The sequence below is a fragment of the Actinocorallia sp. B10E7 genome (assembly GCF_039871655.1).
In the GTDB taxonomy this organism is placed as follows: Bacteria; Actinomycetota; Actinomycetes; order Streptosporangiales; family Streptosporangiaceae; genus Actinocorallia.
The window spans coordinates 170217-227673 of sequence record NZ_JBDPLZ010000004.1 but is presented as its reverse complement, the minus strand read 5'-3'; the positions used below and the strand labels follow the sequence as shown (position 1 = coordinate 227673).

49 protein-coding genes (2 of these 49 only partly in view) are annotated in these 57457 nt (G+C 71.6%); 25 read left to right on the top strand and 24 right to left on the bottom strand.

The annotated features are described in order from the left end of the window. Positions 1-116 carry the beginning of an HAD-IC family P-type ATPase gene (locus ABGB12_RS14910; protein ID WP_347678136.1) on the bottom strand. It extends 4237 nt beyond the left edge of the window, so the window shows 116 of its 4353 coding nt (coding positions 1-116); it begins with the start codon at positions 114-116; its stop codon lies beyond the left edge, outside the window. Between the two features lie 10 nt (positions 117-126). Then, positions 127-855: a hypothetical protein gene (locus ABGB12_RS14905; protein ID WP_347678134.1), complete on the bottom strand. Its 729-nt coding sequence runs from the start codon at positions 853-855 to the stop codon at positions 127-129. Between the two features lie 166 nt (positions 856-1021). Here ABGB12_RS14905 and msrB point away from each other — a divergent pair, with 166 nt between their 5' ends. Both msrB and ABGB12_RS14895 read left to right on the top strand, forming a co-directional pair. Continuing rightward, the gene (msrB, locus tag ABGB12_RS14900; protein WP_347678132.1) at positions 1022-1420 is read left to right on the top strand and encodes a peptide-methionine (R)-S-oxide reductase MsrB; all 399 of its coding nucleotides are present in this window, start codon (positions 1022-1024) and stop codon (positions 1418-1420) included. An 81-nt stretch (positions 1421-1501) separates the two neighbouring features. After that, the gene (locus ABGB12_RS14895; RefSeq protein WP_347678130.1) at positions 1502-2029 is read left to right on the top strand and encodes a VanZ family protein; all 528 of its coding nucleotides are present in this window, start codon (positions 1502-1504) and stop codon (positions 2027-2029) included. Between the two features lie 4 nt (positions 2030-2033). On the opposite strand, the gene ABGB12_RS14890 is transcribed toward ABGB12_RS14895, so the two are convergent. From ABGB12_RS14890 to hemG, 3 genes are read right to left on the bottom strand one after another with little or no spacing between them, the layout of a single operon-like run. Beyond that, positions 2034-2591, bottom strand: a complete 558-nt coding sequence (locus ABGB12_RS14890; protein ID WP_347678128.1) for a hypothetical protein — start codon at positions 2589-2591, stop codon at positions 2034-2036. A 48-nt stretch (positions 2592-2639) separates the two neighbouring features. Then, positions 2640-3278 carry a hydrogen peroxide-dependent heme synthase gene (gene hemQ / locus ABGB12_RS14885; RefSeq protein ID WP_347679177.1) on the bottom strand — a complete coding sequence of 213 codons (639 nt, stop codon included), beginning with the start codon at positions 3276-3278 and terminating at the stop codon, positions 2640-2642. A 47-nt stretch (positions 3279-3325) separates the two neighbouring features. After that, entirely contained in the window at positions 3326-4732 is a 1407-nt protein-coding gene (hemG, locus tag ABGB12_RS14880) for a protoporphyrinogen oxidase (RefSeq protein ID WP_347678126.1), read from the bottom strand. A 141-nt stretch (positions 4733-4873) separates the two neighbouring features. On the opposite strand from hemG, the gene ABGB12_RS14875 reads away from it, so the two are divergent. Further along, positions 4874-5728 (top strand): DUF4349 domain-containing protein, encoded by an 855-nt coding sequence (locus tag ABGB12_RS14875; RefSeq protein WP_347678124.1) that lies wholly within the window; start codon positions 4874-4876, stop codon positions 5726-5728. Here the strand turns inward: ABGB12_RS14875 and ABGB12_RS14870 are convergent. Then, on the bottom strand, positions 5716-6300 hold the full coding sequence (locus ABGB12_RS14870) for an NAD(P)H-dependent oxidoreductase (RefSeq protein WP_347678122.1): 585 nt from the start codon (positions 6298-6300) through the stop codon (positions 5716-5718). The genes ABGB12_RS14875 and ABGB12_RS14870 overlap by 13 nt on opposite strands. Positions 6301-6401: 101 nt before the next feature. On the opposite strand from ABGB12_RS14870, the gene ABGB12_RS14865 reads away from it, so the two are divergent. Further along, the gene (locus ABGB12_RS14865; protein ID WP_347678120.1) at positions 6402-7256 is read left to right on the top strand and encodes a helix-turn-helix transcriptional regulator; all 855 of its coding nucleotides are present in this window, start codon (positions 6402-6404) and stop codon (positions 7254-7256) included. Here the strand turns inward: ABGB12_RS14865 and hemE are convergent. Next, positions 7253-8290, bottom strand: coding sequence for a uroporphyrinogen decarboxylase (gene hemE / locus ABGB12_RS14860; RefSeq protein WP_347678118.1), 1038 nt, complete (start codon positions 8288-8290; stop codon positions 7253-7255). The genes ABGB12_RS14865 and hemE overlap by 4 nt on opposite strands. Positions 8291-8562: 272 nt before the next feature. On the opposite strand from hemE, the gene ABGB12_RS14855 reads away from it, so the two are divergent. Continuing rightward, a complete protein-coding gene (locus ABGB12_RS14855; RefSeq protein ID WP_347678116.1) occupies positions 8563-9126 on the top strand; it encodes a DUF3000 domain-containing protein in 564 nt (187 codons plus the stop codon). 4 nt (positions 9127-9130) lie between these two features. Continuing rightward, positions 9131-10360: a ribonuclease D gene (locus ABGB12_RS14850; RefSeq protein ID WP_347678114.1), complete on the top strand. Its 1230-nt coding sequence runs from the start codon at positions 9131-9133 to the stop codon at positions 10358-10360. Positions 10361-10392: 32 nt separating this feature from the next. Here ABGB12_RS14850 and ABGB12_RS14845 read toward each other — a convergent pair whose 3' ends face one another. Then, a complete protein-coding gene (locus tag ABGB12_RS14845; protein ID WP_347678112.1) occupies positions 10393-12138 on the bottom strand; it encodes an AMP-binding protein in 1746 nt (581 codons plus the stop codon). A 207-nt stretch (positions 12139-12345) separates the two neighbouring features. On the opposite strand from ABGB12_RS14845, the gene ABGB12_RS14840 reads away from it, so the two are divergent. The 3 genes from ABGB12_RS14840 to ABGB12_RS14830 all read left to right on the top strand — a co-directional run bounded on the left by ABGB12_RS14840 (position 12346) and on the right by ABGB12_RS14830 (position 17223). Beyond that, entirely contained in the window at positions 12346-13551 is a 1206-nt protein-coding gene (locus tag ABGB12_RS14840) for a thiolase family protein (RefSeq protein ID WP_347678110.1), read from the top strand. Continuing rightward, a complete protein-coding gene (locus ABGB12_RS14835) occupies positions 13548-15641 on the top strand; it encodes a 3-hydroxyacyl-CoA dehydrogenase NAD-binding domain-containing protein (RefSeq protein WP_347678108.1) in 2094 nt (697 codons plus the stop codon). Before ABGB12_RS14840 ends, ABGB12_RS14835 begins: the two co-directional genes overlap by 4 nt. 196 nt (positions 15642-15837) lie before the next feature. After that, complete coding sequence (locus ABGB12_RS14830; protein ID WP_347678106.1) at positions 15838-17223, top strand: hypothetical protein; 1386 nt, start codon at positions 15838-15840, stop codon at positions 17221-17223. Between the two features lie 12 nt (positions 17224-17235). On the opposite strand, the gene ABGB12_RS14825 is transcribed toward ABGB12_RS14830, so the two are convergent. The 5 genes from ABGB12_RS14825 to dxs all read right to left on the bottom strand — a co-directional run bounded on the left by ABGB12_RS14825 (position 17236) and on the right by dxs (position 23753). Beyond that, a complete protein-coding gene (locus ABGB12_RS14825; RefSeq protein WP_347678104.1) occupies positions 17236-18324 on the bottom strand; it encodes a hypothetical protein in 1089 nt (362 codons plus the stop codon). Positions 18325-18481: 157 nt separating this feature from the next. Continuing rightward, entirely contained in the window at positions 18482-18865 is a 384-nt protein-coding gene (locus ABGB12_RS14820) for a hypothetical protein (protein WP_347678102.1), read from the bottom strand. A 97-nt stretch (positions 18866-18962) separates the two neighbouring features. Then, entirely contained in the window at positions 18963-20276 is a 1314-nt protein-coding gene (locus ABGB12_RS14815) for an FAD-dependent oxidoreductase (RefSeq protein WP_347679175.1), read from the bottom strand. A gap of 35 nt (positions 20277-20311) precedes the next feature. Next, complete coding sequence (locus tag ABGB12_RS14810) at positions 20312-21796, bottom strand: amino acid permease (RefSeq protein WP_347678100.1); 1485 nt, start codon at positions 21794-21796, stop codon at positions 20312-20314. 55 nt (positions 21797-21851) lie between these two features. Beyond that, positions 21852-23753: a 1-deoxy-D-xylulose-5-phosphate synthase gene (dxs, locus tag ABGB12_RS14805; RefSeq protein WP_347678098.1), complete on the bottom strand. Its 1902-nt coding sequence runs from the start codon at positions 23751-23753 to the stop codon at positions 21852-21854. A 130-nt stretch (positions 23754-23883) separates the two neighbouring features. Here dxs and idi point away from each other — a divergent pair, with 130 nt between their 5' ends. Then, positions 23884-24450, top strand: coding sequence for an isopentenyl-diphosphate Delta-isomerase (gene idi, locus ABGB12_RS14800; RefSeq protein WP_347678096.1), 567 nt, complete (start codon positions 23884-23886; stop codon positions 24448-24450). On the opposite strand, the gene ABGB12_RS14795 is transcribed toward idi, so the two are convergent. Next, on the bottom strand, positions 24440-24883 hold the full coding sequence (locus ABGB12_RS14795; RefSeq protein WP_347678094.1) for a hypothetical protein: 444 nt from the start codon (positions 24881-24883) through the stop codon (positions 24440-24442). The genes idi and ABGB12_RS14795 overlap by 11 nt on opposite strands. A gap of 270 nt (positions 24884-25153) precedes the next feature. Next, positions 25154-27874 (bottom strand): aconitate hydratase AcnA, encoded by a 2721-nt coding sequence (acnA, locus tag ABGB12_RS14790; protein ID WP_347678092.1) that lies wholly within the window; start codon positions 27872-27874, stop codon positions 25154-25156. A gap of 349 nt (positions 27875-28223) precedes the next feature. Here acnA and ABGB12_RS14785 point away from each other — a divergent pair, with 349 nt between their 5' ends. From ABGB12_RS14785 to ABGB12_RS14775, 3 genes are all read left to right on the top strand, one after another. After that, a complete protein-coding gene (locus tag ABGB12_RS14785) occupies positions 28224-28823 on the top strand; it encodes a PadR family transcriptional regulator (protein WP_347678090.1) in 600 nt (199 codons plus the stop codon). Positions 28824-28927: 104 nt separating this feature from the next. Then, the gene (locus tag ABGB12_RS14780) at positions 28928-29515 is read left to right on the top strand and encodes a PadR family transcriptional regulator (RefSeq protein ID WP_347678088.1); all 588 of its coding nucleotides are present in this window, start codon (positions 28928-28930) and stop codon (positions 29513-29515) included. A gap of 2 nt (positions 29516-29517) precedes the next feature. Then, positions 29518-29994: a DUF1707 domain-containing protein gene (locus ABGB12_RS14775; RefSeq protein WP_347678086.1), complete on the top strand. Its 477-nt coding sequence runs from the start codon at positions 29518-29520 to the stop codon at positions 29992-29994. A gap of 6 nt (positions 29995-30000) precedes the next feature. On the opposite strand, the gene eda is transcribed toward ABGB12_RS14775, so the two are convergent. Together eda and edd are read right to left on the bottom strand one after the other, a co-directional pair. Then, positions 30001-30636, bottom strand: a complete 636-nt coding sequence (gene eda / locus ABGB12_RS14770; protein WP_347678084.1) for a bifunctional 4-hydroxy-2-oxoglutarate aldolase/2-dehydro-3-deoxy-phosphogluconate aldolase — start codon at positions 30634-30636, stop codon at positions 30001-30003. Between the two features lie 263 nt (positions 30637-30899). Further along, positions 30900-32693, bottom strand: a complete 1794-nt coding sequence (gene edd / locus ABGB12_RS14765) for a phosphogluconate dehydratase (protein WP_347678082.1) — start codon at positions 32691-32693, stop codon at positions 30900-30902. 127 nt (positions 32694-32820) lie between these two features. Between edd and ABGB12_RS14760 the strand changes: the two genes are divergently transcribed. The 6 genes from ABGB12_RS14760 to ABGB12_RS14735 all read left to right on the top strand — a co-directional run bounded on the left by ABGB12_RS14760 (position 32821) and on the right by ABGB12_RS14735 (position 40055). After that, positions 32821-33942 (top strand): ROK family transcriptional regulator, encoded by a 1122-nt coding sequence (locus tag ABGB12_RS14760; RefSeq protein WP_347678080.1) that lies wholly within the window; start codon positions 32821-32823, stop codon positions 33940-33942. Between the two features lie 272 nt (positions 33943-34214). Then, positions 34215-35501 (top strand): ABC transporter substrate-binding protein, encoded by a 1287-nt coding sequence (locus ABGB12_RS14755; RefSeq protein WP_347678078.1) that lies wholly within the window; start codon positions 34215-34217, stop codon positions 35499-35501. Between the two features lie 59 nt (positions 35502-35560). Next, the gene (locus ABGB12_RS14750; protein WP_347678076.1) at positions 35561-36535 is read left to right on the top strand and encodes a sugar ABC transporter permease; all 975 of its coding nucleotides are present in this window, start codon (positions 35561-35563) and stop codon (positions 36533-36535) included. After that, entirely contained in the window at positions 36532-37347 is an 816-nt protein-coding gene (locus ABGB12_RS14745; protein ID WP_347678074.1) for a carbohydrate ABC transporter permease, read from the top strand. The genes ABGB12_RS14750 and ABGB12_RS14745 overlap by 4 nt, the downstream gene beginning before the upstream one ends. Before the next feature lie 49 nt (positions 37348-37396). Further along, on the top strand, positions 37397-39007 hold the full coding sequence (locus ABGB12_RS14740; protein ID WP_347678072.1) for a glycoside hydrolase family 13 protein: 1611 nt from the start codon (positions 37397-37399) through the stop codon (positions 39005-39007). A gap of 10 nt (positions 39008-39017) precedes the next feature. Beyond that, positions 39018-40055 carry a LacI family DNA-binding transcriptional regulator gene (locus ABGB12_RS14735; RefSeq protein ID WP_347678070.1) on the top strand — a complete coding sequence of 346 codons (1038 nt, stop codon included), beginning with the start codon at positions 39018-39020 and terminating at the stop codon, positions 40053-40055. A gap of 66 nt (positions 40056-40121) precedes the next feature. Here ABGB12_RS14735 and ABGB12_RS14730 read toward each other — a convergent pair whose 3' ends face one another. From ABGB12_RS14730 to ABGB12_RS14715, 4 genes are read right to left on the bottom strand one after another with little or no spacing between them, the layout of a single operon-like run. Continuing rightward, positions 40122-40847 (bottom strand): nucleotidyltransferase domain-containing protein, encoded by a 726-nt coding sequence (locus ABGB12_RS14730; RefSeq protein ID WP_347678068.1) that lies wholly within the window; start codon positions 40845-40847, stop codon positions 40122-40124. A gap of 11 nt (positions 40848-40858) precedes the next feature. After that, positions 40859-41599 carry a nucleotidyltransferase domain-containing protein gene (locus ABGB12_RS14725; RefSeq protein ID WP_347678066.1) on the bottom strand — a complete coding sequence of 247 codons (741 nt, stop codon included), beginning with the start codon at positions 41597-41599 and terminating at the stop codon, positions 40859-40861. A 6-nt stretch (positions 41600-41605) separates the two neighbouring features. Next, positions 41606-42451 (bottom strand): CDP-alcohol phosphatidyltransferase family protein, encoded by an 846-nt coding sequence (locus ABGB12_RS14720; protein ID WP_347678064.1) that lies wholly within the window; start codon positions 42449-42451, stop codon positions 41606-41608. Beyond that, positions 42438-43040, bottom strand: a complete 603-nt coding sequence (locus ABGB12_RS14715; protein ID WP_347679173.1) for a phosphatidylserine decarboxylase — start codon at positions 43038-43040, stop codon at positions 42438-42440. Before ABGB12_RS14715 ends, ABGB12_RS14720 begins: the two co-directional genes overlap by 14 nt. 261 nt (positions 43041-43301) lie before the next feature. Here ABGB12_RS14715 and ABGB12_RS14710 point away from each other — a divergent pair, with 261 nt between their 5' ends. Then, positions 43302-44141 (top strand): aminoglycoside phosphotransferase family protein, encoded by an 840-nt coding sequence (locus ABGB12_RS14710; protein WP_347678062.1) that lies wholly within the window; start codon positions 43302-43304, stop codon positions 44139-44141. 65 nt (positions 44142-44206) lie between these two features. Beyond that, positions 44207-44473 carry a zf-TFIIB domain-containing protein gene (locus tag ABGB12_RS14705; protein ID WP_347678060.1) on the top strand — a complete coding sequence of 89 codons (267 nt, stop codon included), beginning with the start codon at positions 44207-44209 and terminating at the stop codon, positions 44471-44473. Between the two features lie 60 nt (positions 44474-44533). Here the strand turns inward: ABGB12_RS14705 and ABGB12_RS14700 are convergent, their stop codons facing one another. Together ABGB12_RS14700 and ABGB12_RS14695 are read right to left on the bottom strand one after the other, a co-directional pair. Beyond that, complete coding sequence (locus ABGB12_RS14700; RefSeq protein WP_347678058.1) at positions 44534-47152, bottom strand: polynucleotide kinase-phosphatase; 2619 nt, start codon at positions 47150-47152, stop codon at positions 44534-44536. A 40-nt stretch (positions 47153-47192) separates the two neighbouring features. Next, positions 47193-48059 carry a LysR family transcriptional regulator gene (locus tag ABGB12_RS14695; RefSeq protein ID WP_347678056.1) on the bottom strand — a complete coding sequence of 289 codons (867 nt, stop codon included), beginning with the start codon at positions 48057-48059 and terminating at the stop codon, positions 47193-47195. 126 nt (positions 48060-48185) lie between these two features. Here ABGB12_RS14695 and ABGB12_RS14690 point away from each other — a divergent pair, with 126 nt between their 5' ends. From ABGB12_RS14690 to ABGB12_RS14675, 4 genes are read left to right on the top strand one after another with little or no spacing between them, the layout of a single operon-like run. After that, positions 48186-49385, top strand: a complete 1200-nt coding sequence (locus ABGB12_RS14690) for an NAD(P)/FAD-dependent oxidoreductase (RefSeq protein ID WP_347678054.1) — start codon at positions 48186-48188, stop codon at positions 49383-49385. Between the two features lie 37 nt (positions 49386-49422). Further along, positions 49423-55167: a type I polyketide synthase gene (locus ABGB12_RS14685; protein ID WP_347678052.1), complete on the top strand. Its 5745-nt coding sequence runs from the start codon at positions 49423-49425 to the stop codon at positions 55165-55167. After that, on the top strand, positions 55167-55601 hold the full coding sequence (locus tag ABGB12_RS14680; protein WP_347678050.1) for an acyl-CoA thioesterase: 435 nt from the start codon (positions 55167-55169) through the stop codon (positions 55599-55601). The genes ABGB12_RS14685 and ABGB12_RS14680 overlap by 1 nt, the downstream gene beginning before the upstream one ends. Before the next feature lie 8 nt (positions 55602-55609). Further along, entirely contained in the window at positions 55610-56425 is an 816-nt protein-coding gene (locus ABGB12_RS14675) for an SAM-dependent methyltransferase (protein WP_347678048.1), read from the top strand. Between the two features lie 42 nt (positions 56426-56467). Here ABGB12_RS14675 and ABGB12_RS14670 read toward each other — a convergent pair whose 3' ends face one another. Beyond that, positions 56468-57457: the 3' portion of a 3' terminal RNA ribose 2'-O-methyltransferase Hen1 gene (locus ABGB12_RS14670; RefSeq protein WP_347678046.1), read on the bottom strand. The gene runs 417 nt beyond the window's last position; the window shows 990 of its 1407 coding nt (coding positions 418-1407); its start codon lies beyond the right edge, outside the window; its stop codon occupies positions 56468-56470.

Below are 57457 nucleotides of genomic sequence, written 5' to 3'. Positions count from 1 at the left end.
CCGCGGACCGCGATCTCGACCCGGCCCGGCGCGAAGTGGATCCGTCGTTCCGGGCGTGCGCCGACGGGAGTCGGCAACATCCGTGAAGCGGTCTCGATGAGGCGGCGGAACACCATGTGACGGCTCTCAGCCCTTCGTTCCGGCGGTGGTGCGTGGCCGGGTGGCCACGGAACGGGTCACGGGACGGCGCTCGGCGTCGCGCTCCTTCGCGCCGGTGCGGCCGGTGACCGCCATGCCGACGCCGATCACGGCGGCGACCGGCCACTCGATCACGCCGACCGCGGCCAGCGCGCCCAGCCCCGCGTAGTAGCCGAGCCGCTCCTTGGAGGGCAGGCGCCCGGACACCGACCGGCTCGCCGCGGCGACCAGGCCCCCGCCCAACTCGGCGATCCCGAACGTGGGGATCTGCAGCCGGTGGACCGAGAGCCGGGGCGTCAGCACCGGCACGCTGATCCCGGAGGTCCGCCCGGCCCCGCTCGTCCCGGCGGCGGCCCGGCGGGCGGTGGACGCCGTCTTCTCGGCGCCCCGACGAGCGGTGGACGCGGTCTCGGCAGTGGCCCGGCGGGCGGTGGACGCCGTCTTCTCGGCACCCCGACGAGCGGTCGCCGCCGTCTCGCCGACGGCCCGGCGCGCCGTGCTCGCCGTATCTTCGGCGCCCCGAGACGCACGCCTGCGCACCGTGGCGGTGGCGGTGGCGGTGCCCGACGCCGAGGCGGCCCGGGTCCTGGTGCTCGGCTTGACGGCCGCTCTCCCGCTGGTCCTGCCCGTCGTGCGCCCGGTCGTCCGTGTGCCCGTGCGGCCCGCACCGGTGCTCTTGGTCGTGCTCTTGGTCGTGCTTCTGGTCGTCTTGGCCATCCGATTCGCCCCCCGATGCTTCCTGATCCGCCCCTTACCCAGGGTGAGGTCAGGGCAACCAGCTAGTTATGGACACCCGAAAATAAGCGCGGGCCGGATCCCCGGCCGTGCCGCGAAGCGGCCCCGGCCACTGCGGATCGTCCTCGCGGCGAAGTACCTTGTGGGCATGGAAAAGATCCGGAAGACCGAGGACGAGTGGCGGGCCATCCTCAAGCCCGAGGAGTTCCGGGTGCTTCGGCAGGCCGGCACGGAGCGGCCGTTCACCGGCGAGTACACCGACACCGAGACCGAAGGTGTCTACCACTGCAGGGCGTGCGGCGCCGAACTGTTCCGCTCGCAGACCAAGTTCGAATCACACTGCGGCTGGCCGTCCTTCTACGAGCCCTCCGACACCGACGCGGTGATCCTGCGCGAGGACGTCTCGCTGGGCATGCGGCGGGTGGAGGTGATCTGCGCGCGCTGCGAGTCGCACCTGGGACATGTCTTCCACGGCGAGGGGTACGCCACGCCCACGGACGACAGGTACTGCATCAACAGCGTCTCCTTGCGCCTCGAGGAGACCTGACAAGATTCTCCACTCACCTCAACCTTCATTGTTTCGCTTATCTAGCGAAAAACTCGGGCATAGCCGCTCGGGGAGGGCGGTGTGAGCACCAGAGCGGAAGAGACGGGCCCGGCCTCGGGCGGACCGGGCCGGGGACGTCGGCTGATCAGGGTGGCGGCCCTCCTGACCGCGCTGGCGGCGATGGCGGTCTTCGCGTACTGGGCCTGCGTCTTCACCCTGACGCCGGTGCCCGACCCCAGGGGCTGGGCCGTCGGGAACACCGAACCGGGCAGGACCCTGCGGTTCTACCTCGACCGGCCCAGCGTCAAGGAGGCCGCCATCGCCATCGGCGGCAACCTGCTGCTCCTGGCCCCGATGGGAGTGCTGCTGCCGATGGCCTCGCGGCGGATGCGGGGGCCGCTGCGGCTGACGGTCCTGGCGGCACTGGTCTCCCTGGGCATCGAGACCGTCCAGGGACTGGCCGTCAGCGGGCGCACCTTCGACATCGACGACATCATCCTGAACTCCGCGGGCGTGCTGCTGGCCTACCTGTTCGCGGGACGCCGCGTCGCCCGCCTCGTCCACGGCCCCAAACGCACCTGGCTGCGCCGCGCCCTCGGCCGCGCCTGACGCGTCAGCGCGTCTCCACCGAACGGCAGGGGCCGGTGACGCTGTTCACCAGCACCACGTGGCCGTTGCCGCTGCGCCTGGCGTGGACGAAGACCACGGGATCGTCGTCCTCGTAGGTCTCGCTGTAGGTGTCCTTCAGATACTCCACGGCGGTCTCGCACAGCTCACGCGCGGCGGGATGCCTGGTGTCGCCCTCGTCGAGGTCCGTGTAGACGCGCAGGAAGTCCCCGCTCCAGCGGACCGACTCCAGATGCTCCGGCGCCTCCTCCCGCAGCCGCGCCTCGGCGTGCGGATCGGCGTCGGGATCGCCGTCGCCCTCCGACAGCAGGTCGGTGACGGCCAGCGTGGGGACGGCGGACCTCTTCGCGGAGGGCTTCCGGTCGCCGACGCTCCCGGCGGTGCTCTCCCCCGGTCGCTGGTAGACGGCGAAGCCCGCGGCGGCGAGCACCACCGCCGCCAGCACGAGCACCGGCAGCGTCTTGCGGCGTGCGTCCACCAACCGATCGAGCAGGCGTTTCGCCGCGGAACGCGGCTTTCCGTGGCGGGAGGGGGCGCGGGTCACGGCCCGGAACTCTACCGTTCCGGAACGACCCGCGCCGCCGGGAGGGCCTTAGGGAAGCGCCTCGACGAGTTCCGCGACGGACTTGCGGCGCCCGGTGTAGAAGGGGGTCTCCTCGCGGACATGGCGGCGGGTCTCGGAGCCGCGCAGGTGACGCATCAGGTCGACGATGCGGTGCAGTTCGTCGGCCTCGAAGGCCAGCAGCCACTCGTAGTCGCCCAGCGCGAAGCTGGGGACGGTGTTGGCCCGCACGTCCGGGTAGCCGCGCGCCATCTGGCCGTGCTCGGCGAGCAGCCTGCGGCGCTCGGCGTCCTCCAACAGGTACCACTCATAGGAGCGGACGAACGGGTACACGCAGACGTAGTCGCGCACCCGCTCGTCGGCGAGGAAGGCCGGGATGTGGCTCTTGTTGAACTCCGCCGGCCGGTGCAGCGCCATGTTCGACCACACCGGGGTGGACACGCGACCCAGCTCGGTGCGGCGGAAGCGACTGTAGATCTCCTGGAGGTCGTCGCTGTTCTCCGCGTGCCACCAGAACATGTAATCGGCGTCGGCCCGCAGCCCCGCCACGTCGTAAAGTCCCCGCGTGGTGACGTCCTTGGCGGCGTAACCGTCGATCAGGTCCTGGACCTCGGCGGCGACGGCCGTGCGGTCCTCGGGGAGGCGGTCGGCCTTGAACACCGACCACATCGTGTACCTGATCACCTGGTTGAGGTCTCGGGCCTTCGGCTTGTCACTCACGGTTCTTCTTCTCTCAACTGATCGATGATGCGAGCGGCCGCCGCCCGCGCCGTGGAGATGCAGGCGGGGATTCCGACCCCATCGTAGGCCGCCCCGCACAGGGCCAGCCCCCGGTGCCCCGCCACGGCCGCGCGCACGCGCGCGACCCTGTCCAGGTGCCCGACGTCGTACTGCGGGAGCGCCCCGCCCCAGCGGGTGATGCGGGCCTCCACCGGCAGTTCGCTCACCGCGCAGGTGGTGGCCAGCTCCGCCATCACCGCCGCCTTGAGCTCGGCGTCGGAACGCTGCAGCGTGTGCTCCTCGCCGAACCGGCCGATGGAGGCGCGGACCAGCACCGTCCTCGGGTCGTGGCCGCGCCGGTCGGGCCACTTGACCGAGCTGAACGTGACGGCCTTGACGTCCCGGTTCTCCACGTACGGCACGAGGTAGCCGGTGCCTTCGGGGAACTTCGGGAACGCGGTGGAGTGGTAGGCCAGGCTGATGATCGCCATGCTGGCGTACTCGATGCCGGCCAGCTCCCCCGCGGCCGCCGGGACGGTGTCCGCCAGCAGCCTGCTCGCCGGGGCCGCGGGCACCGCCAGCACCACGGCGTCGGCGTCGAGCGCCTCGGGCGCCTGGGCGGAGCCCAGCACCACCCGCCAGCCCTCCGGCGTGCGCTTCAGCTCCCGGACCATCGCCCCGGTGCGGACGTCCGAGCCCTCCTTGGCCAGGAGCCCGGCCATCAGGACGGGCAGCGCCCCCATGCCGTCCCGCAGAGTCGCGAATATCGGACCGCTCTGCTTGGCGGAGGCCTCCTTGATCTCGCGGGCCGTCGCGATCAGCGAGCGCTGGGTGCGGGCGGCCTGCGCGAACTGCGGCAGCGTCGCCTCGAACGACAGCCGCTCCACCCGACCGGCGTAGACCCCGCCCAGCAGCGGCTCCACCAGCCGGTCGACGACCTCGCGGCCCAGCCTGTCGGCCACGTAGTCGGCCACCGAGACGTCGGAGCCGCGCGGGGTGGGCCGTTTGGCCAGGTCCAGGGCCGCGCGCGCGACGCCCGCCTGGGAGATGACCCCGGACTGGGCGAGCGCCACCAGGTCGGAGGGGATGCCCATGATCTGCCCGGCCGGCAGCGGCCTCAGCTCGCCGTGGCTGTAGACCGAGGAGCCCGACGCCCCCGGATGGATCAGCTCGTCCGACAGGCCCAGCTCCTCGATCAGGTCGAGCGCCTCGGGACGGCGGGTGACCACCGACTCCGCGCCCTCGTCCAGCTGCTGACCGGCGATCTCGCTGGTCCGCAGCTTCCCTCCGACCGAGGGGGAGCCCTCCAGCACCGTCACCCGCGCTCCCGCGCGGTTCAGGTACCACGCCGCGGCGAGCCCGGAGATCCCGCCGCCCACGACCACCACATGCTTGGCATTCACCTCTCCACCTTGGCAGAGCCCCACTGCTGCCGGTGCCATCTCGCAGTGTGAGATGGGCGTCACCTCGATCGTGACCTTTTCGCCGCCTTTCCCGGGGGCTGAGGGTGCAACGCAAGGACGTGCCGGACCCGTCCTAAGGTCATGCGAAAAGCCCTCTACGTCGTAGCCGCGTTCCTCCTGCTGACCGGCTGCTCCAGCTCCTCGACCCAGCACGCCCGCCTGGACTCCGAGGCCGCGGCCCCCGCCCCCGAGGAAGCCGCCCGCCCCCAGAGCGGCGAGCGGTCCCTCAAGGACCAGAAGCCCGGTGAGCCGGGCGAGCCCGGCCAGGGGCAGCGGGCCATCGCCTACTCGGCGAACCTGCGGGTCCGCGTGGAGAAGGTCGAGACCGCCGCCGCCAAGGCCAAGGAACTCGTCGCGGCCGCGGGAGGTTACGTGGCCCAGGAGAGGACCAACGGCACTCCCCCGTCCGCGCGGTTCGACTTCCAGGTCCCCGCGAACGGCTACTCCGGTCTGCTCGACGCCCTGGCGAAGCAGCTCGGCGAGAAGGTCTCACTGGAGCAGTCCGCCGAGGACGTCACCGAGGAGGTCTCCGACGTCGACAGCCGGGTCGAGTCCGCCGAGGCCGCGCTGAAGCGGCTGCGCGCCCTGCTGTCGCGGGCCGGCACCGTCGGCGAGGTGCTGCAGGTGACCGAGGAGCTCGACCAGCGCCAGGCCGACCTCGACGCACTGAAGGCCAGGCAGAAGAGCCTCTCCCAGCGGGTCAAGGAGGCGTCGATCACCTTGGTCGTGGTCTCGGAGAAGGCGGAGCCCGCCGAGGAGGACACCTCCGGCTTCCTCGGCGGGCTCAAGGCGGGATGGCAGGACCTCACCGCCTTCGTGTCCGGCCTGCTGACCGGGTTCGGGTGGCTGCTGCCCTTCTCTCCCCTGCTGGTCGCGCTGTTCTTCCTGGGGCGCCTCCTGGTCAGGCGGCGCCGGGACCGGCGTCAGGCGGCGTAGGGACGCTTCTCCCTGGCCTCCCGCAACGACCGCGCCCACCAGTCGAGCTGGTCCAGCAGGGTCTTCGCCGCGGCGTCCGCGCGCTCGTCCGCGGGCCGCCCGTCCTCGGAGAACAGCTCCCAGTAGTTCGCGAAGCTCACCTGGTCCCGGACGGTGACCGCGTGCATCTCCGCGAAGACTCCGCGCAGGTGCTCCACGGCCCGCAGGCCGCCGGAGACCCCTCCGTAGGAGACGAAGCCGACGGGCTTGGCCTGCCACTGCGTGAAGTGCCAGTCGACCAGGTTCTTGATCGAGGCCGGGTAGCTGTGGTTGTACTCCGGCGTGACGACCACGAAGGCGTCGGCCTGCTCCAGGCGAGGGGTGATCCGGGCCAGGACGGCGGCCGCCTCCGGGTCGGGCTGGTCCCCCTTGGCCGGGAGCGAGAGGGGCAGGTCGACCTCGGCGAGGTCGATGACGTCCAGGTCGAAGGCGGGGCCGGCCTGGGAGGCGAACCAGTTCGCGACGACGGGACCGAAGCGGCCCCCTCGGACGCTGCTGACGATGACGGCGAGACGAATGTGATCGGTTGTCATGGCTTCAGGCTGGCCCGCCCGCCCGACCGTAGGGAGACCGTGCTGATACTGGCCCTGCCAGGGCCACGATCAGAACGGGGCCACTGGGTAGATTCGTTGCCATGCCCGACATCGAGCTCAGCGTCTTCCTACGCGACCGGCGGGAGTCGATCACCCCCGAGCAGGTGGGACTGCCCTCGGGGCCCCGGCGCCGCACCCCGGGGCTGCGCCGCAGCGAACTGGCCGCCCTCGCCGGGATCAGCGTGGAGTACCTGACCCGGCTGGAGCAGGGCCGGGACCGCCATCCCTCCCCGCAGGTGCTGGGCGCCCTGGCCGACGCGCTGCGGCTGAACCACGACGAGCGGCTCTACCTGCGGTTCGCGGCCAAGAACTCCTCGGGTGAGGCCTTCCTCGCCTGCTCGGCCACCGCACCGCCGGCCGTGGAACCTCGCCCGACCCTGCTGGCCGTGCTGGAGAACCTGGAGCCCGTGCCCGCCCTGCTGCACAACCGGCTCGGCGACGTCCTGGCCCACACTCCCGCGTTCGGCCGGCTGGCCGGGCCGATCGGCCTGTTGGACGAGCCCCGCCCCAACCTGCTGCGCTTCGTCTTCACCGACCCCCGGGCCCGGGAGGCCTACCCCGAGTGGGACGTGGTCGCGCGGGAGCGCCTCCACGCCGTCCGTTACGACAATCCTCCGGACGACCCCCATCTGCGCGGTCTGGTCGACGAGCTCACCGTCACCGCCGGGGCCGCGTTCACCGAGAAGCTCAAGGCTCCGCCCGCGCAGCCCCAGCCCTCCGGTTCCGAAACACTCATGCACCCCGAGGCGGGGCGGCTCCGGTTGGTCTACGAGGGGCTGAAAAGCGGTGACCAGCGGATCCTGGTCTACCAGCCCGCCGACGCCGAGACCGCCCGCGCCCTGGGCCGGCTGGCCGGACTCGGCACGCTGCGCGCCGTGGAGCGAAAGGCCGTCTAGCCCTCGGCGAGGCGCTCGGACTCGGCGTGGACGAAGTCGGCGAGCCGGGCCAGCTGGTCGGGGTTCGTGGACGGGAGCACGCCGTGGCCCAGGTTGAAGATGTGGCCCTCGGCGGCGCGGCCGCGCTTCAGGACGTCGCGGGCGCGCTCCTCCACGACCTCCCAGGGGGCCAGCAGGAGCGCCGGGTCGAGGTTGCCCTGCAGCGCCTTGCCGGACGGGACCCGGCGGGCCGCCTGGTCCAGCGGGACCCGCCAGTCGACGCCGACCACGTCGGCTCCGGCCTCGCCCATGAGGCCCAGCAGTTCGCCGGTGCCCACGCCGAAGTGGATGCGCGGCACGTCGGCGAGCGCGGCGAAGATCCGCTCGCTGTACGGCATGACGTAGCGGCGGTAGTCGTCGGGGGCCACCGCGCCGACCCAGCTGTCGAAGAGCTGGACCGCCCGGGCGCCCGCCGCCACCTGGGTGCGCAGGAAGCCGATGGTGATCTCGGTCAGCGCCTCCATCAGCGCGTGCCACAGCTGCGGCTCGGCGTACATCATGACCTTGGTGCGGTCGTGGTTCTTGGACGGGCCGCCCTCGATGAGGTAGGACGCCAGGGTGAAGGGCGCGCCGGCGAAGCCGATCAGCGGGATGTCCCCGAGCTCGCCGACCAGGTTCCCGATCGCCTCGGTCACGTAGGGGACGTCGTCGGGCGTCAGCGCGCGCAGCCGGGAGATGTCCGCCTTCTCGCGGATCGGGTCGGCGATGACGGGGCCGACGCCGGGCTTGATGTCCAGGTCGACGCCCACGGCGCGCAGCGGGACCACGATGTCACTGAAGAAGATCGCCGCGTCGATGGCGTAGCGCCGCACCGGCTGCAGCGTGATCTCGACGATGAGGTCGGGTGTCGCGCAGGCCTCGAGCATCGGGATTCCCTCACGTACCCGCAGGTACTCGGGGAGGGAGCGGCCGGCCTGGCGCATGAACCAGACAGGGGTGTGGGGTACCGGCTCGCGGCGGCAGGCGCGGAGGAACGCGGACTCTTCAGCGGGCATACCCCATGGTCCCATGGACCCGCGGGTGTGCGACGCCGGGGTGAACCTTTCCCTCTTCTACGGAGATTCAGGACACGCCGCGCAATATCCCGCGATAAGACTTCCACTGATGGCATTTTCTGTCCCGGCGGTAAATCCCTGGCGAACACCGGGTACGCCTCGAAGATCATCGACGTACACGTGAGCTGAGGTCTCAAGTGCCTCCATTCCCCAGCGGACCCACCGGCGTGGCATCGCCCCCCTCCAGGGTGCCCGAGATCTACTCTCGGCAGATGGCTCCCCCGAACGAGACCCCCGCCTCCTTCCAGGAGGCGGTCGAGAGCTTCAAAGCCGCGCTGGGCGGAGACCCCGACCGGCCGGAACTCGAATTCGAGGAGATGCCCGCCCCCCAGCGGCTGGCCCCCTACTCCGTCGCCCTGTCCGCCGCGGTCGTCAAGGACGACGCCGAGCTGGCGGTCGGGCGGCTGATCCTCCTGCACGACCCCAAGGGCCGCCCCGGCTGGGACGGCCGGTTCCGGCTGGTCGCCTATGTGCGGGCCGAGCTCGAACCGGAGATCGCCGACGACCCGCTGATCGGAAGCGTCGCCTGGAGCTGGCTCACCGAGGCGCTGGCCGAGGCCGGCTCGGCCGCCGAGTCGGGCACCATCACCCGGGCGGTCAGCGAGAGTTTCGGCAGCAAGCAGGACGAACCCGCTACCACGGAGCTGGAACTCAGGGCATCATGGTCCCCCTCCGGGCAGGACATGAGAGATCATGTACGCGCATGGTCCGAGGTGATGTGCATGGCAGCCGGGCTCCCCCCGCGCGGGGTCCGCGATCTGAAGGACGTACGGTAGCTGAGTGGAAGAAGGTCGGACGGCACCGTCGCCACTGTTGGAACCCAGGGAGGGAATCCCGCCCGTCGTCGCCTCCGACGCCGCGCTCGACGAGGTCATCGCGGCGTTCGCCGCGGGCACCGGACCGGTCGCGGTCGACGCGGAGCGCGCCTCGGGATACCGCTACGGGCAACGGGCCTACCTCGTGCAACTGCGCCGGCGGGGAGCCGGCACCGCGCTGATAGACCCGGTCGCCTGCCCCGATCTGAACGACCTGAACCGGGCGCTGGCCGACACCGAGATGGTGCTGCACGCGGCCAACCAGGACCTGCCGTGCCTGTCGGAACTGGGCCTGGTGCCGCGGACGCTCTTCGACACCGAGCTGGCCGGGCGGCTGCTGGGCTACCCCCGCGTCGGGCTGGGCGCGATGGTGGAGACGGTGCTGGGCTTCACCCTGGAGAAGGGCCACTCGGCCGCCGACTGGTCCACCCGCCCGCTGCCCACCGACTGGCTGCGCTACGCGGCCCTGGACGTCGAGCTGCTGGTGGAGCTGCGGGACGTCCTGTACGCCGAGCTGGTCACCGCGGACAAGCTGGACTGGGCGTTGCAGGAGTTCACCGCGATCGCCGAGGCGCCGCCCCGGCAGCCGCGCAACGACCCGTGGCGGCGCACGTCCGGGATCCACAAGGTGCGCAACCGGCGGGGCCTGGGCATCGTCCGCGAGGTGTGGGAGGCCCGCGAGAAGCTCGCCCAGGAGCTGGACCTCTCCCCCGGCCGGGTGCTGCCCGACAGCGCGATCGTCGACATGGCGCTGGGACAGCCCCGCACCATGGCCGAGCTGTTCGGCATCGCCGCGATCAAGGGACGGAACGCCCGCCGCCACACCACGCTGTGGCTGCGCGCCGTCTCCCGCGGCCGCCAGCTGCCGGACTCCGCGCTGCCCGAGCAGAACCTCCCGGGCGAGGGCCCGCCTCCCGCCCACCGCTGGGCCGAACGCGACCCCGAGGCCGCCGCCCGGCTGTCGGCCGCCCGCACCGTCGTCGCGGCGCTGGCCGACGAGCACACCCTGCCGAGTGAGAACCTGATCCAGCCGGACCTCATCCGCCGCCTCTCCTGGTCCCCGCCCGGCGACCCGGACCCCGAGGCCGTCAGAGCCGCCCTCCGCGAGCTGGGCGCCCGCCCCTGGCAGGCCGACCTGGTGTCCGTCCCCCTGGCCAAGTCCTGGCTCCGCCTGGAGACCAAAGGCGAGCTGTAGAGCCCGCGGCCTTCGCGGGCCCGGGCCTCGTGTCAGGTCCCGGTGTAGCCGTCGTAGTCGTCGGGGACGGGGGCCGCGGCCAGGGCCGGTTCTCCGGGCTCGGACCAGAAGGCGACGCGACCCTCGGGCGTGCGGACCCGGCCGGAGCGCAGTCCTTCCAGCCAACGGTAGACGATCTTGCCGGTGGCGTTCCTGGGCAGCTCGGGGATGAAGAAGACGTCCCTGGGCACCGCGTAGCGGGCGATCTGCTCGCGGATGTAGGAGCGGACGGTGTCCTCGTCCAGCTCCGCGCCGGGGCGCAGGACGATGTAGGCGGCGAGGCGCTGACCGTACTCGGCGTCCTCGACGCCCGTGACGGCGACCTCGCGGATCTCGGGGAGGCGGGCGAGCGCGTCCTCGATCTCTCGGGGCACCACGTTCTCGCCGCCGGAGACGACCATGCCGTCGTGGCGGCCGTCCACGTACAGCATGCCCCGGGAGTCCAGATGGCCGAGGTCTCCGGTGAAGAGCAGGCCCTCCCACATCTCGGTGGGGTTCCCGCTGGTGTAGCCCTCGAAGGCGTTCTCGTTCCCGGCGAAGATGCGGCCGATGGTCGCGCGGGGCAGCCGCCCGCCCTCTTCTCCGACGACGGCCACGGACGTGCCGCGCGGCGGACGGCCCGCGGTGGCGGGGTTGATGCGCAGTTCCCTGGGGCGCGCGATGCTCACCCAGCTCACCTCGGTGGAGCCGTAGACGTTGTAGAGGCGGTCGCCGAAGACGTCCATGAACCGGTGGGCCAGGTCTCCGGGCAGCGGTGAGCCGCTGAGCGCGACCACCCGCAGGCCGCGCGTGTCGTAGGACTCCCGTACCGCCTCCGGCAGCTCCATGATGCGCTGGATCATCACCGGGACGGAGAACAGCGCGCACCTGCGCCACCGGCCCAGCTCGGCCAGGGTCTGCTCGGGATCGAACCGGCGGTGCAGCACGATCGTGGCCCGCAGGCCGAGCCCGAGTTGGAGCGCGGCGAACCCCCACATGTGGAAGACGGGGGCGTCCACCACGAAGGTCTGCCTGCCGCGCAGCGGGATCCGCGACAACATCGAGCCCAGCGGGCCCATGCCCGGACGGGGCCTGCGGCGGGCGCCCTTGGGCCGTCCTCCGGTTCCGGAGCTGAGCATGATGACCCGGCCGTCGGAGCGGGGCGGCCCGACGTGCCCGGGCGGCGCGTCGGCGATGAGCCGTTCCAGCAGCAGGCCGCCGGGCATGGGCGCGTCGGTCCAGATGATGGACCCGCGCAGCGGGGGCGGGCAGGCCGCCAGCGCCGCGGCGAACTCCGAGTCGCAGACCAGCAGGTCGGGCCGGAACTCCGAGAGCACCGACCGCAGCTGCCCGGGGCCCGCTCCGGTGTTGAGCAGGACCGTCTCGGCGCCGCGTTTTCCGCAGGCCACCAGCGCCTCCACCAGGCCGCGGTGGTTGCGGCACAGGATGCCGACGCGGGGCCGGGGACCGCTCAGCGGCAGGGCGAGCGCGAGCCGGTCGGTGCGTTCGTCGAGTTCGGCGTAGGTGAGGGAGCCGGTGTCGTCGATGACCGCGCGCTTGCCGGGCTGCGCCAGCGCCGCGGCCTTGGCCAGGCCGCCGAGCGTGGTGCCCCACTCCTGCAGGGCGTTCACGGCGCGGATCGTCCGGACGGGGTGGACGAGGCGCACGATTCCCGATCCGAGCAGCACGAAGAAGAGATCGACCGCATGGCCCAGCCGCTGCTTCAGCCCCGGCCGGTAGGCGGGTCTCGCGTGCACCACCGCGCCCTCCCGGTGACTTTCCGCCAAGGTAACCACGCGTGGCGTGCTCCACAAGTGGCCATAACCGGAAAAGAGCAGGTGGTTTTCCACTTGGGCGGCGAAGTCCCGGCCGGTGGCCTCCGTCAGTGATTACTGACTAGTAACATGCTGTGTTACCGATGAGTAGCCTCGTCGGTTCCGAGCCTTGAAGCCAGAGGAGACCTGATCGTGCCTCGTATCGCACGTGATGTCGTGTTCGTCGACGGCGTACGCACGCCGTTCGGCAAGGCCGGGCCCAAGGGCCTGTACGCCGAGACCCGCGCCGACGACCTGGTCGTCCGCGCCATTCGTGAACTCATCCGGCGCAACCCGGGTCTGCCGCCCGAGCGCGTGGACGAGGTCTCCATCGCCGCCACCACCCAGACCGGCGACCAGGGCCTGACCATCGGACGCTCCGCCGCGGTGCTGGCCGGACTGCCCAAGTCGGTCCCCGGCTACGCCGTCGACCGCATGTGCGCGGGCGCGATGACCGCGGTCACCACCACCGCCTCCGGCATCGCGTTCGGCGCCTACGACGTGGTCATCGCCGGCGGCGTCGAGCACATGGGCCGCCACCCCATGGGCGAGGGCGTCGACCCCAACCCGCGGTTCATGACCGACAAGATCGTCGACCCGTCCGCGCTGGTCATGGGCCTGACCGCGGAGAACCTGCACGACCGCTACCCGGAGGTCACCAAGGAGCGCTGCGACGCCTACGCCGTGCGCTCCCAGGAGAAGGTCGCCGCCGCCTACGCCGCCGGCAAGATCCAGCAGGACCTGGTGCCGACCGCGATCCGCTCCGCCGACAAGGGCTGGGGCCTGGCCACCGCCGACGAGCCCCCGCGCCCCGGCACCACGGTCGAGGACCTCGCCCAGCTCAAGACCCCGTTCCGGGTCGCCGGCAACGTGACCGCCGGCAACGCCGCGGGCCTCAACGACGGCGCCACCGCGTGCCTGCTCATGGCCGAGGACGTCGCACAGGAGCTCGGCCTCCCCGCCCGGATGCGCCTGGTCGACTTCGCCTTCGCAGGCGTGGAGCCCGAGGTCATGGGCATCGGCCCCGTCCCGGCGACGGAGAGGCTGCTGGCCCGCAACGGCATGTCCATCGAGGACATCGGCCTGTTCGAGATCAACGAGGCCTTCGCCGTCCAGGTCCTGGCCTTCCTCGACCACTTCAAGATCGACGAGGACGACCCACGGGTCAACCCGTGGGGCGGCGCGATCGCCGTCGGCCACCCGCTGGCCTCCTCCGGCGTCCGGCTGATGACCCAGCTCGCACGCCACTTCGCCGAGCGCCCCGACGTGCGCTACGGCCTCACCACGATGTGCATCGGCATGGGCATGGGCGGCAGCGTTCTCTGGGAGAACCCGAACTGGGAAGGCGCGCAGAAGTGAGCGACCTCAACGAGATCTTCCAGGACGAGGTGGTCACCAAGGCCCTCGTCCGCGACATCGAACTCCCCTACGGCGCGGGCACCCTGGCCCTCATCACGCTGGACAACGGGTTCGACCACACCAAGCCCAGCACCTTCGGTCCGGGCGGCCTGGCCGAGCTGGGCGAGGCGCTCGACGCCGTCGCGGCGCGCGCCGCGGCCGGCGAGATCGCGGCGGTCGGCCTCACCGGCAAGCCGTTCATCTTCGCGGTCGGCGCCGACCTCAAGGGCGTCCCGCTCATCCGCAGCCGCGAGCAGGCCCTGCAGATCGGCAGGCTCGGCCACGACGTGTTCCGCAAGCTGGGCGAGCTGAAGGTCCCGTCGTTCGCCTACTACAACGGCGCCGCCATGGGCGGCGGCGTCGAGGCCGGCCTGCACTGCACCTACCGCACCGTCTCCCGCGGCGTCCCGGCGTTCTCCCTGCCCGAGGCGTTCCTGGGCCTGGTGCCCGGCTGGGGCGGCACCTACCTGCTGCCGAACCTCATCGGCGCACAGAAGGCGCTCAAACTCATCATCGACAACCCCCTCGCCCAGAACCGGGTCATCAAGGGGCAGCAGGTCTTCGACCTGGGCATCGCCGACGCGATCTTCGACACCGCCGACTTCCTCGAGGAATCCCTGGCCTGGACGACCCGGGTCCTCAAGGGCGAGGTGAAGGTCGAGCGCCCTGAGGTCGACAAGGGCAAGGCGTGGGACGACGCGGTCAACATGGCCGGGTTCGTGCTGGAGGGCAAGCTGCACGGGTCGGCCCCCGCGCCGGTCCGCGCGCTGGACCTGGTCCGCCACGCCAAGGACCGCGGCCGCGACGAGGGTTTCGCCGCCGAGGACGAGGCGCTCGCCGACCTCATCATGTCCGACGAGCTGCGCGCCGGCCTGTACGCCTTCGACCTGACCCAGAAGCGCGCCAAGCGGCCCGCGGGCGCCCCGGACAAGTCCCTGGCCCGCAAGGTCACCAAGGTCGGCGTCGTCGGCGCGGGCCTCATGGCCGGCCAGCTGGCGCTGCTGTTCGCCCAGCGCCTGGAGGTCCCGGTCGTCATGACCGACCTGGACCAGGCCCGGCTGGACCGGGGCGTCTCCTACGCCCACGGCGAGATCGACAAGCTGAAGGCCAAGGGCCGGGTCGACGCCGACCGCGCCAACCGGCTCAAGCGCCTGATCACCGGCTCGCTCACCAAGGACGCCTTCGCCGACGCCGACTTCGTCATCGAGGCGGTCTTCGAGGAGATGTCGGTCAAGCAGCAGGTGTTCGCCGAGGTCGAGGCCGTCGTCTCGCCCGAGTGCGTCCTGGCGACCAACACCTCGTCCCTGTCGGTCACCGAGATGGCGAGCGGACTGCGCCACCCCGAGCGGGTCGTCGGCTTCCACTTCTTCAACCCGGTCGCGGTGCTGCCGCTGCTGGAGATCGTCCGCGCCGAGAGCACGGACGACGCGACGCTGGCCACCGCCTTCGCCGTCGGCAAGCAGCTGAGGAAGTCCTGCGTGCTGGTCAAGGACGCCCCGGCGTTCGTGGTCAACCGCATCCTGCTGCGCCTGCTCGCCGAGATCGTCGGCGCGGTGGAGGAGGGCACCCCGATCGAGACGGCAGAACGCGCCGCGCAGCCGCTGGGCCTGCCGATGAGCCCGTTCGTGCTGCTCGGCCTGGTCGGCCCGGCGATCGCGCTGCACGTCAACGAGACGCTGCACGCCGCCTTCCCCGAGCGCTTCCCCGTCTCGGAGAAGTTCCGCAGGTTCGTCGAGTCCGGCAAGACCGGCGTCTACCGCCCGGACTTCACCCTCGACCCCGAGGCGGTGGAGATCTTCAGCGGCGGCGACCGTCCGTCCACCGAGGAGCAGGTGCTCGCCCGCGCGGTCGAGGGCCTGGCCCAGGAGATCCGCATCATGCTGGACGAAGGGGTCGTCGCGGCGCCCGAGGACATCGACCTGTGCCTGATCCTGGGCGCGGGTTACCCGTTCCACCTCGGCGGCATCACCCCCTACCTGGACCGCACCGGAATCTCGGAGAAGGTGACCGGGAACCGTTTCCTTCCCCCGGGCGTTGCAACTGTGGGATAGGGATCGTCCCGATGGACCGCCGGGCACGGGACTGGGGGGTTACCGGTCCGGCTAACGGGAGGCGTCCCGTGTCGTCACGACACGGGGCGCTTTTCGTTCCCTCCTCCCGGTCAGGGCAGTGAGTCGGCGAGGCTTATTGATGAGACATGTCCGTTAGGACACGATAGGAACCCGCTGAAAGTCGTCTGGGGGAGTCGTGGGGTTCGGAATCCGCTACTTCGAGCTCGACCCGGATGCCGTCCGGCAGCGCCTGCACGCCCTCGGCGCGCGGTGCCAGCAGCCTCCGCACCACGTACGCAAGGTCGCGGTGACAGGACCGCAGAACGGGATCTGGGGCGGGCTCCGATCGGACGGCGAGCACCACGTGCTGGCCCTCATGCGAGGCGACCAGGTCACCCGTGAGGTGCGGGTGCAGGACTTCGAGGCGACCTGGCAGATCCTCGAGGGGCTCGGCCTGGTCACCGGCGGCCGGCAGGAGAGCGTCCAGGAGGTCTGGGAGCTTCACGGCATCGAGTTCCGGCTGACCGAGGCCGCCGGGCTCGCCCCCGCCCTGGAGATCACCGGCTCCCAGGAGGAGCACGTCCGCTGGGCCGTGATCCAGCTCCGGCTGGACCCCGCCCGGGCCCGGCCGCTGTCCTCAGGACCCGCTCCCCCCGCGCCCTCCGTCGTCTCCGGGCCCCAGGCCGCGCATCCCGGAGCTCCGGCGATGCCCCAGATCCAGCAGCCCGCGCCCGCGGCGCAGGCTCCCCCGGCCCCCGTGCCCGCGCCTCCCTCCGTCCCGCCCGGGCAGACGCCCGCGGCGGCCCACGCGGCGCCCCCGGCCGGGCCGCCCACCCGGGTGGAGCAGATGCCGCGGCCGGACATCGGACCGCTGGTCACCGTGCCGATCCCGCCCCGCAGGCCTGCTCCCGCCCCCGCGCCGGAACCCGCGCCGGGGCCCGAGCTGCTCCGGCAGTTCGTCGTGGCCGAGACCGGCTGGACCGGCGAGGCCAGCGAGTGGGTGCCGGGCGAGCACTGGATCCACTGGGCCGTGGTGCTGGAGAACCCCAACACGCTCTACTGGTGCGAGTTCCCCACCGTCCAGATCACCGTGCGGGACGAGCAGGGGCAGCTGCTGGGCCAGCACGAGCAGGTGCTGACCGCGCTGCCGCCCGGAACCCGCATCGGCTGGGCCAGCGCGCTGGAGATCACCGGCAACCGGCCGCACACCCTGGAGATCACCCCCCGGCCCGCGGACTGGTACCCGACCGACTCCCGGCCCGAGGACTTCCCGCCCTTCACCTACCGGGCGGTGGAGTTCGAGCTCAGAGGGCAGGAGTGCGAGGTGACCGGCGAGATCGTCAACCCCTACCCCCTGCAGATAGAGGAGGCGGCGCTGGTCGTGCTGTTCCGCGACGACAGAGGCGCCCTGATCAGCGGGGAGATGACCTTCGTGGAAGGGCTGCCGGCGCACGGCTCGACCCCGTTCAAGGTCGAGGCGACCGTGCCCGAGCCCTACGGGCCGATCGCCTCGCTCGATCTGCTGGCCGTGCCCTGGTCGTCCGGCGACTCCAACCCGTGGGAGTCGGCGCTGCACCGGTGAGGGCCGGGGCCCTCAGTAGCGCAGGACCGCCGCGACGTGCTCGTACTCGTCCAGCGAGCCGTCCGGCACGAAGGTGACCTTGCCGTCGCCGCGCAGGACCATCTCCACCAGATCGTCCACCGCGTCGTTGACGTACTTGCCCTCCAGGTCGTCAGCGGGCCGCAGGCGGCCGTCCAGGGTGCGGGCGGGCCTGATGTAGCCTTCCTCCACCATGAGGTGGCCGATGCGGCCGAGCGGCGCCAGCTCCCAGCACTCCTCCAGGCCGCCGGCGAACCTGCGGCCCGAGAACGCCCCGTCGAGCTCCTCCAGCGCCCTGAGCTGGGCCCTGCGCCGCTCCTCCTGCAGCACGGGTTCGACGGCGGCGTCGATCTCCGCGGGCGTCGCGGAGTCGAAGCCCCCGTCGACCGTGCCCACGACCGCCTCGGCGATGCTGTTGTGCACGCCTTCCAGGAAGAGGGTGACGTGGCGCTGGACGCCGATGACGACGAGCGGGCGCGGGTCCCGCTTGAGGACCTCGGCGAGGTTGTGCTCGACCTGGCGGAGGAACTGCATGCGCCGCTCGTCCCCGATGGGGAACTCCCGTGGCGCGGGCCTGCCCCTCTCGTCGGGGACGGGGACGGCGTCGGTGTAGACGAGCGGGAACAGCGCGCTGCTCACCTCGCTGATCCGCTGGCCGTCGCCGCTCAGCAGCCGGGTCTTCTTGGCCAATGCCAGCACCCAGTACTTCCAGGTGTTGTCCAGCATCGCGACGAGGTCGCGGGTGGCGAAGGTGTCATCGACGATGACCCGTTCCTTGACCGCGACGTGCGGCAGGACGAAGGAATGGGTCTCCCCTCCGTGGGCGGCCAGCAGCACCACGGCCTCGGCGGTGTGATCGAAATCGACCTGCTCCGCCGCCTTCTCCAGGTTGCGCATGATCTCGTCGGCGACCCTGCGCTCCAGTTCCAGTTCGCGCAGCCGGTGCCGTGCCTCGTCCAGGAGCACCTTCAGCCGCACCTGGTCCTGCCTGCGCTCGGGCAGGCGGCGGTGGGTCGGCATGATGATCGAGACGGCCGGGAACGGCCGAGGTTCGTGCAGATCGGCGAGCTGCGACGCGTCCACAGAAATCCCCCGATTTCTCGCGATCATTGTTTCCCTCAGGTTACTCAGCCGCCATTCGCCCCGAGCCTTCGATGATCGCTCATTTGGCAAAGGATGACCCGGCGTCGAGAACCGGAGAGAATGCTTCGATCAGGGGAATCGCGGGAACCGGTCGGGCTCAGACACGGTCGACCGTGAACAGTTCCCAATAGTGATTGACCCGGGCCTGGGGGGTGCCCAATTCCCTGCCCGTGTACGTCCAGCGCCCGCGCAGGCGCCAGGAGCGGCCCGCCTCGTCCAGGAGCAGGACCTCCAGGGCGAAGGACACGTCCTGGGCGCGGGGGACGCCGGCGTGGTCGACGCCCACGGTCCTGACCATCGGGTCGGACTCGCAGCGCACCGCCCGGAGCCGGGTGCCGGGAGCCTGCCGGAGCAGGCCCTGCCCGAGGTCACGGGCGAGCAGGGCCGAATAGTCCGCGCCGAGCCACCGGAGCCGGGGAAGGAGCTGGGGAGGAGGGAAACCGTACAGCTGGGCGCCGCCGGTCACATCGCGAAACCTCACATCGAGAATGGTCACTCTGCACCACTTCCCTGCTCCGACCCCAGAGGGGTCCACTGCCGATCAATGGCCCCCGATGGTCTTGCGAATCAAAGGACGGTCAGTGGATCACGCAAGCGGAACGCATGGCTTCCCAGGTACCCAACTTGACGCTTTCACCGCGTGAGAGAGACTCTGCCAGTGCTCTCTCCGCCGCGTCCAGACCCAACCAATGCCGATATGTGAAGATTTCAACGCCGCGAGAGCGGAGCAGCTCCACCATGTCCCCCGACGGACGCGGACGGGACCCCAGTTCCGAGATCAGCGTCTGGACGGTCTCGGCGGCGTCGGACTTGTTGGTGCCCACCACGCCCGTCGGACCGCGCTTGATCCAGCCCGCCGTGTACTCGCCCTCGGCCACCCTGCCCTTGTCGTTGCGGATGACCGACGCGCGCTCGTCGAAGGGCACGCCCCGCAGCGGGACGCTCTGGTAGCCGACCGAGCGGATGACCATGCCCACCGGCAGCGTCTCGAACTCGCCGGTGCCGGTGACACGCCCGTCCACCAGGGCGGTCCGCTCCAGCCGGAGGCCCTCCACCCGCTCGGAGCCCAGGATCTCCGCGGGCGCCAGCCAGAACCGCAGCTCGATCCGCCGGTCGGCGGGCTTGGGCTCGTCCGTCCAGGCTCTCATCGCCGCGATGTTGCCGCGCACGTGCCGGTCGGTCTCGGCCAGCTCCGCGCTCGCCGGGTCCAGCTCCATGTCCTGGGGCCGGACATGGATCGAGGCGTGGGGCAGCTCACCGAGCTCCCTGGCCTCCTTGGTGGTGAACTTCGCCTGTGCGGGGCCGCGCCTGCCGATCAGGTGGATGCGCTTGATCCGGCTGCGGGACAAGGCCTCCATCACATGCACGGGGATGTCGGTCTGGTGGAGCTCCTCGGTGGTCTTGGCCAGGATGCGCACCACGTCCACCGCCACGTTGCCGACCCCGATGACCGCGGCCTCCTCCACCGAGAGGTCGAAGGAGTGCCCCGCGGCGTCGGGGTGCCCGCAGTACCAGTTGACGAAGTCGGTGGCGGCGATCGACCCGGGGAGGTCCTCTCCGGGGATGCCCAGCTTCCGGTCGACCATCGCTCCGGTGCTGTAGACCACCGCGTCGTAACAGGCGAGCAGATCCTCGCGGCTCATGTCCCTGCCGAGTTCCACGCCGCCGAAGAACCGCACGCCGGGGCTCTCCAGCACCCGCTGGAGGTAGCGGGCGATCGCCTTGATCGACTTGTGGTCCGGAGCGACGCCGTAGCGCACGAGTCCGTAGGGAGTGGGCAGACGGTCGAAGACATCGACCTCCAACCCGTTCTTGACCAGGGCTTCGGCCGTGTACAGTCCGGCGGGGCCGGCACCGATCACGGCGACTTTAAAGTCCTTCACACTCCGCATTGTGCCTGCAATCACATCGCCCAGACTACGGTGAGCTAGATCACGGATCGGAGGCTTTTTTCGGGAGACGTCTGAAGCTTGCTGTGACCGCGGCCGTACGACAGGTAGATCACCGTTCCCACGAGCATCCATACGAAGAACCGAATCCAAGTCTCGACCGGAAGGTTGACCATCACGAACAGGCTGCCCAGCGCCGCGAGCACCGGGACCAGCGGGACGAACGGGGTGCGGAACGCGCGGCGCAGGTCGGGGCGGGTGCGGCGCAGCACCAGCACGCCGAGGGAGACCAGCATGAAGGCGAAGAGCGTGCCGATGTTCACCAGCTCCGCCAGCGCCGACAGCGGGATCAGCCCGGCCAGCACGGCGACGACCACGCCCATGAACAGCGTCGACCGGGCGGGCGTGCGGTACTTGGGGTGGACGTGCGCCAGCCACTGCGGCAGCAGGCCGTCCCTGCTCATCGCGAAGAACACCCGGCTCTGCCCGAGCATGAGGATGAGCACCACCGTGGTGAGCCCGAAGATGGCGCCGACGCTGATGACCCCGGCGAAGAACGGCCGGCCGACCGCCTTGAAGGCGTCGGCCAGCGGCGCCGCCTCACTGAGCTCGGTGTAGGGCTGCATCCCGACGACGACCAGCGAGACCGCCACGTACAGCAGTGTGCAGATGCCCAGCGAGCTCAGGATGCCGATGGGAAGATCGCGCTGCGGGCGCCGCGCCTCCTCCGCGGTGGTCGCCACCACGTCGAACCCGATGTAGGCGAAGAACACGATGGCGACCGCGCTGAAGACGCCGAACCAGCCGAACGCGACCGGGGTCAGGCCGAACAGCACCTGGATCAGCGGCGCGCGCACCCCCTCGACGGTCTCCGTGCTCTGCGGCGGCGGGATGAACGGCCGGTAGTTGGCCGCCTTCACGAAGAACAGCCCGCCGATGACGACCAGCGCGACCACCGCCAGCTTCACCGCGACCATCAGCGCGTTGATCCGGGAGGAGATCTTGATCCCGATGGTGAGCACCGCGGTCGCCGCCAGCACGATGAACACCGCGGGCAGGTTGAACCGGGCGCCCTCCCCCGCCAGCGAGGCCGGCAGGTCGATGCCGAACCCCGACAGCAGCGAGGTGAAGTACCCCGACCAGCCGACCGCGACCACCGCCGCGCCGAGCGCCATCTCCAGGATGAGGTCCCAGCCGATGATCCAGGCGGGGAACTCGCCCATGGTGGCGTAGGAGAAGGTGTAGGCCGAGCCCGCGACCGGGACGGTCGAGGCGAACTCGGCGTAGCACAGGGCCGCCAGGGCGCACACGAGCCCGGCGACCACGAACGAGACGGCGACGGCCGGGCCGGCGTACTCGCGGGCGACCCGGCCGGTCAGCACGAAGATCCCGGTGCCGACGATGACGCCGATGCCGAAGACCGTCAGGTCGAGCGCCGTCAGGTCCTTGCGGAGCCGGTGCCCCGGCGCCTCGGTCTCCCTGATGGAACGCTCGACCGTCTTGGTACGGAACAGAGTGCCCACCCACGCTCCTCGTCACGGTGTGCGTCATCTACATCACACACCGTAACGGGTTGCGTCAGGATGCGCGAGAAGGCGTGGACCTCCTCTTGACGACCTTGGCGTGGGCCGCCGTGATCTCCTTGGCCAGATCCTGCGGAGTGAGACCGATCTCGGCGAGGATCTCGTTCCGCTTGGCGTGGTCCAGGAACTCCTGCGGAATGCCGAAGGTCCGGATCGGGACGTCCACCTCGGCGTCGCGCAGCAGGCGGGCCACGGCGTCGCCCACCGCGCCGGTGCGGCCGTTGTCCTCCACGACGGCCACCAGCTCGTAGCCCTCGGCGGCCTCGGCCAGCGCCGGGTCCAGCGGCTTGACGAACAGGGGGTCGACCACGGTCACCGCGATGCCCTCGCTGGTGAGCCGCTCGGCGACCTCCACCGCGGAGGCGACCATCGAGCCGGCCGCCACCAGCAGCACGTCCTTGCGCTCGCCCTGGACGATCACGTCCATGGAGCCGATCCTGCCGACCGCCGGGATGTCCTCGCAGACCGGGCCCTTGGGGAAGCGGATCGCCGACGGCGCGTCGTCGATGTCCAGGCAGGCGCGCAGCAGGGAGCGCAGGCGCTCCCCGTCGCGCGGGACGCCGATGTGCATGCCGGGCACCAGCTGCATGATCGACAGGTCCCACATGCCGTTGTGCGAGGCGCCGTCGTCGCCGGTGACCCCGGCGCGGTCCAGCACGAACGTCACGCCCTGTCTGTGCAGCGCGATGTCCATCAGCACCTGGTCGAAGGCGCGGTTGAGGAAGGTCGCGTAGATCGCGACCACCGGGTGCAGCCCGCCCAGGGCCAGGCCCGCCGCGGAGGTCGCGGCGTGCTGCTCGGCGATGCCGACGTCGTAGATGCGGTCGGGGTGCGCCTCGGCGAAGGCGGCCAGGCCCACCGGGTGCAGCATGGCCGCGGTGATGCCGACGACGTCCGGGCGCTCGGCGCCGATGGCGACCATCTCGTTCGAGAAGACCTTGGTCCAGCTGGTGCCGCCGCCGGCCTTGCCCTTGCCGGTCATCGGGTCGAACGCCCCGGCGCCGTGCATGTGGTCCTCGACGTTGGCCAGCGCCGGGCCGTAGCCCTGGCCCTTGACGGTGATCGCGTGCACGATCACCGGACCGCCGAAGTCGCGGGCCTTGCGCAGGGCGTGCTCCAGCGCCTGCTCGTCGTGGCCGTCGATGGGGCCGATGTACTTCAGGCCCAGGTCCTCGAACATGGCCTGCGGCTGCAGCATGTCCTTGAGGCCCTTCTTGAGGCCGTGCAGCGCCTCGTAGGCCAGCTCGCCCGCGACCGGCACCCTGGGCACGGTCTTCTTCACCAGGTCGAGCGCCTTCTCGTAGCCCTGGGTGACGCGCAGGTCGGCCAGGTGGCTGGCCAGACCGCCGATCGTCGGGGAGTAGGAGCGCCCGTTGTCGTTCACCACGATGATCACCGGCCGGTCCTTGCCGGCGGCGATGTTGTTCAGCGCCTCCCAGCACATGCCGCCGGTGAGGGCGCCGTCGCCGACGACCGCGACCGCGTGCCGGCCGGCCTCTCCCCGCAGCTGATACGCCTTGGCCAGGCCGTCGGCATAGGACAGCGCGGTGGAGGCGTGGGAGTTCTCGATGATGTCGTGCTCGGACTCGGCCTGGCTCGGGTAGCCCGAGACCCCGCCCTTCTGCCGCAGCCGGACGAAGTCCTGACGACCGGTGAGCAGCTTGTGCACATAGGCTTGGTGACCGGTGTCGAAGAGGATCCTGTCCCGCGGGGAGTCGAACACCCGGTGCAGGGCGACGGTCAGCTCCACCACTCCGAGGTTCGGTCCGAGGTGCCCGCCGGTCTTGGAGACGGCCTCGACCAGGAACTCCCTGATCTCCGCGTGCAGCGCCGGCAGGCTCTCCACGTCGAGGCGTTTCAGGTCATCAGGGCCTTTGATCGACTCAAGCAGGCTCAAGCGGTCATCTCCTCTGGAGTAGAGGCCTCCAGCGCTCTGTACGCTCCCGGAGCAGGCCCCTGCGGCTTATGGTTGCCCAGAGTTTAATGCGGGTTGGCGGAACTGGCGGAGCGAGGAGAAGAAAGTTCACATGGGCGAGAAGATAGTGTTGCTGGACGAAGCTGGACAACCCACCGGAACAGCACCAAAAGCGGAGAGTCACCACAAAAATACTCCTTTCCATCTGGCGTTCTCGTCCTACCTGGTCGACGCCTCCGGCCGGGTGCTGATCAGCCAGCGCGCCCACCACAAGGCGAGCTTCCCCTCGGTCTGGACCAACAGCGCCTGCGGGCACCCCGCCCCGGGCGAGACCCTGCGCGAGGCCGTCACCCGGCGGGTCAGGAGCGAACTGGGCCTCACGGTCCGCGACATCACGCTGATCCTGCCGGGCTTCGTCTACCGCGCCGAGATGAACGGGGTGGTGGAGCACGAGTGGTGCCCGGTCGTGCGGGCCCGGGTGGACGAGGAGCCGGTGCGCGACCCCGACGAGGTCGAGGCGTTCGAGTGGCGGGACTGGGAGGGCGTCCAGGCCCTCGTGCACGACCCCGGCGCCTCGCCCTGGTTCGTCGAGCAGATGGAGCACCTGGTGAAGCTCGGCTCCCCGCTGGAGTGGCGGCAGGCCGACGAGGGCCTGCTGCCGCCCGCCATCAGGTGGTGAGCGCCGGCTCCCGGTGAGAGGGCGGCTCCAGGAGCATCGCCTTCACCTCCGCGGCCAGGGAGGGCTGGACGGTCCACAGCCCGCCCTGGCGGCCGAGCGCCACGATCGGGCGGCGCAGGGGACGCACGTCCTCCAGCCGCCAGTGGTACTCCCCCTGGCGGGCCCACACCCCGCAGTCGCAAGAAGGGCCGCCGTCGCACACGTCGGCGAGCTCGGCGACGGCGATCGCCGCGCCGAGGGTGGCCAGGGGGTCGGACGGGTCCCAGCCCGCCGCGCGCACCTGGGGCAGGCCGCAGGAGTCGAGGTCCACCCGCATGGCCGCGTGGATCAGGACCGTTCCACGGTAGGGCGTCGGTTCCGGCTGGTTGGACAGCCGCCTGTGCCCCCGGGCGATGGCCCAGGCGTACGGCTGCCTCACGCTGATCGCCTGCATGCGCTTCCTCCCCAGGGGGTCTGCCTGACTCTCGGCTTGACTCGGCCCGGCACCGAGCGGCTGACCGGCTTAAGCCGGAGTATGAGGCATCATCGCGGTTAATCAAGCCCCACCGGCGGGAAAACCTCGGGACTCCGACCGGTAACGCGCGGGATCCTGCCCGTAAATCTTGACAAGAAAATCCCCCTTTTTCCACCCCCGGGGAAGGGAGAAACCGCCGTCCGGTGATCCGGACGGCGGTTTCCACGGTCGCGGCGGGGCCGCCGACTCCTACTTGGAGATCAGGCTGCGCAGCACGTACTGCATGATGCCGCCGTGGCGGTAGTAATCGGCCTCACCCGGGGTGTCGATGCGGACGACCGCCTCGAACTCCTTGCCGTCGGCCTTGACCGTCACGGTCCTGGGGGTGGCGCCCTCGTTGAGCTTCTCGATCCCGACGATCTCGAAGGTCTCGGTGCCGGTCAGGCCGAGGGAGTCGGCGCTCTGGCCCTCGGGGAACTGCAGCGGGATGACGCCCATGCCGATGAGGTTCGAGCGGTGGATGCGCTCGTAGGACTCGGCGATGACGGCCTTCACGCCCAGCAGCGCGGTGCCCTTGGCCGCCCAGTCGCGGGAGGAGCCGGAGCCGTACTCCTTGCCCGCCAGGACGACCAGCGGGACGCCGGCGGCCTGGTAGTTGGCCGAGGCGTCGTAGATGAACGACTGCGGGCCGCCCTCGACCGTGAAGTCGCGGGTGTAGCCGCCCTCGACGCCGTCCAGCAGCTGGTTGCGCAGCCGGATGTTGGCGAAGGTGCCGCGGATCATGACCTCGTGGTTGCCCCGGCGCGAGCCGTAGGAGTTGAAGTCCTTGACCGCGACGCCGTTGGCCTCCAGGTACTGGGCCGCCGGGGTGCCGACCTTGATGTTGCCGGCCGGGGAGATGTGGTCGGTGGTGACCGAGTCGCCCAGCTTGGCCAGAACCCGGGCGCCGTGGATGTCCTTGACCGGGGCCGGGGTCTCGGGCATGCCGTCGAAGTACGGCGCCTTGCGGACGTAGGTGGAGCTCTCGTCCCACTCGAAGGTGCTGCCGGTGGGGATGTTCAGGCCCTGCCAGCGCTCGTCGCCGGCGAAGACGTCGGCGTAGTCCTTGACGAACAGGTCCTGGGAGATCGAGCTCTCGACGACCTCGGCGACCTCTTCGGGGCTCGGCCAGATGTCCTTGAGGTAGACCGGCCCGTCGGTGCCCTCGCCGATCGGGTCGTTGAGGATGTCGATGTCCATGGTGCCCGCGAGCGCGTAGGCGATGACCAGCGGCGGGGAGGCCAGGTAGTTCATCTTCACGTCGGGGCTGATGCGGCCCTCGAAGTTGCGGTTGCCGGACAGGACGGCGGTGACGGCGAGGTCGTTGTCGTTGATCGCCTTGGAGATCTCCGGCTCCAGCGGGCCGGTGTTGCCGATGCAGGTGGTGCAGCCGTAGCCGACCAGGTTGTAGCCGATCTTGTCGAGGTACGGGGTGAGGCCCGCGCGCTCGTAGTAGCCGGTGACGACCTGGGAGCCGGGCGCCATGGAGGTCTTCACCCACGGCTTGCGGGTGAGGCCCTTCTCGACGGCCTTCTTGGCCAGCAGGCCCGCGCCGACCATGACGTACGGGTTGGAGGTGTTGGTGCAGGAGGTGATCGCCGCGACCGTCACCGCGCCGTGGTCCAGCTCGAAGGAGGTGCCGTCGGCCAGGGTGACCGGGACCTTCTTGTGCGGGCGGGCGTTCGCGCCGGGGGTGGTCGCCGGGGAGTCGGAGGCGGGGAAGGACTCCAGGCCGGCCTCGTCGATGTCGTCCTTGACGTAGTTGAGGACGTCGCGGCGCCAGGTCTCCTTGGCCTTGGAGACCTCGATGCGGTCCTGCGGGCGCTTGGGGCCGGCGATGGACGGCACGACGGTGGACAGGTCGAGCTCGAGGTGCTCGGAGAAGTCCGGCTGGGCCTCGGGGTCCAGCCACATGCCCTGCTCCTTGGCGTAGGCCTCGACGAGCGCGATCTGCTCGTCGGAGCGGCCGGTCAGGCGCAGGTACTTGATGGTCTCGCCGTCGATCGGGAAGATCGCGCAGGTGGAGCCGAACTCGGGGCTCATGTTGCCGATGGTGGCGCGGTTGGCCAGCGGCAGGGCGGCGACGCCCGCGCCGTAGAACTCCACGAACTTGCCGACGACGCCGTGCTTGCGCAGCATCTCGGTGATGGTGAGCACCAGGTCGGTGGCGGTGGTGCCGGACGGCAGCTCACCGGTCAGCTTGAAGCCGACCACGCGCGGGATCAGCATGGAGATCGGCTGGCCGAGCATCGCGGCCTCGGCCTCGATGCCGCCGACGCCCCAGCCCAGGACGCCGATGCCGTTCTCCATCGTGGTGTGGGAGTCGGTGCCGACGCAGGTGTCGGGGTAGGCGACGCCGCCCCGGTCGAAGACGACGCGGGCCAGGTGCTCGATGTTCACCTGGTGGACGATGCCGGTGCCGGGCGGGACGACCTTGAACTCGTCGAAGGCGGTCTGGCCCCAGCGCAGGAACTGGTAGCGCTCCTGGTTGCGCTCGTACTCGACGGCGACGTTCAGGCCGAACGCCCGCGGGGAGGCGTAGTTGTCGACGATGACGGAGTGGTCGATGACCATCTCGGCCGGGGCGAGCGGGTTGATCTTGGACGGGTCGCCGCCCAGGTCGCGGACGGCCTCGCGCATGGTGGCCAGGTCGACGACGCAGGGCACGCCGGTGAAGTCCTGCATGATCACGCGGGCGGGCGTGAACTGGATCTCGGTGTCGGGCTGCGCGTTGGGGTCCCAGTTGCCCAGGGCCCGGATGTGGTCGGCGGTGATGTTGGCGCCGTCCTCGGTGCGCAGCAGGTTCTCCAGGAGAACCTTCAGGCTGTACGGGAGGCGGGCCGAGCCCTCGACGGCGTCCAGCCGGTAAATCTCGTAGGTTTTCTCGCCTACCCGCAGCTCACTCTTGCTGCCGAAGCTGTTCGCGGACACTTCCCGTCCTCCTCCTACACGGCATGCCGCCAGGCGGCACACCGGACGTCTGCCTGGGCGCTGATGAAACTTCCCTGCCCCGCTGCCTGGCCTTCGCGGTCCGGCGCGGTGAAGCGGTGGGGTCCTCCCCTGAGAATCCTGCCGTAGTCCTGATCGTACTCAGAACCCGGGTACGCCTAACTTCGGCGGGATTTCTCTTGACGTCAAGGTATCCAGGATTTGTCTTGACATCAAGTTACCCACAAGTAGACCCCTCGCGGGGACTCCCTGGATCGACACTTGCCGACCGAATGTTCTCGATATATCGTTAGACATATCAAGAACAAACGAGACTGATCGGAGCAACACCATGCACGGACAACGACACGGACGCCGGCACCCCTTCGCCCTCCTCGACCCCGAGTCCTTCTTCGGCGGACCGCGCGGCCGGGGCCCCCGAGGGCGCGGAGGCTCCCGCAGGGGCGGAGGGCCCCGCGGAGGCGGGCGCGGCAGGACCCGGGCGGCGATCCTCCTGCTACTCGGCGAAGAGCCGCGCAGCGGGCACCAGATCATCCAGGAGGCCGAGGAGCGCAGCGGCGGCTTCTGGAGCCCCCGGCCCGGCTCGGTCTACCCGGCCCTGCAGCAGCTGGCCGACGAGGGCCTCATCCGCGGCGAGGAGTCCGGCGGACGCAGGATCTTCGCCCTGACCGACGAGGGCCGCGCGCACGCGGAGGCCAACCCTCCCGCGGCCCCCTGGGAAGACCCCTTCTCCGGGGCCGGCGCCCTGGCCGACGCCCTCAAGGACGCGGCCCGGCTCCGGACCGCGCTGGTCCAGGTCGCCCGGGACGGCTCTCCCGAGCAGATCGCCGAGGCCAGGCGCCTGGCCGAGGGCGCCCGGCGCCGCCTGTACGGCATCCTCGCCGCGGGCCGGGACGGGCAGGCCGCCGACGGCGCGCCCGGACAGCAGTGATCACGAGCCCCTTCCGGGGCGGTGCGGCGGATCCGGGAACTCCGATTCCCGGATCCTCGTTACCGATATATCGTCACAGTATCGAGAATGATCGGAGGCTCCTGATGCACGGACGGCACAGCGGGTGGCACGGCCAGGGGCCGGGGCCCGAGCTCCTCTTCGGCTGGGGCGAGCGCCGGGGCCGCGGCCCCTGGGCGGGCCGGGGAGGCCCTCCCTTCGGCGCCCCGCCCCGCAAGGCCAGACGCGGCGGCGTGCGGGCGGCGATCCTCCTGCTGCTCGGTGAAGGGCCGCGCAACGGCTACCAGATCATCCAGGAGGCCGAAGAGCGCAGCGGCGGCGCCTGGAAGCCCAGCCCGGGCGCGGTCTACCCCGCGCTGCAGCAACTGGCCGATGAGGGCCTCATCCGCAGCGAGGAGTCCGACGGCCGCAAAACCTTCGCCCTGACCGACGAGGGCCGGGCACACGTGGAGGCCAACCCTCCGGAGGCACCCTGGGCGGAGGAGACGTCCTCACAGGAGTGGCCCGGGGACGTGGGGGCGGTCTTCAAGGAGGCCGCGCAGCTGGGGACCGCGCTGGTCCAGGTGGTGCAGGCGGGCACACCCGCCCAGGTCGCCGAGGCGCGGCGGCTCATCGGGGACACCCGGCGGCGCCTGTACGGCATCCTCGCCGACGACGAGCCCGAGGAGGAGTGAGAATGCACAACGATCGCTACCAAGGACCCCAGCGGTGGCTCGCGGCCGCCCAGCGCGGATGGCCGGCCGCCGACGGCGCCCGGCCGGACCTGCGGATCGGGGACGCAGAGCGCACCGCCGTGACCGAGGCCCTGCAGCGGCACTACGCCGAAGGGCGGCTGGACGGCGCCGAACTCGAGGAACGGCTGGACCTCGCCCTGTCCGCCAAGACCGAGCACGATCTGGTGGAGGTCGTCCGGGACCTGCCCGGTACCCCGCCGTGGCTCCCCGCCCCGACGGCGCGGGACGGGCGTCTCCAGCACCGCCGCTCCGGGAGGCCGCGCTTCCTCGGAGTGGCGCTGACGTTGGTCCTCGTGGTCTTCGTCCCGTTGGCGCTGGTCACGAGCGCCCCGGTCCTCTTCGCCCTCGTGCGGATCCTCTTCTTCGTCCTGATCTTCGGTCTGCTCTTCCGCCAGTTGCGCCGGATCCTGTCGCGGTAGGTCCGCTCAGGCCGTGACGGGTGCCGCCAGGGAGGCCGCCTGAGCCGCGAGCCTCTCGATCCGCGTCCAGTCGCCCGCGGCGACGGCGTCGGCGGGGGTCAGCCAGGTGCCGCCCACGCAGGGCACGTTGGGCAGGACCAGGAAGTCGGGGGCGGAGTCCAGGGTGATGCCGCCGGTCGGGCAGAAGGACAGGCCCGGGAGCGGTGCGGAGAGCGCCTTGAGGTAGGGGGCGCCGCCCGCCGCCTTGGCGGGGAAGAACTTCAGCTCGGTGACGCCGTGCTCCAAAAGGGCCATGGCCTCCGAGGCGGTGGAGACACCGGGGAGGAACGGCAGCCCGCTGTCGGCCATCGCGGCGCGCAGGGTGTCCGTGCAGCCGGGGCTGACCAGGAAGCGGGAGCCCGCACCGGCCGCCTCCTTCACCTGCCCGGGGGTGACGACGGTGCCCGCGCCGACCACGGCGTCGGGGACCTCGGCGGCGATCCGGCGGATGCCCTCCAGCGCGGCCTCGGTGCGCAGGGTCACCTCGATCACCGGCAGGCCGCCCGCGACCAGGGCGCGGGCCAGCGGGACCGCGCTGCCCGCGTCGTCGAGCACCACGACCGGCACCACGGGGGCGAGATTCATCAGGTCCAGGGTCCGCATGTTCCATTCCTCGGGTTCGCACTGCGAATCCCCGTGAGCGCGCCGCCCCGCGGCCTCTTCGCCGCGGTGGCCCGCTCGCGGAGAACTGTGTTCCCCGCGGGGTGACCGTGGCCCCTCCACCACGGCCACCCCGCGGGGAGGTGTCTCCCCGCGGAGCCGGGCCGGCCCCTCCGCCGGCCGCGGCTCCGCGGGAACCTATCCCCCGCGGAGCCGGCTCGAGCCCCTCCGCTCTCGCCGGGCCCGCGGGGAAGTACCGGGACCTCTCAGAAGACGGAGGCGCCTCTCTCGGCGGGGCCCACCGAGGCGCGGAAGGCGGCGAAGAGGTCGCGGCCGGTGCCGCTCCACTCCTGGCGGGAGGGCGCCGCGCCGGTGGCGGGGCGGCCGGTGAGGTCGGCCTGGACCTCGAGCTTGCCGGAATCGGCGTCCAAGCGGACCACGTCGCCGTCACGGATCCGGGCGAGCGGGCCGCCGGCGGCGGCCTCGGGCGTCAGGTGGATGGCGGCGGGGACCGCCCCGGACGCCCCGGACATGCGCCCGTCGGTGACCAGCGCGACCTTGACGCCCCGGTCCTGCAGCACCGACAGCGGCGGGGTGAGCTTGTGCAGCTCGGGCATGCCGGTGGCGCGCGGGCCCTGGTAGCGCAGGACGACCACCACGTCGGAGTCGAGCTCGCCGGCCTCGAAGGCGGCGAGGATCTGCTCCTGGGTGGAGAAGACCCGGGCGGGGGCCTCGACCACCCGGTGCTCGGGCTTGACCGCCGAGACCTTGACCACGCCCCGGCCGAGGTTGCCCTCGACCATGCGCAGGCCGCCGTCCGCGGAGAACGGCCGGGCCGCGGGCCGCAGCACGTCCTCGTCGCCGGAGGACTCGGGGGCCGGCTTCCACAGCAGGCCCTCGATCTCGGTGAGGACGGGCACCGTGGTGTAGGCGTCCAGCCCCTCGCCGGTGACGGTCTTGACGTCCTCGTGCAGCAGCCCGGCGTCCAGCAGCTCGGAGATGAGGAAGCCGGTGCCGCCCGCGGCGTGGAAGTGGTTCACGTCGGCGCCGCCGTTGGGGTAGATCCGGGTGAGCAGCGGGGTCACCGAGGACAGCTCGGCGAAGTCGTCCCAGGTCAGTTCGATCCCGGCGGCGGCGGCCATCGCGGGCAGGTGCAGGGTGTGGTTGGTGGAGCCGCCGGTGGCCAGCAGGGCCACCACCCCGTTCACGAAGGCCTTCTCGTCGAGGATCTCGGCGATCGGCGGCACGCCCTGCACGACCCTGCGCCCGGCCTCGTCGGTGAGCGCCTCGCGCAGCGGCGTGTTCGGCGCCACGAAGCTGGCGCCGGGCAGGTGCAGGCCCATGACCTCCATGAGCATCTGGTTGCTGTTGGCGGTGCCGTAGAAGGTGCAGGTGCCGGGCGAGTGGTAGGACTTGGCCTCGGCGTCGAGCAGCTCGTCGCGGCCGACCTTTCCGATGGCGTGGAGCTTGCGGATGCGGCCCTTCTCGGCGTTGGGCAGTCCGGAGGGCATCGGCCCCGCGGGCACCAGCACCGTCGGGAGCTGCCCGAAGGACAGCGCCCCGATGACCAGCCCGGGCACGATCTTGTCGCAGACGCCGAGCATGAGCGCGCCGTCGAACATGTCGTGGGACAGCGCGATCGCGGCGGACATGGCCACCACGTCCCGGCTGAACAGCGACAGCTCCATGCCGGCGCGGCCCTGGGTGATGCCGTCGCACATGGCCGGGACGCCGCCCGCGACCTGGGCGACGCCGCCCGCCAGCAGGATCGACTTCTTCAGCCGCTCCGGGTAGGTCCGGAAGGGCTGGTGCGCCGAGAGCATGTCGTTGTAGGAGGTGACGATCGCGACGTTCGGCCTGCTGGTGCCGCGCAGCGCGGCCTTCTCCTGCGGGCCGCAGGCGGCGAAGCCGTGGGCGAGGTTGCCGCAGCCGAGCGCCCCGCGCGCGGGCCCCTCGGCCCGGGCCTCGGCCACGCGCGCGAGGTACGCGGCGCGGCCGGCGGCGCTGCGCGCGACGATCCGCTCGGTGACACGGGCGACGACCGGGTGCACGGCTGTCATGGAACGACTCCCCGGGGCAGATAGGTGAACCAGACCACTACCTTAGCAAGAGATCCAAGCAGACTTAAGTAGGCAAAATTACAAAAGTCACGCAGAAATGACCGTCCGGACATGGTTCACTTGAAGAATGCCGAGAGTGACCGGAGTCGCCGCCACCAGTGGGGAGATCCTGCGCCTCATCCGCGAGGAGGAGCTGCACACCCGCGCGGAACTCGCCAGGTGCACCGGCCTGTCACGGCCCGTGATCGGGCAGCGGGTGAACGAGCTGCTCGAAGCCGGGCTGGTCCTGGAGAGCCCGGGCGTGTCGAGCGGCGGCAGGCCCGCGGCCAGGCTCGAGTTCAACGGGGCGGGCGGCACCGTCCTGGTCGCCTCCCTGGGCCACACCCACGGCCATCTGGCCGTCTGCGACCTGGCGGGCTCGATCCTGCGCCAGGAGCCCGTCCGGGTGGACGGGGGCCCCGGGGCCGGGATCGGAGCCGTCCTCGACCTGTGGCGGAGCATGGAGCGGGGCCCGGTGCTCGGCGTGGGCATCGCCGTGCCCGGCGCAGCGGCCGAGCACGAGCCGATCGTCGCCGCGGTCGCCGACCGCTACCCCGTCCCCGTGCACCTCGACAACGACGTCAACGTCATGGCCCTGGGCGAGCACCGCCTCCGCCACGACGTGGAGGACCTGCTGTTCGTGAAGGCCTCCACCGGCATAGGAGCCGGGATCATCTCCGGCGGGCGCCTGCAGCGCGGAGCCTACGGCTCGGCCGGGGAGATCGGGCACATCCCCGTCCTCGACGGGCTGCTGTGCGGCTGCGGCACCGTGGGGTGCGTCGAGACGGTCGCGGGCGGTGCCGCCCTGCTGGCCCAGCTCAAGGGGCGGGCGGCGAACCTGCCGGAGCTGGCCGCCCTGGCGCGGGCCGGCGACCTGGAGGCGGTGTCCGTGCTGCGCGAGGCGGGCCGCCGGATCGGCGAGGTGGTCGCCGCCACCGTCAACGTGCTGAACCCCGCGCTGGTCGTCCTCGGCGGGGACCTCGCGGGCAAGAACCTCATCGCGGGCGTCCGCGAGACCGTCTACCAGCGGGCCGCCGCCGCGGCCACCCGCAGGCTGCGCATCGAGCCCAGCCTGCTCGGCGACGACGCGGGCCTGCTCGGCTGCGCCACCATGATCCTCGATCACATCCTGGCCCCCAGGTCCGTGGACGCCGCGCTGCGCGCCGCCTCCCGGCCGGCCAGACCACAGGACCCCACTCCCGTCCCCTGACGCCCTTCCCCCTTCCTGCACGACTTCTTGCAGTCCTTGCAGCTCTTGCAGGCGGACGGGATCCGTTGCGCCTGCCCTGCGGTCGATGCTGCCCTGATGCGCTTTCCGCTGCTGTTGATGCCCCGCACCAGCGCCGATTATTACAGAAACATCACAGAACTTGCTGCAAGTTACTGCAAGCCATTTACAGTCCTGCAACCCGTTGCTAACGTCCGGGCAGCCGTCCAGCACACCCCCGGACGGTCCCCCTGATCAACCTGGAGGAAGGCACCATGCGGCGCATCTCCTTGACCGGCGCGGCCGTCGGTCTCGCGCTGACGCTCACCGCCTGCGGCGGAAGCGGTGACAGCAAGGAAACCGAGAAGGCGGTCGAGCTCGAGGGACGCGGAGAGATCACCTTCGTCACCGGCAAGGACACCTCCGGCAACCTGCAGAAGCAGGTGGACGACTGGAACGCCGCGCACCCGCAGGAGCCGGTGCGGGTCATCGAGCTCTCCGACAAGGCGGACGAGCAGCGCCAGCAGATGATCCAGAACGCCCAGACCAAGTCCGACGCCTACACCGTCCTCAACCTCGACGTCGTCTGGACCGCCGAGTTCGCCGCCAACCGCTGGGTGGTGCAGCTCCCCGAGTCCGAACTCGGCCTCGACAAGCTGCTCGCGCCGACCGTCGACACCGGCCGGTACCTGGACAAGCTGTACGCGCTGCCGATCGACTCCGACGCCGGCCTGCTGTACTACCGCACGGACCTCATGGAGAAGGCGGGGATCGACAAGGCCCCCCCCACCTGGAGCGAGCTGTTCTCCGCCTGCGACACCATCAAGGAGAAGGTCGCCGAGGCCAAGGACCTGGACTGCTACGCCGGCCAGTTCGACAAGTACGAGGGCCTGACCGTCAACGCTTCCGAGGCGATCAACGGCGCGGGCGGCTCCGTGGTGGACGAGTCCGGCAAGCCGACCGTGAACACCCCCGAGGCCAAGGCCGGGCTCGACGTCCTGGTCAACGCCTTCAAGGACGGCCACATCGACGAGAAGGCCATCACCTACACCGAGGAGCTCGGCCGCGCCGACTTCATCGGCGGCAAGCTGATCTTCCACCGCCAGTGGCCCTACCAGTACGCCTCCGCCACCGACCCGAAGGCCTCCAAGGTCGTCGGCAAGTTCGACGTGGCCCCGCTGCCCGGTTCCAACGGCCCCGGCGTGTCCACGCTCGGCGGGCACAACTTCGCCATCTCCTCCTTCGCCAAGAACAAGGCCACGGCGCTGGACTTCCTCAAGTACATGTCCAGCCCCGAAGTGCAGAAGGCCAACGCGCTGGTCATCGGCAAGGCGCCCTCCGTCGCGTCGCTCTACGACGACGCCGACATCGTCAAGAAGTTCCCGTACATGCCGTCGCTGAAGACGGCCATCGAGAACGCCAAGGGACGTCCGAAGGTCGTGAAGTACGGCGACGTCACCACCGCCGTCCAGGAGGCCGCCTACGGCGCCCTGACCGGTAAGACCACGACCGAGCAGGCGCTCTCCGACCTGCAGGCCAAGCTCGAGACCCTCACCCAGTGACCCGCGGCCGGGGCGGGGGCCGCGTCCCCGTCCCGGCCCGTGCTCGGGAAAGAGACCCCATGGCGACCACTCTCGAAACCCCCTCCCCGGCGGGGGCCGCGCAGGCGCCCGCACGAGGCGGCCAGGCGCGCAAGGCCTCCCGGCGGCTCGCGCTGCTCATGCTCTCCCCCACCTTCCTGGTGCTGGCGCTCGTCGTCGGCTATCCGGTGCTGTCCGGGGTGCGCGACTCCCTGTTCTCCCAGGCCGACGGACTGGACGAGAACGGCTTCGTCATCGAGGGCGAGCGGTTCGTCGGCCTCGACAACTACACCGCGCTGTTCAGCGGCGAGCGCGGCGAGGCGTTCTGGAACGCCTTCCTCAACACCTCGTTCTTCACCGTCACGGCCGTCGTCCTGGAGACGCTCATCGGTGTCGGGCTGGCGCTGATCATGCACCGGGCGCTGCGCGGACGGGCCCTGATCCGGGCGAGCGTGCTGGTGCCCTGGGCGGTGCCCACCGCCATGTCCGGTCTGCTGTGGCGGTGGATCTTCCAGCCGGACGGGGCCGCCAACGCCCTGATCGGACAGCAGATCCTGTGGACCGCCGACGGCGTCGCCGCCAAGTTCGCGATCATCATCGCCGAGGTGTGGAAGACCTCCCCGTTCATCGGCCTGCTGGTCCTGGCCGGGCTGCAGATCATCCCCCGGGAGGTCTACGAGGCGGCCCGGGTGGACGGGGCGAGCGCCTGGCAGCAGTTCCGGCTGATCACCCTGCCGCTCGTCAAGCCCGCGCTGGTCGTCGCCGTCCTGTTCCGGCTGCTGGACACCCTGCGCATGTTCGATCTGCCGTTCGTCCTCATCGGCGGCAACAAGGACTCGGTCGAGACCCTCTCGATGCTCGCGTGGACCGAGGCCAACAACCTGCGCTACGGCGTGGCCAGCGCCTACGCGACGGTGTTGTTCCTCTACATCGCGGTGATCGCCTACACCTTCGTCAAGGTGATGGGCGCCGACGTCCTCGGCGACGCCAAGTCCAAGAAGGAGGGGAAGGCATGAGAAGGGTCCTGCCCTACGCGGGCGTCGCCGGGGTGCTGGTCTTCTGCCTCGCGCCGTTCTACTGGATGGTCGTCTCGGCGTTCCGCCGCCCCTCCGACCAGTTCGAGTCCGACCTGTGGCCCTCGCCGTGGTCGACGGAGAACCTCGAGGCGGTCTTCGCGCCCTCCAACGGGTTCGTCCGGTCGCTGGCCAACAGCGTGCTGGTCGCCGGCGCCACGACCGCGCTGACCCTCCTGATCGGCGTCTTCACCGCCTACACGCTGGCCCGGCTGGACTTCCGGGGCAAGAACGCCGTGCTGGGGATCATCATCGCGACCTCGATGTTCCCCGGCATCTCGCAGGTGGTGCCACTGCTCAAGCTGTTCATCGACATCGAGTGGATCAACACCTACCAGGCGATGATCGTGCCCAGCCTGGGCTTCGCCCTGCCGCTGGCGGTCTGGAACCTCACCGTCTTCTTCCGGCAGCTCCCGTTCGAGCTGGAGCAGGCGGCGATGATCGACGGCTGCTCGCGGGGCCAGGCCTTCCGGAAGATCATCGTTCCGCTGGCCGCGCCGGGCGTCTTCACGACCGCCATCCTCGTGTTCATCATGGCCTGGAACGAGTTCATCATCGCCTTCAGCATGGTCAACGAGAAGGAGATGCAGACCGCCACCGTGGCCATCGCCAAGTTCACCGGCATCAGCGGCTTCGACCAGCCGTTCGGCACCCAGATGGCCGCCGGCGTCGTGGTGACCGTGCCGCTCGTGGTGATGGTGCTGGTCTTCCAGCGCAGGATCGTCGCGGGTCTCACGGCCGGCGGCGTCAAGTAGCCGTCCGCTCCCACGCCCTATCGCTCCTCACCTCCCGGGGGACTTCTTCATGACTGCTCCGACAGACACCACTCACGCGGCGGCGCGCCGGACGGCCCGCTGGTGGCGCGACGCGGTGATCTACCAGGTCTACGTCCGCAGCTTCGCGGACGGCAACGGCGACGGGATCGGCGACCTGCCGGGCATCCGCGCCCGGCTGCCGTACCTGGCTTCGCTGGGCGTGGACGCCGTCTGGCTGACGCCCTTCTTCGCCTCTCCGATGGCCGACTTCGGGTACGACGTGGCCGACTACCGCAGGGTCGACCCGCTGTTCGGCGACCTGGAGGACGCCCGGGCGCTCATCCGCGACGCCCACGACCTGGGACTGCGGATCATCGTCGACATCGTGCCGAACCACACCTCCGACCAGCACGTCTGGTTCCAGGAGGCGCTGGCGGGCGGGCCCGCGCGGGAGCGCTACGTCTTCCGCGACGGCAGGGGCGACCAGCCGCCCAACGACTGGGAGTCGGTCTTCGGCGGCCCCGCCTGGACCCGGGTGCCCGACGGGCAGTGGTACCTGCACCTGTTCGCGCCCGAGCAGCCCGACCTCAACTGGGAGCACCCCGAGGTCCGCGCGGAGTTCGAGGACATCCTGCGGTTCTGGCTCGACCTGGGCGCGGACGGGTTCCGCATCGACGTCGCGCACGGAATGATCAAGGCCGAGGGCCTGCCCGACGTCGGGCACCCCGACCAGTCGCGGATGCTCGGCACCGACCCGCTGCCCTACTTCGACCAGGACGGCGTGCACGAGATCCACCGAGCCTGGCGCAGGCTGCTGGACTCCTACCCCGGGGACCGGATCGGCGTCGCCGAGGCGTGGGCCCCCACCCCCGAACGGCTCGCCCGCTACGTCCGCCCGGACGAGCTGCACCAGGCGTTCAACTTCTTCCTCCTGGGCGCCGACTGGAACGCGGCCTCCTTCCGCGAGGTCATCGACCTTTCGCTGGAGTCCGTCGCGTCCGTGGGAGCCCCGTCCACGTGGGTGCTGTCCAACCACGACGTGCGCCGCCACGTCACTCGTTACGGCGACGGCGAGTCCGGTCTGCGGCGGGCCCGCGCCGCCGCGCTGCTGATGCTGGCCCTGCCGGGTTCGGCGTACGTCTACCAGGGCGAGGAACTCGGCCTGCCCGAGGTCCTCGATCTTCCGCCGGAGTTCCTGACCGACCCGCAGCTCGGCCGGGGCGCGGACGCGGGGCGCGACGGCTGCCGGGTGCCTCTGCCCTGGACGGGAGAGGCCCCTCCGTTCGGGTTCGGCGACGGCCCCGGCAGCTGGCTGCCGATGCCGGCGGCCTGGCGGGCGCTCACCGTCGAGGCCCAGCGCGCCGACCCGTCCTCGACCCTGTCCCTCTACACCCGTGCCCTGGCCTTCCGGCGGGAGCACCCGGCGCTCGGCGACGGCTCGCTGACCTGGGAGCCGTCGCCCGAGGGCACGCTGTCCCTGCGCCGAGAGCCGGGCTTCCACTGCCAGGTCAACCTCACCGGCGAGGCGGTCGCCCTGCCCTGCTCCGGGGAGGTCGTGCTGGCCAGCGGCGAGTTCCGGCGGGAGGGCGACCTGGTGTGGCTGCCCGCCGACACCGCGGTGTGGTGGACCGAGCCCGGAGGCGGCCCGCGTGAGCGGTAGGTTGAGGCCCATGGCGACACGGCTGGCCGACATCGCGGCGCAGGCGGGGGTCAGCGAGGCGACCGTGAGCCGGGTGCTCAACGGCAAGCCGAACGTCTCCACCGGAACCCGGCAGGCGGTGCTCACCGCGCTGGACGTCCTGGGATACGAGCGGCCGCCCCGGTTGCGCCCGCAACGGGCGGGACTGATCGGGCTGATCGTCCCGGAGCTGACCAATCCGATCTTCCCGGTGTTCGCCCAGATCATCGAGACGGCGCTGGCCACCTCCGGGTACACCGCGGTGTTGTGCACCCAGACCCCCGGCGGGATCCGCGAGGACGACTACACCGACCTGCTGCTGGAGCGGGGGGTCGCGGGGATCATCGTGGTCAGCGGCATGCACGCCGACTCCACCTCCGCCCTGGACCGTTACACCCGGCTGACCGAGCGCGGGCTGCCGCTGGTCCTGATCAACGGGTACCGGGAGGGCGTCGACGCGCCGTTCATCTCCAACGACGACACCACCTCGATCGAGCTGGGCGTGGAGCATCTGATCTCGCTCGGCCACACCCGGATCGGGCTGGCGGTCGGACAGGAGCGGTTCGTGCCGTCCATCCGCAAGGCGGCGGGGTTCCGCCGGGCCCTGGAGGCGGGGCTGGGCGTGAAGGGCGCCGAGGCCGACGAGCTGGTCGCGCCGTCGCTGTTCACCGTGGAGGGCGGGCACGCGGCGGCGTCGCGGCTGCTGGACCTGGGCTGCACCGCCGTCTGCTGCGGCAGCGACATCATGGCGATCGGCGCGATCCGGGCGGCCAGGCAGCGCGGGCTGCGGGTGCCCGAGGACGTGTCGGTGGTGGGGTTCGACGACTCGCCGCTGGTGCCCTACCTGGATCCTCCGCTCACCACCATCCGCCAGCCCGTCCGCGAGATGAGCATGGCCGCGGTCGGCTACCTGCTGGAGGAGCTGGGCGGCAACCGGGTGCCGCGCGGTGAGCTGCTGTACCGGCCGGAGCTGGTGGTGCGCAGGTCCACCGGGCCCGTTGCCCGGACGGGCCCGGTGGAGGTCGGCTGAGCCGTGCTCAGCCGGTCCGGAGGGGGCTCGTCGCCCCCTCCGATGTCATTGAACATTCAAACACGCTCAGGAGGGCGGGTCCGCCATTCCCCTCAGCCGGGTCCGGACGACCAGCTCGTGCATGGCCCCGTCCTCCTCGGGCTGCTCGGGCAGCGCCGAGGAGGCCTGCTCCTCCTCCAACCGGGCCAGCAGCGCCTCCACGTCGGGGGCGAAATCGCCGCAGGGGGCCGCGGCGTGCTCGGCGGAGCGCTTGAGCCCGATCAGTTCCGGCAGGTAGCCGGGGCCGCCCTCCAGGACGTTCAGGTCACAGAGGACCTCGCCCGTCCTCATCAGATGGATCCCGGTCAGCAGCACCCGGAAGGTGTAGAGCAGGGGCTTGAGCTCCCCCGTCCTCCCGTACAGCCGCCACTGGGTGCGGGCGAACCCCAGATAGTGGTGGGCGTGGTGGCGGGTGATCAGGCCCGGCGCCAGGGCGACCAGTTCCTCGTGGACGGGCGTCGTCTCCAGGACCAGGGGCGACAGCAGCTGCTCCAGGACGTAGCCGTTCCGCTTGCGCAGGAGGCGGCAGAACTTGAGCAGATCATGGGTGACGAGGTCGGTCTGACGGTCCTCCGACATCCAGGTGAGGGTCTCGGGCCCCTGGACGAGCCCGACCACCTCCTCGGCCGGGAGGACGTGGACGCCCCTCAGGTCGAGATCGGAGTCCTCGGAGGGGAATCCGTACAGGTGCGCCCCGCTGACCGTCGCGAAGACGCGGGGGTAGGGGCAGACGCCCTCGGGCAGCTCGGGCATGGCGGGAAGGTTCACAGGGCGGCCCTCCGGACGGAGATCAGGAAGTCCTCGACGGCCGCGCGGTCGGGGGCCTCGGGAAGCGGAGTGGCGGTCAGGGCGTCGTCCAGTCCTGCCGTCAGCTCCTCGCGCCAGGCGGTGACCTCCTCCCACGGCACCTCGCCCCGCCGCACGGCCAGGAGCCGCTCGCGGTAGGGCGTGACGTCGACGAGGAGTTCGCCCGTCTCCACCAGATGGCGGCCGGAGACCAGCAGGCGCAACAGATGCATGATGTGCTTCCACTTCACTCCTTCGCCTCCTCCCGAGGCGGAGCGCTGGAACTGCCGTTCGGCGTAGCGCAGGAACGTCCGGTGCGCCTTGCGGGACAGGAAGGCGGGGCGGAGGGCGCGCAGCTCCTCTCCCGTCTCCGTGATCCTCTCCACCAGGGGCGACCACAGGCATTCCAGGACGGTGGGGTTGGCCTCCAGCGCCAGCGAGCAGAAACGCTCCACCTCCCAGGAGAACTGCTCGGGCAGCGGCCCGTCCAGATGGGTGGGCGGCTTGTCCAGCCGCCAGAACAGCTCGGTCGGCGCGACGAAGACGCCTCTGCGGTCGACGTCGCTGTCGGCCGTGTCCAGGCCGTAGGCGCGGGACCCGACCACCACGGACAGGATCGTGTGCTCTCGCACCAGCTCGATGGCGGCAGGGGCTTCGATGGAGGCCTCCCGGATAAAGGAGACGCCCCGGCCGGGAGGGCCGGGGCGAAGGGATCCCATGGGGGGTCAGTGCCGGGTCTTCACCCGTTCCCCGGCGCGGCGGCGCACGCGCACGTTCACCCTGCGAGGGCGGCGCAGCGTCCGGCGCCTGGTGTGCGGGACGGCGTGCGCCACCCGCATGGCCCGGCGCAGCCTGAGCATGATCACCGGAAGGGTGCAGGCGGCCAGCAGTTCGGTGGCCGCGGTGAAGCGCATCCACCCGCCGCCGCCGGGCACGCCCGCCGCCCAGGCGACGACCGAGCAGCCGCCGACGACCGCCCAGGCGACCATCATCCCGGCGAGGGCGCGGCTGCTGGGCTTGGGGAAGGGCAGCCGGCTGACCGCCAGCGCCGCCACGCAGGCGATCGCCGCCAGCGCCACCGGGACCGGCGGCGACAGCACGATGATCGAGACCACGGTGAACGCGCACAGCGGCGCGGGCATGCCGCGGAAGATCCCGGGCTCGGGCGCCGCGGTGACGTACCGGGCCAGCCGGACCACGATCGCCAGGAAGAACGCCGCGGACGCCACCATCGCGGGCAGCGCCCACTGGGAGGCGAACCCGGCCCAGGCCAGGGTCATCGCGGCGGGCACCAGGCCGAAGGTGATCACGTCGGCGAGGTTGTCCAGGTGCGGGCCGTAGGGGGTGCTGCGCCAGCGGCGGGCCATGCGCCCGTCGAAGAGGTCGCAGATCGCCCCGATCAGCATGAGGAGGACCGCGCCGGCGAAGAACCGGCTGTCGGTGCCCCGGAAGTCGCCCTGCACCATGATGCTGCGCAACGCCGCGATCCCGCACAGCGCGTTGCCCAGGGTGAGGAAGTCGGCGGGAGAGAGCCGTTCTGCGGGCACGGCCTCCGGCTCAATCGCTGACAAGTCGCGTCTCACCGGCTCGTGTCCTCTGGCCGACGACGACCGCCGGGCGGATCCCCGGCGGCAGGTACACATCGAAGCGGGAGCCGAAGCGGATCAGGCCGAGGCGCTCGCCCTGCTCCACGGTCGCGCCCTCTTCCAGGTAGGGGACGATGCGGCGGGCCACGGTCCCGGCGATCTGGACGCACTCCAGTTCGCCGATCTCGGTCTCGAACCGCCACACGACCCGCTCGTTGCGATCGCTCTCCTTGTCGAACGCCGGGACGTGGCCGCCCGCGATGTGCTCGACCGAGATGATCTTTCCGGCCATGGGCGCCCGGTTGACATGCACGTCGACGGGGCTCATGAAGACCGCCACCCGGGTCCGTCCGTCTGGCCAGGGGTCGATGCTCTGCACCTTCCCGTCGGCTCCGGACAGGACCCGGCCCGTTCCATGGCGGGGCGGGTCACGGAAGAACCAGGTAAGGCCCGCGGCGGTGACCGCCGCGGCGGCCCCCACCAGGGCGCGGTACCGTGACTTCCGGCTCAGCAGAACGGCACCCGCCGCTCCGGCGAGTCCGGGGACCAGCCAGGGTCCGGCACCGCGGGCGATGGACACAGCCGCGCCCTCCGGTTCTCGACGACCGGGCACTATCTCTTCAACTCCTAGGCAGAGGAACAGTTCGGGGGAGCTTACTCAGCGAGACGTCCGCCACACCAGCGAGCCCGCGAATGATCCACTCAAAGTAGCCGATCACTTCCCCCCGGTAACGGTATGACACAGTCGGCCCCAGTGTGTCATGACTTGTTTGCCATGAACCTGGATTCCGCAGTGTTCTCTTCACGGTATCCGGCGGAATGGTTGACTGGACCGATGCGGGACCTCCTCACCGAAGCGGCCCGGGACGCGGGCGGAGTCGGCGATCCCGTCATTCTCTACGAGCGGCACGGCGTCCTGGTGGTGCGCGTGGGCAAGGTCGTCGTCAAATCGCACCAGGCCTCCTCCACTCGTCTGGCCTCGCGGTTCGCCGTCGCCTCCTCTCATCCCGACCTGCTGCTCGCCCCACTCGCCCAGGTGCGGAAGGCCCGGGGCAGGGCGGTGTCCGTCTGGCCCGCCGGTGAGCCGGTCGATCCGCTGCACCCGGAGGAGGCCCCCTGGGAGGAGGCCGCCCGGCTGCTGGCCGAACTGCACTCACGGCCGGTCCCGCCGGGGCTTCCCGAGCAGGGCGCCCCGGCCAAGGTCCACGAGGTGCTCTCCCGCCCCCTCCCCGAAGACCATCCGGCGACGGCGCCGATCCGCCGCGCCTACGCCTCCCTACCGCCGTTCCCGGAGCCCGGCGGAGCCAACCGCCTGGTGCACGGCGACTTCCATCTGGGGCAGCTGGTCCGGCACGAGGGCTCCTGGCGGCTGATCGACCTGGACGACCTGGGCCGGGGCGACCCCGTCTGGGATCTGGCCCGCCCGGCCGCCCTGTTCGCCGCGGGGATCCTGCCGGCGGAGGTCTGGTCCCGGTTCCTCGGCGCCTACCGGGAGCACGGCGGGGTCGGCCTCGGCGAGGACCCCTGGGACAGGCTGGACATTCCCGCCAAAGCTCTGGCGATCCAAACCGCCGCCCGGTGCGTCTCACAAGCTGTGGACGAGAACCGGCCGCTCGACCCGTACGAGTCGGCCCTTATCGACACGTGTGACCGGATTGGCAGCCTCGTCGTCTGAGGATGGCGTAGGGTGCCACCAAAAAAGCCTGTCACGGCATGAGCCGTGCTGGAAAGGTGGCGGAAATGCTTCAGTGCCCGAAGTGCCGTGGCACGATGCGGACCTTCGACCGCAACGGAGTCCACATCGAGCAGTGTGAGATGTGCCGGGGGATCTTCCTGGACTACGGCGAGCTGGAGACCCTCGCCCGGATCGAGAGCCAGTGGCGCCAGGCCGCGCCCCCGCCCGCGGCCGCGCCCGGCTGGGCGGCCCCGCCCGCGCAGGTGGTCCACCACCACCACCCGCGGCACCACCACGGCGGCAGCCTCTTCGGCATGCTCTTCTCCACCTGATCCCCCCGGATCACACTTCGAGGGCGGCGCCCCACGGCGCCGCCCTCTGGCGTCCCAGGGCTACAGGCGGGGGTCGACCGGCTCGGACTCCAGGGCGAGCACCCCGAACACCGCCTGGTGCACCCGCCACAGCGGCGCCCCCTCCGCCAGGCGGGTGAGGGCCTCGGCGCCCAGCGCGTACTCGCGCAGGGCCAGCGAGCGCTTGCGGCCGAGGAACCGCTCGCGCAGGCGGGCCAGCTGGTGCGGGTCGGTGTAGTCGGGCCCGTAGATGATGCGCAGGTACTCCCGGCCCCTGACCTTCAGGCCCGGCTGGACGAGGGAGCGGCGGTCCGGCCCGGTGGCGGGGGCCGCGTCGAGGGGCTTGACGACCATGCCCTCGCCGCCCGCCTCGGTCAGGGACAGCCACCAGTCGGTGGCGGCCGCCTCCGAGGCGGGATCCGCCAGGTCCGCGAACCGGGCGGCGGTGGGCCGGATCAGCTCCGACGGGTCCGCCGCGGCCAGGCGGTCGGCCAGCTCCAGGTGTGCCCGGTGGTCCAGGGCGCCGGGAACGCCGGTGGCCAGGTGGGAGCGCCCCTCGGTGGCCAGCAGCTGGAAGGGCGCCAGCCTCACCCCGTCCAGGCCGTCCGTGGGCCAGCAGTAGCGGGCGTAGGCGTCGCGGAAGAGCGCGGCGTTGCGCTCCCTGCCGGAGACCCGCTCCAGGAGCGGGCCCACCTCCAGGCCGCGGCCCGCCGCCCGCTCCAGCAGGGACACCGCGACGGGCAGCGCGGTGCGCGCCGCCGCGCCGGTGGCCGCGTACTGGCCGCGCAGGAGCTCCTTGGCCTTGGCCGACCACGGCAGCAGCTCGCAGTCCAGCACGAGCCAGGAGGTGTCGAACTCCGCCCACAGGCCGGCCTTCGTCACCGCCGCGCGGACCCGGGAGAGGAACTCCTCGGTGAGCTCCGCGGAGGAGAAGAACGTCCGGCCCGTCCGGGTGCAGACGGCCCCGGTGGTGCCGTCGTCCACGCCGAACCTGGCGCGGGCCGCCTCCTCGTCCCGGCAGACGACCACGACCGCGCGGGAGCCCATGTGCTTCTCCTCGCAGACGACGTGGCCCACGCCCTGGGAGCGGTAGGCGGCGAAGGCCTCCGCGGGGTGCTCCAGGTACCCCTCCAGCCCGGACGTCGCCACGGGCGCCATGGTCGGGGGCAGGTAGACCAGCCAGCGCGGGTCCACCGCGAACCGGCTCATCACCTCCAGTGCGGCCAGGGCGTTCTCCTCGCGGACGGCGACCCGGCCGAGCAGCGCGGTCTCGACCCCGCCCGCGCCCAGGACGTCGTCGATGTGCAGGGTGTCGAGCTCCCGGTGCACGCCGATCGGGGGCCTCTCCCCCGCCTGGCCCGCGGCGGACCCGCCGTCCGCCTCCGCGGGGAACGGCTTGACGGGCTCGTACCAGGCCCGCTCGGCGGGGACGGAGACCAGCTCCTTCTCCGGGTAGCGCAGCGCGGTGAGCCTGCCGCCGAAGACCACGCCGGTGTCGATGCACAGGGTGTTGTTGACCCACTCGGGGCCCGGCACCGGGGTGTGCCCGTAGACGACCATGGCCTTGCCCCGGTACTCGCTGGCCCACGGGTAGCGGACCGGCAGCCCGTACTCGTCGGTCTCCCCCGTCGTCTCGCCGTACAGCGCGAACGAGCGCACGCGGCCGGAGGCCCGCCCGTGGTACTCCTCCTTGAGCCCGGCGTGCGCGACGACGAGCCGCCCTGCGTCCAGGACGTAGTGGCTGACGAGGCCGTCCATGAACCGGACCGCCTCGTCGCGGAACTCCTCGGTCTCGGCCTCCAGCTGCTCCAGCGACTCGGCCAGCCCGTGCGAGACCGTCACCTTCCGCCCGCGCAGGGCACGCAGCAGCTTGTTCTCGTGGTTGCCGGGGACGCACAGGGCGTCGCCGTCGCCGACCATGCCCATCGCCAGCCGGAGCACGCCCGGGGTGTCGGGCCCGCGGTCGACGAGGTCGCCCAGGAAGATCACCTGACGGGACGGGTGGTGCGCCCCGACCGGGCGCCCCTGCTCGTCCCTGCGCAGCTCGTACCCCAGTTCGACGAGCAGCGCCTCCAGCTCCGCGCGGCAGCCGTGGACGTCACCGATGAGGTCGAACGGGCCGGTGAGCTCGCGCTTGTCCGTCCACGCCTTCTCGTAGGAGATGGTCGCCGCGTCGATCTCGGCCTCGTCGCGCAGCACGTAGTGCCGCTTGAACTCGCGTCCGAGCCCGCGCATCCCCCGGCGCAGCTCGCGCCGCTGGCGGGGGATGACGTGGGCCGGCAGCCGCCGCTCGGGACGCAGCGCGTTGCGCGCCTTCGCCACTTCCTCGGGGACGTCCAGCACGACGCCGACGCAGAGCACGTCATGGTCCTTGGCGAGCTTCAGCAGCGCCTCGCGGGACTTCGGCTGGACGTTCGTGGCGTCCACCACCGTGAGCAGCCCCCGTCGTAGCCGCTTGGCGACGATGTAGTGCAGCAGGTCGAAGGCGTCGCCCGTGGCCGACTGGTCGTTCTCGTCGTCGGAGACGACCGCGCGGCAGTGGTCGGACGACACGACCTGGCTCGGCTTGAAGTGCCGCGCCGCGAAGTACGACTTGCCCGATCCCGACACGCCGATCAGCAGGACGAGGCTCGTCTCAGGGATACGCAGTTCGGTCAGCACCCGGCAAGTCTCTCGCGATCATCAACGGTGAGGAAACGGATTATTCCCAGGAGCGCTCGTTGATCCAGCCTTCGCGGCGGGCCAGGCGCAGGGCGGTCTCCGCGACGGCGGCGGTCGCGGGGTCGGCGGCGCGGGCGTTCCACAGGAGTTCCAGGTCGAAGTCCGGGAGCGGGTCGGTGATCGGGAGCGCGGCCAGGCCGTCGGGGATGTGCGCGACGGTCGAGGAGGGGATGACGGTGAAGTTGAGCGGGTCGTTGGGGATCGGGTGCTCCCAGACGGTGAAGCTCTCACCGGTGCTGGACAGGGCCTGGAGGACCGCGTCGTGGTAGGCGGGCGCGCGGCGGCGGGGGAAGTAGCAGAAGGTGTGTCCGCGCAGGTCGCGTAGCGCGACGCCCCCCGCGCCGGCCTTGGAGTGGGTGGCGGGCAGCAGCGCCACCAGGCGCTCCTTGCGGAGGGTCCGGCGGGCCAGCCGGGCGTGGGCCGGCGCGCAACGCGTCAGCACGAGTTCCGCCTCCCCGTCGAGGAGAGCCTGGTCGGGCGCCCAGTGCCTGAAGGCCTCCACGGTGATGCCCGGATGCTCCTCGGCCACGGCCCGGGTCAGCATCGGGACCGTGTCGTAGCCCGCGGCGGGCAGGTACCCCAGCCGCACGGTGCCCGTGAGCTCGTCGAGTTCGCCCCGGCCCAGCTCCCGTACGAGCCGGTCGGCGTCCTCGACGATCCTCCTGGCGCTGGTGACGAACTGCCGCCCCGCCTCGGTGAGCCGGGTCGGCCTGCGTTCGAAGAGCGCCACCCCCAGCTGCCGTTCCAGGTCGCGGATCTGTCTGCTCAGCGGAGGCTGCGCCATGTTCAGCTTCCGTGCCGCGTTCTGGAAGCCTCCCTCGTCGGCGACCGCTATCACGTAACGCATCAGACGAAGATCAACTGACATAGCGAAACAGTATTACCGATCGGTACTCAAAAGGTATTGGACTGAGCTTGATCGCCCCCGGCAGGCTGATCCCTACCATCTGGTAACCATCGGGGAGATGGGCTTTTGACCTACGAATACGACGTCGTGATCGCGGGGGCGAGCGTGGCGGGCTGTGCGTCCGCGATGCTCTTCGCGACGCGAGGCGCACGCGTCGCGCTGCTCGAGAAACGCACGACCATTGACGCGCACAAGGTCCTGTGCACGCACACCCTCCAGCCCGGCGCCCTGCCCGTCCTGAAGACGCTGGGCGTGCTGCCGGAACTCGAGGCGGCGGGCGCGCAGGGGCACGTCACCGAACTGTGGACGCCCTGGGGCTGGATCCGGCCCCGGCCCGAGCCCGGCGGCGAGCCGCTGCCCCACGGCCTCAACGTCCGCCGCTCCACGCTCGACCCGATCCTGCGCCAGGCCGCCGCGCGGACACCCGGCGTCGACCTGATGCTCGGTGAGGCGGTCACCGGGCTGCTGGAGGAGAACGGCCGGATCACCGGGGTCCGCACCGGCGCGCGGACCATCACCGCCCGGCTCACCGTCGGCGCGGACGGCCGCGGCTCCACCGTCGCCGCGCACAGCGGGCTGCCCGCCCGGGTCAGCGCCAACAACAGGCTCGGGTTCTTCGCCCGGTACCGAGGACTGCCACCCGCTCCCAGCCGGGTGTGGTTCCTCGATCCCGACACCGCGTTCGCCTTCCCCAACGACGGCGACATCACGGTGATCGCCTGCTCTCCGTCCAAGGAGAAGCACTCCGCCGCCTTCCGGCGCGACATGGAGGGCTCCTTCGAGTCCTTCGTCCGCGCGCTGCCCGACGCCCCGCCCATCGACGAGGGCGAACGGGTGTCGAAGGTCGTCGGAACGTTCGACATGCCCAACGTCTACCGCAAACCGCACCGCCCGGGTCTCGCGCTCGTCGGCGACGCCGCGCTGGCCACCGACCCCCTGTGGGGTGTGGGCATCGGCTGGGCGCTGCAGTCCGCGCAGTGGCTCGCCGACGCCTCCGTCCCCGGCCCCGGCGAAGGGCTGGAGGAGTACGGGCGCAAGCACCGCTCGTCCCTCGACAGCCACCACAAGCTGATGGAGGACTACTCCTCCGTCCGCCCGTTCAACCCGTTCGAAAAGCTCCTGCTCTCGGCCGCCGCACGTGACGCCGTCTCCGCCAGGCACTACCAGTTGTTCGCCGGACGGCTCATCGACGTGAAGGAGTTCGCCTCGCCCGCCGCGCTGCTGCGCGCGCTGCGCGTGAACGCCCTGCACCGTCTCGGCCGCTGACGCGGTCTTCCGTACCCCCTTGGAGTTCGAAGTTCCCATGTCTTCTCGCATTGCCATCATCGGCATGGCCTGCCGTTTCCCTGACGCCGCCAACCCCGCCGAGCTGTGGGAGAACGTCCTTGCCGGACGCCGCTCCTTCCGCCGCCTCCCCCCGGAGCGCATCCGGATGGAGGACTACTGGTCTCCCGACAAGTCCGCCCCCGACCACTTCTACTCGACCGAGGCCGCTCTGCTGCGCGACTGGCGGTTCGACCGGCTGCGCTTCAAGGTCGCCGGAACCACCTACCGCAACACCGACATGGTCCACTGGCTGGCCCTGGAGGTCGCGGCCGAGGCGCTGGCCGACGCCGGCTTCCCCGACGGCAAGGGCGCGCCGCTGGAGTCCACCGGCGTGGTCATCGGCAACTCGCTGACCGGTGAGGGACAGCGCGCCGCCGGGATCCGGCTGCGCTGGCCCTACGTCCGGCGGATCGTCGCCGGCGCCCTGGAGGGCAAGGTCGCCAGGGAGGACCTCGCCGAACTGCTCGGCCGGATGGAGCACGACTACAAGGCACCCTTCCCGGTGCCCGACGGCGACTACCTCGCCGGCGGCCTGGCCAACACGATCGCGGGCCGCGTCTGCAACCACTTCGACTTCAACGGCGGCGGCTACACGGTCGACGGGGCGTGCGCCTCGTCCCTGCTGTCCCTCATCACCGCCTGCAACGCGCTGATCTCCGGCGACATGGACCTGGCGGTCGCGGGCGGCGTCGACATCAGCATCGACCCCAACGAGCTGATCGGCTTCTCCCGCGCCGGTGCCCTGGCCACCGACGACATGCGCGTGTACGACCAGCGCTCGGCCGGGTTCTGGCCCGGTGAGGGCGCCGGCATGGTCGTGCTGATGCGCGAGGAGGACGCCCTCGCCCGCGGCCACCGCGTCCACGGCATCGTCAGCGGCTGGGGCATGTCCTCCGACGGCGCGGGCGGCATCACCCGGCCCGAGACCGACGGCCAGCGCATCTGCATCGACCGCGCCTACCGGCGGGCCGGTTTCGGCGTGGAGGAGGTGCCGTACTTCGAGGGCCACGGCACCGGCACCGCCGTCGGCGACGCCGCCGAACTGCAGACGATCAGCGACGCCCGCAAGGCCGCCGCCCCGTCCGCTCCCCCCGCCGTGATCGGCTCGATCAAGGCCAACATCGGGCACACCAAGGCCGCCGCGGGCATGGCCGGCCTGATCAAGGCGGTCCAGGCCGTCCACCACGGGGTCCTGCCGCCGACCACCGGCTGCGAGCGCCCGCACCGGATCCTCACCGAGGGGAGCCCCTCACTGCGGGTCCTGCCCAAGGGCGAGGCCTGGCCGCAGGACGCGCCGCTGCGCGCGGGCGTCAGCGCGATGGGCTTCGGCGGCATCAACACCCACGTGGTGGTGGAGTCCGCGCGCCCGTCCCGGCCCCGCATCGACGGGCGGACCCGCGCGATCCTCAGCTCCCCCCAGGACACCGAGCTGTTCTGCCTGGACGCCGACACCGCCGACGAGCTCGCCGCGGCCGCGACCTCGCTGTCGGCCACGGCCGAGGGCATGTCCCGCTCGGAGCTGCCCGACCTCGCCGCGCACCTGGCCGGGAAGCTCGGCCACCGGGCCCGCCGCGCCGCCGTCGTGGCGGGCACTCCCCGGCAGCTGGCCGACCGGCTCCGCCAGGTCGCCGCGCTCGCCGGAGCGCAGCGGCACCTGGACCCGGTGAACGGCGTGTTCGTCGGGACGCTCGGCGAGCTGCCGCGCGTGGTGCTGATGTTCCCCGGCCAGGGCTCGGGCTCGAGCGCCTCCGGGGGCGCGGCGCGCCGCCGGTTCGAGGAGGTCGAGGAGCTGTACGAGCGGGCCGCGCTGCCCTCCGGCGGCGACCAGGTCGAGACCGCGGTGGCCCAGCCCCGGATCGTCACCGCCTCGGTGGCGGGCCTGCGGCTGCTCGACCGGTTCGGGATCCAGGCCCGCGCCGCGCTCGGGCACAGCCTCGGCGAACTCGTCGCCCTGCACTGGGGCGGCTCCTACGACGAGGACGCGCTGCTGCGGATCGCCGCCGCCCGGGGCCGGGCGATGAGCGAGTTGTCGGAGAGCGGCGGCGCGATGGCGAGCATCGCCGCCGACGCCTCGGCCGTCACCCCGCTGCTCGCGGGCGAGCCCGTGGTGATCGCGGGTTACAACTCCCCCGGGCAGACCGTCGTCTCCGGTCCGGCCGAGGCCGTCACCCGGGTGGTGGCCGCCGCCTCCAAGGCCGGGTTCTCGGCGGTGCGGCTGCCGGTCTCGCACGCCTTCCACTCCCCGCTGGTCTCCCCCGCCGCCGACGCGTTCGCCGCGCGGCTGGCCGAGGAGAGGCCCGGCCCCGTCCGCCGCCGGGTCGTCTCGACCGTCACCGCGGCCGCCGTCGCCGAGGACCCCCGGGAACTGCTGCGCGAGCAGATCACCGCGCCCGTCCGGTTCACCGAGGCGTTGTCGGAGGCGGCCAAGGACGCCGACCTGCTCATCGAGGTCGGACCCGGCCAGGTGCTGACCGGGCTGGCCCGCGAGATCACCGACGTCCCCGCCGTCGCGACCAGGACCGACGAGGAGTCACTGGCCGGGCTGCTGCAGACGCTCGGAGCCGCGTTCGTGCTCGGCGCGGGCGTCCGGATCACGGAGCTGTTCTCCGGCCGCTTCAGCCGCCCGTTCGATCCCGAGGCCAAGCCGTACTTCCTCGCCAACCCGTGCGAGACCACCCCCGAGGTGGACCCCTCGCTGCTGGTGAGCACGGCTCCCGCCGAGAGCGGCGCGGCGGCCGCGGCGCCCTCCGCCGAGGACGACACCGCCGACCCGCTGCTGCTCCTGCGCAGGATGGTCGCCGAGTACGCGGAGTTCCCGGTCGAGTCGGTGCAGGCCGACAGCAAGTTCCTGGACGACCTGCACCTCAGCTCGATCGTGGTGGGGCAGATCGTCGGCGAGGCGATGAAGCGGCTCGGCCTGGACCGGCCCGCCGCGCCGACCGGCTACGCGACCGCCACGCTCGGGCAGGTGGCCGAGACGCTCACCCGGCTCGTCGAGACCGGCGAGGCCGTCGTCGAGGACTCGGCCGAGGCCGCCGCCAAGATCGTCCCGCCCGGTGTGGACACCTGGGTCAAGGCGTTCGCGATCGACTGGCGTGAACTCCCGGCCCCGTCCCGCAGCGCGATGCGGACGCCCGGCGCGTGGCGGCTCGTCGGGACGCACCCGGCCGGGACCGCGCTGGTCCGCGCGCTGGAGGAGGCCGAGTGCGGATCGGGAGTGCTGGCCGTCGTGCCCGCGGCCGGACCCGAACGGCTGGACCTGCTGCGCGAGGCCGCCGACACGGTGCTGGCCGACAAGGACGTGACGCGCTGCGTGATCGTCCAGGAGGGGCCGGGTTCCGCCGGGTTCGGCAAGACCCTGCACCTCGAGGCGCCCTGGGTCTCCACGGCCGTCATCAAGGCCGACCCCTCCCGGATCGAGGAGATCGTCGCCGAGGCCGTCTCGACCGACGGGTTCCGGGAGGTCGCCTACGCTCCCGACGGGACCCGCACCGAGCCCGTCCTCCAGCCGGTCGAACCGGCCGGCGCGGACCTGCCCGTCGGCGCGGGAGACGTCATGCTGGTCGCGGGCGGCGGCAAGGGCATCACCGCCGAGTGCGCGCTGGAACTGGCCCGCGAGAGCGGTACCGCGCTCGCCCTGCTCGGCCGGTCCGACCCCGCGAGCGACGACGAGCTCGCCGCCAACCTGGCCCGCATGGAGTCCGCCGGGGTGACCGCGCGGTACTTCCAGGTCGACGTCACCGACCGCGCCGCCGTCGCCGCGACCGTCCAGGAGATCGGCGAGGTCCTCGGCAAGGTCACCGCCGTGCTGTACGGGGCGGGCGGCAACGTGCCGAAGCTGCTGGAGGAGCTCACCGACGACGACTACCGGCGGACCATCGACCCGAAGGTCACCGGTCTGGAAGCCGTCCTGGGCGCCGTCGACCACGACGCGCTGAAGCTGCTCGTCACCTTCGGCAGCATCACCGGACGGGCCGGGCTGCGCGGCGAGGCCCACTACGCCGTCGCCAACGAGTGGCAGAGCGACCTCGTCGAGGCGCTGGCCGCCAGGCTTCCGAACACCCGCTGCCGCGCCGTGGAGTGGTCGCTGTGGTCGGGCGTCGGGATGGGTGAGCGGCTCGGCTCGGTGGAGAACCTCTCCCGGGTCGGCGTCCACACCATCACCCCCGACCAGGGCGTCGCGATGCTGCGCGGCCTCGTCGCCGACCCGGACGCTCCGGTCGTCTCGGTCGTCACCGGCCGGTTCGGCCAGATGCCGACCGTCAGGTTCGGCGCCGACGAACTGCCGCTGCTGCGCTTCCTGGAGCAGCCGCGGGTGTTCTACCCCGGCATCGAGCTGGTCGCCGACTCCGAACTCGGCTGGAGCAGCGACCCTTACCTGGCCGAGCACGTGTTCAGCGGCGGGAACAGCGCGGTGCTGCCCGGCACCGTCGGCATCGAGGCGATGACGCAGGCCGCGGCCGGTCTCCTCGGGTCCGACGCGGTGCCCGTCCTGGAGGACATCGAGTTCCTGCGGGCCGTGGTCGTCGGCGAGGACGAGAAGATCACGCTGCGGGTCGCCGCGCTGGCCACCGGGCCCGGAAGGGTCACCACGGTCGTGCGGTCCAGCACCACCCGGTTCCAGCTCGACCACTACCGGGCGGTCTGTGACTTCTCCGGCGCCCGACCCCGCCCGCTCGGATTCGTCGACCCGGCCGACGCCGACCTTCCGGCGATGGACTTCGACCCGGCCACCGACCTCTACGGGCCGATGCTCTTCCACGGCCCGCGGTTCAAGCTGGTCCAGAGCGTGCACCGGACCGGCGCGCAGCTCGCGACCGGCCGGCTGCTGCCCGGCACCGAAGCCGCGTGGTTCGGCCGCTACCTGCCGTCCACGCTGCTGCTGGGCGACCCGGCCGCACGCGACGCCTACATGCAGCCGATCCAGACCTGCGGCCCGACGGTCCTGGCGATCCCGGCGGGGGTCCGGCGGCTGGTGCCCGGCCCGGCGACCGGCTCCGCCCCGGCGACGGTGCACGTCCGGCACCGGTTCGACGACGAGGAATGGGACGTGGAGGTCGCCGGCCCCGACGGGCGGGTCATCGAGACCTGGGAGGGGTTCACCACCCAGCTGGTCAGCAAGTACGAGGTGCCGTCGGTGTGGGTGCCGATGCTGCTCGGCTCCTACCTGGAGCAGGCGCTCATCGACCAGGGCCTGACCGGCCGGATCACGATCGACCGCGACCCGGACGGGATCGGGCGGCGCGAGGCCAGCGAGCTGATGCTCAAGCGCCTGCTCGGCGCGGCCACCAAGGTGACCTGGCGGCCCGACGGCAAGCCCGAGGTGGACTCCGGCCGGACGGTCTCGGTGTCGCACCGGGCCGGCGTCACGGTCGCGGCCGCCCTCCCGGGCGTGGACCTGGAGCTCGTCGAGAGCCGCGACTGGGCGAGCCTGCTCGGCCCCGACCGGCTCGCCCTCGCCGAGACGATCGCCGAGGAGTCCGGTGAGGACCTCGACACCGCCGCGACCCGCGTGTGGTCGGCCGCCGAATGCGTGGTCAAGGCCGGGCTGCCGGTCGAGACCCCGGTCACCTTCGACTCGGTGCACGAGGGGGGCTGGGCCGGGCTGCTCTGCGGCGACCGGCGGATCCTCACCTTCGCCACCCGGCTGCGCGACGTCGCCGAGCCCGTCGTGCTGGCCGTCCTCACCTCCGAAGGCCCGGCGGAAGGGCAGACCCGCTGATGGGCGACGCCTACGAGTACCGGCACATCGTCACCATCGAGGACACCGACCTGCTCGGCAACGTCAACTACGTCAACTACATCCGGTGGCAGGGCCGGGCCCGCGAGCTGTTCCTGCGGGACTACACGCCCGACGTCGTCGCCGGGTTCGCCGACGGAGTGCGGCTGCTGACCGTCAGCTGCCACTGCGACTACCTGCGCGAGCTGCGGGTGTTCGACGAGGTCGTGGTGCGGATGCGGCAGGGCGAGCTGGGCCAGACCCAGTCGGTGATGACGTTCGAGTACTGGCGGCAGCTCCCCGGTGGCGGCGAGGAGCTCGTCGCCACCGGGGAGCAGCGCATCGCCTGCGTCACCACCGACGCCAACGGACATCTCGTCCCAGCCCGCTTCCCCGAGTCGATGAGGCGCGTCCTCTCCCAGGTCCAGAGCCGTTAGGAGCAACCGTGCAGGAGAGAAGAGAAGAGGCGGTCTCGGCCACCGCCCGCTGGACGGCGGCCGTCCGCGCCCACGAGTCCGGCCTGCCGGACGCCCTGTTCACCGACCCGTACGCCGCCGACCTGGCCGGGGAGGAGGGCTTCCGGCTCCTGGAGCGCTACGGCAACCCGGGGGTCAAGGAGTTCATCGCGGTCCGCACCCGCTACCTGGACGAGGTGGCGGCGGAGGCGTCCGGCCAGGTCGTCCTGCTGGCGGCGGGACTGGACACCCGCACGGCGCGGTCGCCCTGGCGGTCCGGCGTGGTCGTCTACGAGGTGGACCGGCCTGCCCTTCTGGAGGCCAAGGACAAGGAGCTGGCCGGGCTCGGTGCCCGGCACGGCTGCGAGCGCAGGACCGTCCCGGCGGACCTGACCGGCGACTGGCCGTCCGCGCTGCGTACGGCCGGCTGGGACCCCGGCGCGCCCACCCTGTGGATCGCCGAGGGGCTGCTGTTCTACCTGCCCGAGCGGGAGGCCCGCGCCCTCGTGACGAAGGTGGCGGAACTGTCCGCGCCGGGCGACGTCCTGGCCGGAGACCTGCTGAGCCACCAGTCGATGATCAGCGAGTTCTCCCGCGAGGGGCTGCGCAGGCTCACCGAGGACGGCTGCCCCTGGCTGTTCGGCACCGACCGTCCCGAGGAGTTCCTCGCCGAGTGCGGGTGGCGGCCCGTCGAGGTCAAGTGCCCCGGCGAACCCGGCGCGTCCTTCGGGCGCTGGCCGTGGGAGCCCCTGCCCCGCGAGGTCGAGGGCTTCCCTCGCAACTTCCTGTTCACCGCCCGTCGCTGACAGGCGGAACGGCCCCCGGAGACCTCCGGGGGCCGTTCCCGTTCACCGGGTGAACACGCCCATCTGGGTGGGCGGGCCGACCTCGGGGTCGTCGTCGCCCACCGGCTCGTAGCGGACCTGGTAGCCGTACCGGGCGCAGACGTCCTCGGCCCACTCGTGGAACTGCGCGCGGGTCCATTCGAAGCGGTGGTCGGGGTGCCGGAGCCCCGTCAGTCCCTCATAACGCACGTTGTGCTCCACGTTGGGCGTCGTCACCACGACCGTCCGGGGCCTGGCGTGCCCGAAGACCACCCGGGTCAGGGCGGGCAGGCGGGGAGGGTCGACGTGCTCGATGACCTCCATCAGCACCGCCGCGTCGTATCCGCGGAACCTGTCGTCCAGGTACGTCAGCGCGCCCTGGAACAGTTCCAGCCGCTCGGCCTGCGGGCGCGGCAGCCGGTCCACCTTCAGCCTGCGGCGGGCGATGGTGACGGCGGTGTGCGAGACGTCCACCCCGGCGATCCGGGCGAAGGACGGGTCGCGCAGCAGCCGGGAGAGCAGCTTGCCCTGCCCGCATCCCAGGTCCAGGACGGAACGTGCCTCCTCCCGCTTCAGCGCGGCCGTGACGGCCTCCAGCCGCCGCTCGTTCAGCGGGACCTTGCGCTCGTGCTCCTCGGCGCCGTCCCGGTCGGCCTCGGGCAGGTCGAGCGCGTCCTCGGGCAGGCCCTCGGCGTCGGCGAGACGGCCCAGCGCGGCCCGCACCAGCCCTCGCCGGTTGCCCAGGTAGCGGCGGGTGATCCCGGCGCGCTCGGGGTGCCCGGCCAGCCAGCCGGACCCGGCGCGGATCAGCTTGTCGACCTCGTCGGGGGCGAGCCAGTAGTGCTTGGCGTGGTCGAGCACCGGCAGCAGCACGTACACCTGGTTGAGCGCGTCCGCGAGCCGGACCGTGCCGCGCAGGGTGAGCGTGACGTACCGGGAGTCGCCCCATTCGGGGAAGCGCTCGTCCAGCTGCACGGGTTCGGCGGAGACCTCCCAGCCGAGCGGCTCGAACAG

Bases quoted from the DNA above. Each gene is read 5' to 3' on its own strand.
- ABGB12_RS14905 (WP_347678134.1), bottom strand. From the start codon at position 855: ATGGCCAAGACGACCAGAAGCACGACCAAGAGCACGACCAAGAGCACC.
- msrB (WP_347678132.1), top strand. From the start codon at position 1,022: ATGGAAAAGATCCGGAAGACCGAGGACGAGTGGCGGGCCATCCTCAAG.
- hemQ (WP_347679177.1), bottom strand. From the start codon at position 3,278: ATGTGGTCGGTGTTCAAGGCCGACCGCCTCCCCGAGGACCGCACGGCC.
- ABGB12_RS14875 (WP_347678124.1), top strand. From the start codon at position 4,874: ATGCGAAAAGCCCTCTACGTCGTAGCCGCGTTCCTCCTGCTGACCGGC.
- ABGB12_RS14870 (WP_347678122.1), bottom strand. From the start codon at position 6,300: ATGACAACCGATCACATTCGTCTCGCCGTCATCGTCAGCAGCGTCCGA.
- ABGB12_RS14865 (WP_347678120.1), top strand. From the start codon at position 6,402: ATGCCCGACATCGAGCTCAGCGTCTTCCTACGCGACCGGCGGGAGTCG.
- hemE (WP_347678118.1), bottom strand. From the start codon at position 8,290: ATGCCCGCTGAAGAGTCCGCGTTCCTCCGCGCCTGCCGCCGCGAGCCG.
- ABGB12_RS14855 (WP_347678116.1), top strand. From the start codon at position 8,563: ATGGCTCCCCCGAACGAGACCCCCGCCTCCTTCCAGGAGGCGGTCGAG.
- ABGB12_RS14815 (WP_347679175.1), bottom strand. From the start codon at position 20,276: ATGCGGAGTGTGAAGGACTTTAAAGTCGCCGTGATCGGTGCCGGCCCC.
- idi (WP_347678096.1), top strand. From the start codon at position 23,884: ATGGGCGAGAAGATAGTGTTGCTGGACGAAGCTGGACAACCCACCGGA.
- ABGB12_RS14795 (WP_347678094.1), bottom strand. From the start codon at position 24,883: ATGCAGGCGATCAGCGTGAGGCAGCCGTACGCCTGGGCCATCGCCCGG.
- ABGB12_RS14785 (WP_347678090.1), top strand. From the start codon at position 28,224: ATGCACGGACAACGACACGGACGCCGGCACCCCTTCGCCCTCCTCGAC.
- ABGB12_RS14780 (WP_347678088.1), top strand. From the start codon at position 28,928: ATGCACGGACGGCACAGCGGGTGGCACGGCCAGGGGCCGGGGCCCGAG.
- ABGB12_RS14775 (WP_347678086.1), top strand. From the start codon at position 29,518: ATGCACAACGATCGCTACCAAGGACCCCAGCGGTGGCTCGCGGCCGCC.
- eda (WP_347678084.1), bottom strand. From the start codon at position 30,636: ATGCGGACCCTGGACCTGATGAATCTCGCCCCCGTGGTGCCGGTCGTG.
- edd (WP_347678082.1), bottom strand. From the start codon at position 32,693: ATGACAGCCGTGCACCCGGTCGTCGCCCGTGTCACCGAGCGGATCGTC.
- ABGB12_RS14760 (WP_347678080.1), top strand. From the start codon at position 32,821: ATGCCGAGAGTGACCGGAGTCGCCGCCACCAGTGGGGAGATCCTGCGC.
- ABGB12_RS14755 (WP_347678078.1), top strand. From the start codon at position 34,215: ATGCGGCGCATCTCCTTGACCGGCGCGGCCGTCGGTCTCGCGCTGACG.
- ABGB12_RS14750 (WP_347678076.1), top strand. From the start codon at position 35,561: ATGGCGACCACTCTCGAAACCCCCTCCCCGGCGGGGGCCGCGCAGGCG.
- ABGB12_RS14745 (WP_347678074.1), top strand. From the start codon at position 36,532: ATGAGAAGGGTCCTGCCCTACGCGGGCGTCGCCGGGGTGCTGGTCTTC.
- ABGB12_RS14740 (WP_347678072.1), top strand. From the start codon at position 37,397: ATGACTGCTCCGACAGACACCACTCACGCGGCGGCGCGCCGGACGGCC.
- ABGB12_RS14735 (WP_347678070.1), top strand. From the start codon at position 39,018: ATGGCGACACGGCTGGCCGACATCGCGGCGCAGGCGGGGGTCAGCGAG.
- ABGB12_RS14730 (WP_347678068.1), bottom strand. From the start codon at position 40,847: ATGCCCGAGCTGCCCGAGGGCGTCTGCCCCTACCCCCGCGTCTTCGCG.
- ABGB12_RS14725 (WP_347678066.1), bottom strand. From the start codon at position 41,599: ATGGGATCCCTTCGCCCCGGCCCTCCCGGCCGGGGCGTCTCCTTTATC.
- ABGB12_RS14710 (WP_347678062.1), top strand. From the start codon at position 43,302: ATGCGGGACCTCCTCACCGAAGCGGCCCGGGACGCGGGCGGAGTCGGC.
- ABGB12_RS14705 (WP_347678060.1), top strand. From the start codon at position 44,207: ATGCTTCAGTGCCCGAAGTGCCGTGGCACGATGCGGACCTTCGACCGC.
- ABGB12_RS14695 (WP_347678056.1), bottom strand. From the start codon at position 48,059: ATGCGTTACGTGATAGCGGTCGCCGACGAGGGAGGCTTCCAGAACGCG.
- ABGB12_RS14685 (WP_347678052.1), top strand. From the start codon at position 49,423: ATGTCTTCTCGCATTGCCATCATCGGCATGGCCTGCCGTTTCCCTGAC.
- ABGB12_RS14680 (WP_347678050.1), top strand. From the start codon at position 55,167: ATGGGCGACGCCTACGAGTACCGGCACATCGTCACCATCGAGGACACC.